Below are 57,671 nucleotides of genomic sequence, written 5' to 3' on the forward strand. Positions count from 1 at the left end.
CAGGGCGGATCACCTCCGCCTGCGCGGAGACCACGACGCACTCGGCAGCCCGACCCTGGCCAGCCGCGGATCACCTCCGCCTGCGCGGAGACCACGTCGGTTGCGGGGCTCAGGCGGGCGCTCAGGGCGGATCACCTCCGCCTGCGCGGAGACCACGACGCACTCGGCAGCCCGACCCTGGCCAGCCGCGGATCACCTCCGCCTGCGCGGAGACCACATCGACAAGCTGCCGTCCGTCGCCGAAGAGGGCGGATCACCTCCGCCTGCGCGGAGACCACACCATGCGGGCCCACAAGAGCCGCCGCGACGACGGATCACCTCCGCCTGCGCGGAGACCACCCGTGCCTGACGTGCCCGAAGTCCTGCTGGAACGGATCACCTCCGCCTGCGCGGAGACCACGCCGGCGACACCATGCCCGTCGCCGTCCACAGCGGATCACCTCCGCCTGCGCGGAGACCACCCGGGGACGAAGCCCAGCACCTCGATCACTCGCGGATCACCTCCGCCTGCGCGGAGACCACGAGCCGGAACAGGCCGAGTGGCACGGTCTCTACGGATCACCTCCGCCTGCGCGGAGACCACGACGCCGCCTTGAGGCTGCCTCCGTGCTGCTGCGGATCACCTCCGCCTGCGCGGAGACCACAGAGCATGGGCCATGAAGCCCGTGTCCGTGGTCGGATCACCTCCGCCTGCGCGGAGACCACTCGGGCGTCGATGTCCGTGGTGGCGTCGGCGTCGGATCACCTCCGCCTGCGCGGAGACCACGAACGCCTGGTCGATCATGTTGAGGTGGGGGGCGGATCACCTCCGCCTGCGCGGAGACCACCCGGGGTGGGGTGGTCAGTTGTCCCAGGGGAACGGATCACCTCCGCCTGCGCGGAGACCACGAGACGGCGGCGAGGTTGATCGTTATCGTGGACGGATCACCTCCGCCTGCGCGGAGACCACTCTCCACACCACGGGACACCACCCGAGGGGTCCGGATCACCTCCGCCTGCGCGGAGACCACGTTGTAGCGGGCCGGCCACAGCGGCTGGCCGACGGATCACCTCCGCCTGCGCGGAGACCACGCCGGGCTGGGGTTCGGGGGAAGGGGCCATGCCGGATCACCTCCGCCTGCGCGGAGACCACACCTTGGCGGCGGTGACGGCTTCGTCGGCCAGCGGATCACCTCCGCCTGCGCGGAGACCACGGCTTCGGCGGCTTGCTCGAGGGGGGCGACTGCGGATCACCTCCGCCTGCGCGGAGACCACTCGCGGTAGGCGGTGACCTCGATGTCGAGTGCCGGATCACCTCCGCCTGCGCGGAGACCACAATGACAAGAAGGGCAACTTCAGCCTCTCCATCGGATCACCTCCGCCTGCGCGGAGACCACGGCGGCGACAAGGTCTCCCCGGGAGACCGGAGCGGATCACCTCCGCCTGCGCGGAGACCACGCCCTCCTGGCCGGCTCCGGCCTACGAATCCCCGGATCACCTCCGCCTGCGCGGAGACCACGTCGTCTTCGTCCAGGCCCACCGCGACGACATCGGATCACCTCCGCCTGCGCGGAGACCACTTCGGCCGGTCGGTCCGCTGCCCCTGTCGGGACGGATCACCTCCGCCTGCGCGGAGACCACAACAGCACAAACGCCCTCCCCCAGTACGTGTCCGGATCACCTCCGCCTGCGCGGAGACCACTTGTCGGCGAGGGCCCCTACCGCGTCCTTCAGCGGATCACCTCCGCCTGCGCGGAGACCACGTCAAGGCCGGCTACGACAAGTCCGACCGAACCGGATCACCTCCGCCTGCGCGGAGACCACGAGACACCGTCGGACAAGCCGAAGCGGTGGGACGGATCACCTCCGCCTGCGCGGAGACCACGCCTCGATGACTGCCAGCGTCGCCAGCATCTGCGGATCACCTCCGCCTGCGCGGAGACCACGTTCTGATGGGCATGGCGTGGCACCAGGCGTTCGGATCACCTCCGCCTGCGCGGAGACCACGCCGGTGGCCCCGAGGTGCCCCGCAACGTCGTCGGATCACCTCCGCCTGCGCGGAGACCACCCCGCACCACCAACCGAAAGGACCGCCATGGGCGGATCACCTCCGCCTGCGCGGAGACCACGTCCAGGGGCGGGGGTCGCGGTAAAACAGGGGCGGATCACCTCCGCCTGCGCGGAGACCACCCTTCGCGACCTGCGACGCTACATCGGCTTTGCGACTTCTTGGTCTACTCCGCGGGTGCCTTCGACATTCCGGAAGGCGATGAGTGTGAGTCCGTCGAAGTCGCGTAGGTGACGGTGTCGTTGGCCGGCGGTCCGCAGGGCGAAGCCTTGTTCGTTTTTGGCGGGATAGGCGAGCACTGCGATGCCTTCGCCGACGCAGGCGCTGACGGCATTCCAGAGTTCGTCTCTCACTTTTGCGGAGACTGTGCCGACGTAGAGTTCCGGCGTTACTTCCAAGAGCCAGCGTGTCAGTGCTCCTCGCAAGTGGTCGGGGACTGCCGTCATGGTGAGGGTGATCATCGATGGCATGTGGTGCCTCGTTGCGCTGCGGTTAGCTGCCGTCGGCCGCGTAGTTGACGCCTCCGGGAATGACACCGGAGATCGGGTCCCAAAGGTCTACCAGTTCTTCTTCCAGGTCCGGTTGTTCGCGTGTTTCGCCAGGGGAGAAGAGGCGTTGGATGTCGGAGACGATGCGGGGCATGAGGCGGAACAGACGCAGGCCGTCGCGGAAGCCTCGACGGGCCGCTTGCTCGGGTTGGGGAGTGTTGTGCAGGGTGAAGGCGAGCGGGATGGTCAGTTCGGCCTTGTAGAGGTCGGCGATGTCGTAAACGAAGGCTTGCTGATTGCCGCTGTGGACGAACCCGAGCGCGGGGGAGCAACCCATGGACACGATGGCTGCGTGGACGATCCCGTACAGGCACGTGTTGGCGGAGGACAGGGCGAGGTTGACGGGGTCTTGTTCGTCCCATTTCGCTGGGTCGTAGGTGCGCTTGAAGCGGCCGATTTTGTGTTGCTGGGCGAGGAGTTTGTACAGAGCTTTGACGCGTTGGCCTTCGAGGCCGCGGAGGCTGGCTAAGGAGGTGCCAGGTGGGACGGTGCGGGGGCCGAAGCGGTGCTCGTACATGCGGGTGGCGACGGCGAGGCGTTCGTGGTCGTTGGCCCAGGCGCGGGCTTGGAGTTCCAGCCAGCGGGTGCTGAGGGAGTCGGGAATGGTGGCGCTGTAGGTGCGGACGCCGCCGGCGCCGGTTGCGATGACGGTGGTGCCGTGGTGTACCAGGGTTGCCAGGGCGCGTGTGGTGATGCTGGTGCCGGGGCCGAGGAGCACGCAGCTGAGGGCTGCCGTGGGCAGATAGACCAGTTCGGCGCCTCGTTTTTCTGTGGTGACAACGGCGCAGACACCGGTGTCGTCTTGCTGGACGCGCACGATGTCGAGGTAGAGGAAGGAGAGGGAGTCGGCGGTGCGGGGGAGCATGGCGACGGTGGGGGCGGCGAGCTTGCGCCGTGCGGCCGGCTGTTCGGTCATGTGGAACGCCCGATGGCAGGTGCAAGGGTGAGGAGGCCGCAGCCGTATGCCTTGCCTCGTCCGATGCCTTCGAGGATGCGGTGGCGCAGCAGATCGGGGTCTTTGATGCGTGCGGTGCCGTCGAACCTGGTGCGGGCGTGGATGATGGGGCGCTTGTTGTGGGTGTGGGTGCCGCGGGCGGTGTCGAGTGGGGTGGAGCGTACGAGGTCCAAGTGCAGGCCGCTGTTCTCCTCTGCCTGGCGTTGCCACCATTGATCGGCGTCGGCTCCGGTCAGTGGTATGGCTGCTGGTGCTCCGGTGGCGGCGCGGGTGGTGTGGCCGGGTTTGCGTACTGCGTTGGCTGTAATGCGGTAGCGGACGGTGAGGCCCGGGCGCAATGCGTGCAGGAGGGGGCTGAGGTCCTTGGTGGCGGCCCGGCCGTAGTTGGCGGGCAGCCGGTCCAGGTCGGGCTGGACCTGACTTTGCAGGAGGATGACGGGGGAGGCGTCGTTGTCCTCGGTGCGGAAGAGGACGCCCAGCTGCCGGCGAGCCTGGGGGCCTACGCCGTCGGGGAAGAGCTTCATGAGGCGGCGGTGCATGCTGACGGCGTTGGTGAGGTCATGTCGTGCCTCGCGGGCACGGGGACTGGGCAGGATGCGGGTGAGCCACAGGGTGGTCATCGCGCGGCTCCTTTGCGGCGGACGTTGTCGGTGTAGGTGGTCAGGGCGTTGAGGTAGGCGGTTCCCATGCCCGCGTACTGGCTGTTCGGCAGGGTGAGGGTGCGCTGGTAGACGTCGCGTGCGCGGAAGGTGCGGCCTGCGGGTGTCCGGTCTTGTGGGTCGTCGTTGATTTCGCTGACGGGTGTGGTGCCGTCCAGCGCATCGGCGTCCTGTTCGCCGGCTGTGTGGGGTGCGGGCAGATGGTTGAGGGGGGCGTCGGACTGGAAGCCGATGCGGACGGGGCGCGTGATGGGCAGCCGGGGCAGGGGCAGGTGCACCAGGTGGTGCAGGGGGTGGGTCCACAGGCCGATGAGTAGCGGGCCTTCCGGGGGACAGGAGCGGCGCCCGAGGTAGGGCGGCCAGTGCGGGCGGAGTAGCGCCTGGTGGCACGCTTCCAGAACGTGCTGGTCGCCGGTGAGGCATGCGGTGAACGCCGCATCGGCCAGGTAGGAGCGGTGGGTGAGGAGCGTGCCCTGCGACGGAGGCCGCTTTTTTCCCTCTGCGGTGGTGACCGTCAGTTTCGACGGCAGGCCGCCGCCGACCGTGTGCAGGTCACGAAGCATTACGCCGGGTCGGTCAGCGCGTGTGGTGAGCGACAGCTGCGCCAGGTCGTCCACCGGCTCGTCTCGTGTGCGGCCCAGGCACGCGGCGAGCAGGCCGATGACACCAGAGCGCGTCGGATGAGCCGCGGTGTCGCGTTCGTTGTAGTGGCTGCGCGTTCCCCACGACTGCAGTGGACCGGCAAGGTGCAGCAAGAGCCCTGGCGCGGCAGGGTCTGGGCCATTCATGAGGTTGCCTCGCCCAGTGCGGCGGTGACGGCCTCGGCGATGAGCTGGTCGAAGGAGTCCGCACGGGAGCCCAGGCCGGACAGATCCTTGTCTTCCACGCTCGCCCATCCGGCGTGTAGCACGCCGCGGGGGCCCAGCAGACGCCCGGCTGCCTGGGCATAGTGAGAGAGTGCCTGCCGCGACGGCTGGGCGAACCCACCAGTGCGATCGGCGTCCACCGGCTTCTCGAATGCCGCCGCATACGACAGTGGCCGGTCGGTGCGGACGCTGATCTGCACCAGGTCGGGGATGGTGTGCGGGGCGGTTGACGTCTTCTTCGCTTCGGGCAGCGACAGCGTGAACGCCTCGGCGAACGCGGCTGTCAGCGTGCGGGCAGCGTTCACGTCCCCGCCGATGTTGCGCAGGAGGTCGGCCAGGTCCAGCGTGGCGTAGCGGTAGAACACCCCGGCACTGAATTCGTTGCTGCCCAGGTGGGCGCTGCCGGCCGTATCGCGCCAGGCGTCGGTGATGTCATCGACCGCGGCGAAGTAGTCGATCTCCACGTCGGTGCCGTGCGTGGTGAGGGCGTGGGCAACCTGTACGGCGCCGTCGACGCCAGCGTCGTCGATTTCGGCGAGCATGCGGCCGAAGAGGTTGATGACTCCGTTGCGGCTTCGCAGGATCGCATCGATGTCGGCTTGTGGCAGGACGCTCTTGACGCCCTTCTTCATGTCCTTGGCGTTCTCGATCAACTCACGGTGCGTGTCGGCGAGTTGTGCGAGTTCGGCGATGGCGGTATCGGGGATGTAGACCATGGCATTGGTGCTCCAGGCCGGGTCGTCCTGTGAGGGAGGGTCGGCCTTGATGCTGCTGCCCGCGGCGATGTGCTGGCCGGCGCGCCGGGCGAGGTCCTTGGGCCAGCCGTGTTCGGTGCCCAGCCGGCGCTCCACACTCTCGCCGAATCGGCGGGTGCGCAGGGCCTTCTCGCCCATGGTGCGCTGGAAGTAGCGGCGGACGGCACGTTTCCAGCACTGGCTGCTGACGCGGGTACGTTCACAGTTGCCATACTGAACCGTTTTGACCGAATTTGTATCGTCTCGATTGAGATTGGCGTAAGGGACGCTCTGCAGGATGTGGATATCGACGAAGCGTCCCGGGACATCGGGCAGGGCAGTGGCGGTAGTCATGAGCGATCTCCTTGGAGACAGAGGTGGATAGCAGGCGAGGGGGAGGTCATGCGCTCGGGATTTCGTCGCTGGTGTCGGGGGATTCCTGGGGGGCGTCGTCGGCTCGGCAGGCTGCATCGAGCGCGGCTGCGTTGCGGGCGCGGTGATAGTCCTGCAGCCATCGGCGTGCGATGCGGCGATGCTGCTGCGGCCAGTTCCGAAGATCGACCAACAGCCGTGCCCAGTCCGGCGGGGTGCCCCGGTCGCACAGCTGCCGTGCCGTGGCCGGCAGGTGCCGGTGCACACCGGAAGTGCTCTGCTTACTCAGTAGGTTCAGACGTGTCTCGGCGGCGCTTTCGCGGATGCCGTTGCGTGCTCCGGCGGCGACGGCCCGGGCGTAGGTCGAACCGAGGCTTTCGCCGTAGCGATTACGCCCCTGTTCTTCGCCCTCGGAGCTGCTGAGGGCCTCCTGTCGGGGCTTCGCGTCTTCTGCCGGCTGTACGGGGCTGTCTGTATGTGTGGCCGCGGCTGCGCCAGAGGGTTTCTGTTCAGGCTGGGCATCGTCGGACACGTCGTCTTGCTGATCGACAAGCTCGATTGCCGACCCTGTGGCGCCGGGTCGGTGGTAGGCGGCGATCAGGGCAGCCACCGTGTAGTAAGGCCGTTGGCCGTCTTCATCGTTCAGTACGGCCGCAGGCAGGCGGGCAGCGACGATGCGATGCATCCGTGGGACGTCGTCCAGATCCTTGCCCACGCCGCTGCGCAAGGCGGCACGCGCTCCTCCGTCCTTGGTGATTACGGCGGTGATCTCGCGGACGAATGCGCGGGCTTGGATCAGCCACGGCGACGGGCCGTTGTGAGAAGCTACGGACGCAGACGGTCCGGGGGAACTGGTGGTCATCGGAGTTCTCCAGCAGGCAGGGATGGTCATGCACCAGGCGTCTTCTTCGGGCGGCCTCCATAGAGCTCGATGCGCGCGTACTCACATGCCCGTGCGCCTCGTGCCGTGCCGGCTGCGGACTGGGTGACCTGGTCATAGATGCGCTCAGCGGTGGACCGAAATGCCTGAGCAGCACCGTCGAAGTGACGCTGTCGCAGCCTCTGCCAGAACTCCGACTCCGCGGCCGGCCAGTAGTACGCGGCCGCAGTGGCCGACCATGCGCAGTCCTCCGCCTTGGAGGCGTTGCTGAACTGCGCCCACGCCTGTTTGACAGCACGGTCCAAACGTCGGCCGGCACGCTCACCGGCGAGCCGCAGGTCTCCCACCAGCCGCGCCTGGACTTCGTCGCGTTCCTCCATCAACTGCACGACGGGCGGAGTGATCGCGGAGACAATCTGCCTGTCCTTGGCCTGGCCCTCCTGGTCGATGCCCAGCGCCTGCACCCGCAGACCCTCCCCGTCCCCGAAGACATCGATCGCCGTGGGAAAGACCGGTGGCCGGCGGGTCTCCACGCCGGGCGGATCGTGGAGCAGCAAAGCGTCCAGGTCACGCCACAGACCACGTCGGCAGTCGGCATAGCGGGCGTAACGATTGCCCGCCTGGCTCGTCTGCCAGATCACATAGTCGTCATTGCGCGGAATACGCTCGCGATAGGCCCAGGTGATATATGCGTTGACCGCCTGAGTGCCCTGCGCGCCGGGGACCAGAAGCAGCGCGTGCTGGTTGTGCCCCACCAGCTTCGACATCGGTCCGGTGACGACCCCCTTGAGCGTCAACGGGTCGGTCGGAGTGTCGCGTTCCCAGGGACAGGGATCGTCGGCGCGGACGTACTGGCGTGCCCTGTCGGGTTCCGGCAAACCGGCCAACAACGTCTCGAACAGAGTCCGACCCAGCGGGTGGTAGGACAATGCGCTGCGCAACGGCCCCGCGGTGGAGTTGGCCTCCTTCGCGCCACGTACGGTGCGCGCTGCGCAGCGCCCGGAAGGGCCGTAGTAGCGCCAGACGATCAGGTGCTGCAGCGCTTGGGCGGAGGAAACGGGGTGTGGTCGCGAGTCGACGCTGTGCTCGAACCAGGCGTGGTTGGAGCCTGAGGGCCTAGTGGTGATGAGCTTGTTGAGACCCGCAGGCTTGTCGCACTCCTTCGTCAGACGCGGGTCCTGCAGAAAGGGATGAGTCGGATCGTAGAGTCGAAACCGGTCTGGGTACGCGCAGAAGTAGCGGTCGATGCCGACCGGGTCGAAGTGTCCCGACTCCAGGACGCGGTCGCGCTCTGTGTGCCAGTTGCGGGAAACGTCGAGTTCGGTGATGCGGGCGGTCAGGGCGTAGAGGATCCGATACAGCCCCGATAGCGCCGGCGCCAGGGGTATGGCCAGAGCCGCGATCTCGTGCGCCCGTAAGAACAGCTCTCTCAAGCCGACCGCGTCCGGCGGCCGACCACCACCTCGCGCCGTGTGCGACCACCGCACCGGAAGTACCGGCTCGGTGAGCAGATCATGGAGTTCAGCAGACATGTCACCTCTACGACGATGGATTTCAGTAGGCTCGTCAACCTCCCCGCGCGAGTGGGGGTGACCGGGGTGTTGGTGGCTGTTCAACGCGTGGATGGGGTGTCGTACCTGGGCCGGGGGGTGGGGCGCTTGTCGGGCCCGCCGCGGCGTGCCCGACAAGCTGTTCTTACGATAGGAAGCGTGACGGTGGTGTGTCTTACGAACTCTCAACTCCTACCGCACTGACCGAAATTGATCGATCTCCGACCCTGCATGACCATGCGTCATCGCTCGTTGGCCGGCGCATCCGTAGGACGCTCAGCTCGCGCAGCGCCGCGCGCTTCGCCCACGACTCAGGGACCTGCTGATCCGGACCCCGCTCCCGCAGCCACCCACCTGGCAGCGGGACCGACTGCTGCACCACTGCGCGAACGTCTTCCAGCGACAGCCGTCGATTGCTCTGCCACCCCGGCACCGGGACATCTCCCTGGGCATCCAGCGTCACCGATCCGCCGCGCTGCACATAGACGCACACTGCCCGCGCCGAGTCGGCACCCAGCCGAGTCGTGACCAGCGCCTCATCGATCACATCGCCGTCCCGGCTCAACTCGGCAAGGTCAATCATCCCGTTCGGGGGATTCACCAACGTCATCTGCGCCAGCGACTCCTCCGCAAGCACAGCCCCCCACCGCTCCGCGTCCTCCCGCTTGAGTCGGTCACGGTCCGCGACATCGTCCAAGCGGTCCGCGAAGTCCTCCGCGTAGACCTCGTCGACCAGCTCCTGCACATCACCAGGCACGGCGATCCCACGGCCGGCGTACCTCTGCAGAAGCTCGCTAGTGCGCGTCAGTAGCGCCTGGGCGTAGACCGAGCCCCATGACCGCGGCGCCATGCCCCTCACCTCGTCAGCCATGGGATCCAGCACGGTGAGACGAGGCCGATCGCCCACCCAATCAGGTCTACCGCCGTCCTCCAGCCCCAACCCACTGCGGTCATGGCGCATACAGCGCCCCACCCGCTGCAACAGCTGTGCCAGCGGCGCCAGATCACTGATCACGACATCGAAATCCAAGTCGAGGGACTGCTCAACCACCTGCGTTGCCACCAGCACCGACACCCGCGGCCGTCGCCGTCCCCCAACCCCCGGCTTGCCGAAAGCCCGCTCACAGGCCCGCGTAATCTCCGCCCGCCGCGCACCCGGGTACCTCGAATGCAACAACAGCAACCCGTCCTCCGCATCCGCCAGCGAAGGGAAAACCTCACGCAACATGCGGAACGTCTGCTGCGCCTCGGCCACCGTCGTACAGCACACCAACGCACAGCCACCCTGCTCCACCAGTGGCCGCAACTGCTCCACCACGGCCACATCACGCCCGAGCACACCACCACTGGACGGACCCCACCGCACCGGGACCGACGTCACCTCGACACGACGTGACCGACTCCCCTCCACCGCACACGGCGGCGAAACATCTCCCGTCCGCCCGCTGACGTACACCCAGCCCGGATACACCGGCACCACGCCAGACGCCTCAAGATGCCCACCACCACGCCGATAGGCATCCACCAGTGACGAAGCCGTACGACCCGACAGCGTCGCAGACAACAACACCACCGGCGCACCGCAGGCACCCAGCCACTCCAGTAACCGCACCAGGAGACTGTGCATCCACGGCCCGTACGCATGGGCCTCGTCCACCACCAGGACCTTGTTCGACAGGCCCAACAACCGCAGTACGTTGTACCGAACCGGCAGCACACCGGTCAGCGCCTGATCAATCGTCCCTGCTGCCAAGGGTGCCAACAGCCCCCTCTTAGCACCCCTCAACCACTCGCCAGCCGCGATCTGAGCCTGAGGATCACTCACCGTCGCTTCCGAACCACCCTGAGACCCGTTGCCGAGCGGCAACGCGTATGCCTCACTCAGCCACGCCATGCTGTGCAGCAACGTAAGCGCCCGATCACCCTCAACGTTCTGCATCGCGAAATCCGCTACACGCCGAAACATGGCATCAGCCGTAGCCATGGTCGGCAGGGCGAAGAACAGCCCCGAAGAGCCCGCAGCACGTGCCATCACCGAGGCGGCATGCAAGGCCGTTTCGGTCTTCCCATCGCCCGTCGGGGCGGTCACCAACAAAAGACCCGGACCGTCCGCCAGGGCCGGCAACCTCTCAGCCACCGAAGCCTGCAGCCGATTCGGCGCAAACGGAAACTGCTCCCCGAACGGCCGCTCCGGAAAGCCCGCCACACCCAGCCCCGCCTCAGCCACCAGCGGCACAGCCCCCGAGACGGCCTTCGCCCAATGCGCCTGCAGAGCCTCATCGGTTGCATGCCACCCGCCCCCCGGCAGCCGCGCCGCAATCGCCTCTTCCTGACTGGCAAGCCAGTCCGCAACCACCACTAGCCCGAGCACGACCACGGCCGCATGCGCAGGAAGGGGGGCCGGCGGAGCATCATCCGGGCCACACCCCGTCAGGCGTCGCACCGCCTCGGCGTGAGAGCCCCGCTGGCCCTGCCAACCGGGACCTCCCAGCTCACGAGCGTAGGCACCGGGGTTACGGAGTTCTTTCACCTTCAGTGCACGATGCACCCGCCCGTGATGGCCGCCGAGCAACTGCGCCACCTGATGGTGAACTGATAGCCGGGGCTTCTTTGACGCCGGGTATCCCCAACTGTCGAAGATCTCCGTAAGCGCCCATTGTGTTGCGATGTCATGCGGGAAGGGCTGGCCCTCGACGCCCGGCTCGTGCCCGTAAGAAGCGTCACCACTCAACGAGGCGTAACGCTGCGGAACCTGTGCCTGAAACGGAGGGATGATCTTTCCGACGTCATGCAGTCCAGCCCACAGGCAGACCAGCCGCCGGCACCGATCTTCGGGCATCCGCATCGCCTCAGCCAGGCGCTCGCGGGCTGTCGCAGTGAGCGTCCGATCCCATAACTCCCCAGCCGTTGCCGCCGTATCCAAAAGGTGGCAAATCACTGGATACGGCCGGAGTAGTCCCCTCTCTTTCCCCCAAAGTCGTGCATCGACTGCTCCACTCGCCATCTTGCTCCCATCGCCCGCGAAGAAGTGCCTCAATGGATAGCACCCAGCACTGACAGCGTCCGTCCTTCCAGTCGCCTGAGCGTCAGTAACTCCCTTGCGTGCTGGGGCATCTGGGGCCGCAGACGGACTACTCGACGGCCGGTGCCGGTGCGGTGGTACGCCGCTTTGCTCGGGTCGGCGGTCGTCGGCGTGCCCTGGACAGGGCCCATAGCGGTAAGTTGCACTAGGTGAACAGCCGCCGCTCTTTGATTAAAGGAAATGCAAAGTCGATGTAGCGTCGCAGGTCGTGAAGTGTGCTCTCCGCGCAGGCGGAGGTGATCCGCCGGCCTGAACCTCAAGGACGAAGGCTTCATCGTGCTCTCCGCGCAGGCGGAGGTGATCCGTTCTCCATCACGGACCGCCCGCTGCTCAACGCGTGCTCTCCGCGCAGGCGGAGGTGATCCGACCAACGGGCAGATCGACACCACCAGCAAGAAGTGCTCTCCGCGCAGGCGGAGGTGATCCGCATGCCGGGCGGCGAAACGACTGGGGGTGAGCGTGCTCTCCGCGCAGGCGGAGGTGATCCGACCGCCAGGGCCAGCCTCACCGACTACACCCGGTGCTCTCCGCGCAGGCGGAGGTGATCCGACGGATGGATCGAGACAACCGCCGACCCCTTCGTGCTCTCCGCGCAGGCGGAGGTGATCCGGCCCCGGACGTCCACCGGCTCGCCTCCGTCTAGTGCTCTCCGCGCAGGCGGAGGTGATCCGGCGTACGAACAGGGCCTGACACTGTTCGAGCTGTGCTCTCCGCGCAGGCGGAGGTGATCCGGCCACCGCCCCTGTCGGGTGGTGGCCTGAACAGTGCTCTCCGCGCAGGCGGAGGTGATCCGTCACCAGGGCCTCCGGCGCCATCCGCGTCAAGGTGCTCTCCGCGCAGGCGGAGGTGATCCGGAAGCCGTCGTCTACGCCCTCACCCCCCTCGCGTGCTCTCCGCGCAGGCGGAGGTGATCCGTACGACGAGGCGGTCCGCGACCACGGCCCCACGTGCTCTCCGCGCAGGCGGAGGTGATCCGAGCATCACCATCGACGAACTCCGCCGCCGCAAGTGCTCTCCGCGCAGGCGGAGGTGATCCGAAGGTCGACCGAGCCCGCTCCCATCTCGCAGAGTGCTCTCCGCGCAGGCGGAGGTGATCCGACCAGGGGGAGACTGGGACGGACGGGTCCGGCGTGCTCTCCGCGCAGGCGGAGGTGATCCGCAGGATGCCGATCAGTGGCACAACCACCGCTCGTGCTCTCCGCGCAGGCGGAGGTGATCCGGGCAACGACTCCGGTCAACCGCGCCAGCATGGGTGCTCTCCGCGCAGGCGGAGGTGATCCGTTGACGCTGGTCTTGGTGGAGGCGTTGATCTGGTGCTCTCCGCGCAGGCGGAGGTGATCCGCCTACGTGGATGAGGCCGCGGTCCGCCGCTACGTGCTCTCCGCGCAGGCGGAGGTGATCCGTTGCTGGGGCGGGCCAGGGTGCGGACGCCGTCGTGCTCTCCGCGCAGGCGGAGGTGATCCGCCACTCCCGTCGACAGGTCCAAGTGCCCGCACGTGCTCTCCGCGCAGGCGGAGGTGATCCGATCTGCTACCGCTGCCCGGTCCTGGACTGGTGGTGCTCTCCGCGCAGGCGGAGGTGATCCGCCTCCCCGCCATCCTCGAATCCACCGGAGACGGTGCTCTCCGCGCAGGCGGAGGTGATCCGGCGGAGGCGGAGCGCAACGAGCGCGAGGCGGAGTGCTCTCCGCGCAGGCGGAGGTGATCCGACGTCGTCGGGGCGCAGGTCCAAGGGCGTGTAGTGCTCTCCGCGCAGGCGGAGGTGATCCGTCCCGGTGATCCACGAGGAGCACCTCAAGGCAGTGCTCTCCGCGCAGGCGGAGGTGATCCGTGGGCGTTGCATGCAGCAGCTGTGCATAGATCGTGCTCTCCGCGCAGGCGGAGGTGATCCGCCGGGAGGGGCCACGTGGCTGGAGACCTTGTAGTGCTCTCCGCGCAGGCGGAGGTGATCCGCTGGACCGGTTCTCCATCTGGGACGCAGTGCCGTGCTCTCCGCGCAGGCGGAGGTGAGGAGCGAATTCCGGGAAGTGGATCCTGCACGGGGGGACCGTCCCCGCTTGCCGCCGTAGGGGTCAGTGAATAGCCCAGCTCTTCGTGCGGTCACCGTGCATGAGAGTGCCCAGTCGGAAATTGAGTTGTGCAGCCGCATCAAGGTCGCCCATGTCGGCGCGACGGATGAACGAGCCGAGCGTGTGAAGGTCCCGTAGTTCAGTCAGTACCGAGATTCCCGGCCAGTCGGCGAGGTCGTAGCCGTATGCCTCGGAGAAGGCGTGCAGTTGCGCGGTGGTGCGCCCGAAGCGGACGCCCTGGAAGGTGTTGGCGAGGTCGACCTCGCGGGGGCCGATTGCCGCTTCGTCCCAGTCGCCAAGCCGGGCGGCGGTGCCGTCCCAAAGTGTGTTGCCAGGGTAGGCGTCACCGTGGATCATTCCCCGGCCGAGGGGAAAGTCGAGACGCGCGTAAGCGTCAAGAAGATCGGCAGAGCGGTCCAGCAGCCATTGACGATCGCCTGGCACAAGCACGGCGCTGGATTCGACGACAGGACGCAGAGACACATGGGGTCGGTAGGCGGGCAGCTCGATCGGGGGATCGGGTAGCTGGTGGAGCCGCCTGAGCAGGTGGCCGAGGTGTTCCGGGCCAGGCGGTGGGCCATCGGGCTGGGGATAGTGCCGCCATACGCTGATCTCGTATCCGTGGATGCTCAAGGGCTGTGGTAGATCGAGCGGCTCGGTCACTGCAAGGCCCTGGCCGGCCAGCCAGCGGTTGAGGGCGATGGCCCGTTGAATCGAGGCGTGTTGTCCACCACGGCTTACTCGGACGACAGCGTCAGCGTGGGGCAACAGGTAGACCGAGGTGGCGTGGGTGCGCAGGGGTGAGATGCCGCGTGCTGGAAGGTCCCAGTGCGTGCATGCCTGTTGAGCGGCACTCAGGGGCGTCAGAGATGTGGTGGTCATCGCTCCGACCGTAGCGCGGCCGCGCCGTCGATGACCTGGTAGCCATGAATGAGGTCTGCAAGCTGCCTGATGGTCCGGTTGCCCTTGAGGTCGGTGCGGCGCATCAGGCCTCCGAGACGATCCATGGCGCTGCCGAGCTGGCGGATGCGCATCTGCAGGGGCAGGTCCAGGACGTGCTGGAGGGCGGTCGTGGCTCCGTCGGGGTCACCTTGGAGGATGCCGGCGGTGATCAGATCGATGTGGGCCAGGGCTTCGTCTCCGTAGGAGCGTTCCTCTGTCGGGCCGCTGCGGTACGCGGTGATCGCGGCGGTGGCGTGGTGGCGTGCCTGCTCGTGTTTCCCGAGCAGTGTGTAGGTGCCGCCCAGGTAGTAGTCCTGCTTGGCCAGGGGGAAGGTCAGCAGGCCGCCGAATTGTTCGACCTCGTCGTGGAGCGGGCTCTCCTCCCTGGCCCGCTGCATCCGGTCGAGCGCGGCCAGCGACAGCTCACGATCACCGATCCGGGCTGCCACGCGCGCCTCGATCGCAGCGATACGGATGCGGGCCTCGCCGGCTGGAGCGAGCCGGGCCGCCTGCTCCGTCAGCTTCAGTGCCATCCGGTTTTGTGGCGACCACTCGGCGATCAGCGCTACGGTGCCGGCAGTCCAGGCGCGGAGTCCCTTGTGATCCGCCTGCTCGGCACACAGGCGGGCGGTACGGATCTGTGCCATTGCGGACGTCGGTTCGCCGAGGTTCTGCGAGGCATGCGCGAGGAGCAGGCACGCCGTACCGGCGAGCATGAACAGCTCGCGGCTCTGCTGGGGGTGCTGGCGGCCTTGTAGCCGGTCGAAGAGTTCGTCGCGTACCGCGACGAGATCGGTGAAGAGCGGGAGCAGCGGTGTGTGGACGTAGTCGGTGGCGATACGGGCGAGGGTAAATCCGAACTGCTCAAGTTCGTCCGTGCTGACGTTGCTGGGGGAAATGGAATCGGCGAACGCACGGGAAGATTGTGCTGCCCCGGTGGCGAGCGAGCGCAATTGGTCCGTGTCGTCGGAACAGGGCTCAGGCTCCAGTGTTTCGTGGATAGGCGGACTGCTGGAAGCGACCGGACGGAGTTCTTCCGGCACATCCAGGGCGTCCAGGAATGACTGGGTCTTGTCGAGGCGTGTGAGGCGCCTGGCTCCGGATTCGAGCTGGGAGAGATACCCCTGACTGAGGCCGGTGAGGCGAGCGACGTCGTCCTGCCGCAACCCGGTGCCTTGCCGTACGAGACGGCTTACTCGCCCGAAGTCCATTAACTGGAGGGCTTCTTGAATACCGGCGTCTGACCAGACATGGACCGGAATGGAGGGTGGCTCAGGTGCTGCTGCCAAGACGGGGATGCTTCGTGCACACGCTCCGCACAGCTCGCGATCGTCCGGGTTGTATCGGCTGAGTCGGCACCCGCACTTCAGGCAACGTCTCTCTCCGCTCACTGCCCCTCCCGATCATGCCGACGACCCATGTGGACGCTGATCCTCATGCTGGCATTGCAGTGGCCATATTGCAGCCCAACTCCCCTTATTGCTTGGGCGATATGCGGTCTTCCGGATGCGGTGGCAGCGTGACCCGCCAGCCGATGCCGACGAATCGAGCTCGGTGTGGCAGGGACCTCGGGAGGTATGTCCATGGCGGCGAACCACCAGATCGTGTTCCACATGCTCCGTAGGGGGTTGGCGGTCGTTGACCCTCGGCCCGGCGGCTGCCTGGTAGGTCGAGCTGCCACTCCGTTGCCAGAGCTGACGGAGACGGCGCAATGACTCGGCCCGAGGCTGGTGAGCGACGTACCCGCTTCACGTCCTCAATGACCGTCGTGGAGCAGGCGGAATTGCAATCGAGCATTGCCCTGGCCTCTGACGACCTGGCGCCCCGTCGGGCCCGGGCGTTCATCCGGACGAAGGTCACGGAGTGGGGCCTGGACGCTCTTGCCGACCGGGTGCTGCTCATCGTCAGCGAACTCGTCACGAACGCCCGTCGCCACGGCAGAACCCGGCCCGAGGGGTTGTCGGAGGAGATCACCTTGACGATCTCCTTCCGGAACGGATTCGTGACGATCGAGTTGGAGGACAACTCCGCTCAGCTCCCCGTTCCGCGCAACGGACCGATCGAAGCACTCGACGGCCGGGGGCTGCACCTGGTGGCAGCCGAGGCGGATGCGTGGACCTCGCGTCTTAAACCGGATGGCGCCGGCAAGCGCGTCCTTGCCTTCCTGAGGTGGCCTCCGACATCGCCGCCCGTCTGACCGCGGTCACCTCTACCACCCACGGGTCCGATCAGATCTTGGAGCTATTAGCCATGCCCACAACCGCCCTGCCTGTCCTGTCGGCCCTGACATCAAGGGAGAGCGAGGTGCTGAGCCTTGTCGCCGACGGTCTGAGAAACAGCGAGATCGCGGCCCGCATCGGGGTGACCGAGGGCACGGTCAAGGGGTACCTGCGCGGTATCCGGTCCAAACTGGGAACCAGTAGTCGTCCGGTGCTCGCCGGCATCGCGTGCCGGGCCGGTCACCAGGCCCGGCCGAAGGGCGCGGAGGTCGTACCGCCTGAGCTCTCCGATACGGAGGCCGACACCCTCCCGCTTCTCGCCCGGGGCGCGGGTGCACGAGAAGTCGCGAAAGCACAGCTCATGTCGCAGAGCATCGCCAAGAAGCACATCCGGCGCTTGCTGGACAAGATGGGTGCCTCCGATGTCGCTCACGGGGTGAGCCTCGCCTGGAGCTGGGGCATCCTCAGCGCTGACGAAGGAGCGCGGTCCCGGTGACGGCGTCCGAACTCAGGCGTGCACTCGTCCTCGATCTCGACGGCGTCCTGATCGACACGCGTCCGGTCATGCGGCAGGCATGGCAAGAGGTAGGCGAACGCCACGGCATCGACGTGCCGTTTGAGGCGTACGAGCAACACCTCGGCCGCCCCTTCGACGACATCATGGAACTGCTGGGCCTTACCGAGGTCGATCGCCTCCACGAGACGTACGCGCAGGCATCTGAGCGAGGGTGTGAGCTTGCCCGGCCGTTCGACGGTGTGGAGGAAGTGCTCCACGCATTCGGTGCGGCCGGCTGGCTGCTCGGGGTGGTCACGTCCAAGCCGCTGGACCGCGCCGCTCCACTGCTGGCCCGGCTCGGGTGTCCTTTCGCCGCGGCCCGGACTCCCGGCGGCCCCGGGCGGGGCAAGCCGGCCCCGGATCCACTGATGCTCGCGCTCGTCGATCTCGCCACTGATCCGGCATTCGCGAGGTTCGTGGGCGATATGGCAGTCGACCATGAGTGCGCCCGGCGGGCCGGCGTGCCGTACGTGCACGCTGCCTGGGGGTACGGAGAGCCTGGCAGCCCGGAGCCGGACATTGCACGCGCTCCACAGGACCTCCTCCGCTTCCTTGAGCCGGACTGGCCTTCGGCTCCCTTCGTCGAAGGGAGCCTGTTGTGAGCACCTCGACGACGGGAGCCCTCGGACTCGTCCGGACCCGCGTGGGGGATCGGACCATCTGGGCGCTCGGTGGAGAAGCGTCCCTCCGGCACACGACGGCTGCCCGCATCACCACGAGGGACCTTGCGGCTTTGCCCATCGCACGCACGGCGGTGGATCGGCACGTCGCCGACGTCATGTCTGCCTTGGAGAAGTACAGCTCCCGACGGGCCGAGACGCCGGGCGGTGCCTCGTGGATCTACGTGCACCACGTTCCGGTCCGCCGTCTGGTCACACAGCTGGTGCGGAAGCTCCTGGCACTGAGCGCGTGGCCGGAGTTCGCCCACGATCCCGGCCCCGTGACGCCGGCCCCGCACGAAGGGTCGCTCGGGTTGCGGGAGAGCAGTTCACGCGAGTACCGCTCTTACACCGTCACCTGGTCGGGTGTCGCATACGCCCTTGGCGCGCAGGCACCGGACAAATCGGCGCGCTCCACCCGCCTGCGAAACCTTGCTGCGCTCTTGCCCGAGGACGGTCCTACAGGTTCCGCCGAGTCGTTCACAGTTGCGCCAGCGGAAGTTGTGGCACTTTCCTGGTCGTCCCGGCATGCCCAGACCCTGCTGCCGGTGCTGGAGAAACTAGCCGATGAAGGCCGATCCAGCCTGCTGATCGACCTCGCCACAGACCCGGTGGAGCGCTGCTCTGCCCCCGCGCGGACGTCCATCACGCTGTGTCCAGCACCCCCCGCCGCCCTCTCCGCCTCCGGCACCATTCCCGGACTGGGAGTGGAAACCGAAGAGCCGGTCGGAGGCCATGGAACGGTCCAAGTCGGGGTGCACGCTGTCCGGTTGGACCGGCTGGAGCGGCTGGCCGCCGCGCTCCTCGAAGGGAGCGGTGGGTGCACCCAACCGTCCTGGCGAGCCGTGGTGCGAGTAGAGGCGTGGCTCAATGGGCTGCTCGGCGTAGTACGCCCGCACACTGTGCTGCTGAGCAACGACACCAGCCCGCTCGGAGCCCTCGCCGCCCATGCCGCCGAGCGGCACGGCGCCACCACTGTGAACGTCCAGCACGGAGCGTGGATACCGGGGGCGGTCGCCTGGCCCGCCCTCCACAGTCGTCGCATCGTGGTGATGGGTGACCGCGACGTCGCACGGGCGAGGGCATGGGCCCGGCACCCCCATGCGGAAGTACACGTCCTCGGCCAGCCGCGCTTCGATGCGCTCGCCGACCTCGGGAAGGAAGCTCAGCGTCGTTATCTGCAGAAGCTGTTCGGCGCCGGCGGCGAACGGGGTCCAGAACGGATTGCGGTGTGGGCCTGCCAGCCGTTTGGACCGGACCGTCTGCAGGCTCAGGCCGACATCATCCTTGACGGCCTGAGAAGGGCCCAGGGGCGCTGGGGGCTGGTCATTGCCCCGCACCCCGCCCAAGAGCGCCACGTCTTCGACCGCTTGCTACAGCGGGACCACGGACGGCCGCCAGTGGCCGTGGCCGACACCCGCGTCGGGGCGCGCGGTTGTCTGGCGGGGGCGGACGCCGTGGTGAGCGTCTCCTCGACGTGCGGCATCGAAGCCGTACTCCTTGACGTGCCCGTCCTCGAACTGGGCCGTTCCGGCGACCGCACACTCGGCCTCGCCGAGCACGCCGTCGCGCATGACTGCCGTACGGGAGCCGACATTTCGAACGCGCTCGACCTCCTGAGCCAGGGGAGTGGAAGCGCCCGGGTGCCGCGAGAAGCGCGCGATGGGGTCTGCCGCTGGCGAGGCCACAGCGCTGCCGATATCGCCCAGCTCATCGTCCGCCAGGCTGAGGCCGGCACCTCGTACACCGACCCAAATGATCACGATGTCCCCGGTGCCGGGCCCGGCCTAGCTCGGGGCGAGGGAGTTACCCCATGACGAAATTGATCGCTGACAGTGTCGCCGAACTCTTCACCGGGGCCGTTTCGTTGGCCAAGGGTGGGGAGAAGGTCAGCCCCCGCGGGATGGGCACCCGCGAGATCCTTGACGTCAGCATGCGCCTGACTCAACCCCGGGCACGGCTCCTGTATGCGCCGCCTGTCCGCCTTGTGAACCCCGCCTTCGCGGTCGCCGAGACTGTCTGGCACCTTTCCGGCTCCGACGCCCCGTGGATCTTCGACTACAACACGCGACTGCGGAGGTACGCCGACGACGGCCTCCTGCGCGGCGCGTACGGGCCCCGGATGCGGAACTGGGCCGGAGAGGTCGACCAGCTCCACCGCATCGTCGAGATCCTCCAGGACGACCCCGATTCCCGGCGGGCGACCATCCAGCTCTACGACCCGGCCCGCGACGCTGCCGGCCACAAGGACGTCCCCTGCACCCTCGGGTTCCGATTCCACATGAGGAGCGGGCGACTGCACATGTCCACCACTATGCGTGGCCAGGACGTGTGGATCGGAATGCCGTACGACCTGTTCTTCTTCACCACGCTCCATGAGCTGGTCGCTGGATGGCTCGGCGCCGACCTGGGCGATTACCACCATCACGTCGACTCCCTGCACATCTACGAGCACGACCTGGAGAAGGCCGATGCACTGACCGCTGTGGCGGGGAGCCCGGTGATGCCTGAACTGGTCACGCCCTGGGAGGGGTTCGAGCAGCTCCTCGACCGGGCCCAGGCCGGAGAGGAGACGGGACACCCCGGCTGGGATGCCATGGCACAGACCATGCGCAGCTATCGGCTGTGGAAGGGCGGACAGCGAGAGCAGGCGACACGCGTCGCCGGCGCCATAGGCGGGCCTCTCGGTGCAGCGCTGACTGCCTGGTACGCCGAGCTGATTCACCGCGCCGGCAACACGCACACTGCCGCAGCAGCGGGGACTAGGTGATGGCTGCCGTGGCTCGTATTCCGTCCGTGGTGCTGGGCATCTGCTCCTTCACCCATGACTCCGCTGCCGCCCTCCTGACCGACGGTGAACTGGTGGGCTTCGTTGAAGAGGAGCGCTTGTCCCAGCACAAACACACCCGTGACTACCCCCGTCAGGCCATCGGGTGGCTGCTGGAGGAGGCCGGCATTACGCCCGGCGCTGTCGACGCCGTCGCGTACAACTTCCAGCCCGTGCGCTACCTCGCCGAGACTCCCGCCGCCCTGCGCATGGTGCTGTCGGGTGCGACGCGGCGACGCGCTCTTCCGAGGGCTGCGGGTTTCGCCAAGGTCGCCGTACGCACCCAGCATCGCCTGAACCTCCTTGCTCAGCAATTCCCCGGCGCTCGCGTCATCCCCGTACTGCATCACCGAGCGCATCAGCTTGCCGCATTCAGCGCGTCGGGCTGGGAGGAGGCGGCTGTGCTCGTCGTCGACAGCCTCGGCGAGCGGCAGACCACGACCATCGGCCATGCTCACGACAGCGCCCGCCCGCGGGTGCGCATGCTGGAGGGGCTCACGGACCCGGCTTCGCTGGGCTACGTGTACGGCGCGGTCACCGAGCATCTCGGCTGGCGCCGGGGCGACGAAGAAGGCACCGTGATGGCCCTCGCGGCCCTCGGCGACCCCGTCCGATTCCGCCACTTCTTCACCCGCGCGGTCTGCACCACTCCCACTGGCTTCAGAGTGGACCCGGCGTACTTCCCGCCCCGCGTGCTCGCCTCCGGCTACCCGCGCACCTCCCCTCGGTTCGCCGCCGAGACTTGTCCGGCCCGGCATCCGGATCAGCCGGTCCAGGAGATCCACCAGGATCTGGCCGCTGCCCTCCAGGAGCGCACTGAGCAAATCATGCTGCACCTCGCGCGACGTGCCCGCGTGCTGAGCGGTTCGCGGCGGCTGTGCGTGGGCGGGGGAGTGGCCACCAACTGCGTCAGCATCGGGCGGATCATCGAGGCCGGAATCTTCGACGAGGTCTTCGTCCCGCCGGCTCCCGGTGACGCCGGTACCGCGATCGGGGCTGCGGTCGCAGTGCACGCCGACGGCGGCAGCCCCCGGCCGTTGTCCGGGATCGCCCGTACCTGCTACCTCGGCCCGTCCTTTCCGGAACCGGTGCTGGACCTCACCCCGTGGACCTCCCTGCAACAGAAGAGCCTCGGAGCGGAGGCCGCGGAGTTCCTCGCGGATCAGCTGGCCCGAGGGATGATCGTCGGGCTGTTCCAGGGCCGTATCGAGGCTGGCCCGCGCGCTCTGGGCAACCGGTCCATCCTCGCCTCTCCCCTCGAAGCCGGGGTGGTCGAGCGGCTGAACGCCACAGTGAAATTCCGCGAGCCCTTCCGCCCGTTCGCCCCCATGGTCACCGCCGCCCGCGCTGGGGAGTTCTTCACCCTCGGACAGGCCGCGCCGTACATGTCCATGGCCTCCCAGGTGACGGATACCGCCCGCGAGCGCATTCCCGCAGTTGTCCACGCCAACGGCACGGCCCGACTCCAGACCGTCACGCCAGCACAGAACCCCTTCATGCACGACGTCCTGGAGGCGTTCGCCCGCCGCACCGGAGTGCCCGTCCTGATCAACACCTCGCTCAACGTCAAGGGCAAGCCCATCTGCGGCACGCCGGAAATGGCTCTGGACTGCCTCGCGAATTCCGGGCTCGACGTCCTGCTGCTCGAAGGGCGGTGGATCACCAAATGAAGATCGGATACAGCTTCTGGGGCTTCCTCGGAAACGGGGTCACCGACACCCCCGACGGAGGCCGTAGCCACCGCCGGCCGCTGATCGACGCGCTTCACCGGCGTGGTCACGACATCGTGTTTGTGCAGGCTGACCGCGATCGGCTCGAAGCGGGCGACGCTCTCGGCGGCGTGTACACCTTCGACGCCGGCATCCCGGACATCGACGCGCTGTTCCTCGAATGGCGCTGGCCCATCGAGGGACGCAACACCACCGCCTGCGGCACCCAAGGACACACCTGTGATCTCCACCGCCAAGCGGAGCTGCTCCAGCACTACACCGTTGGACGCCGTACCCCCACCGTGATCTGGGACAAGGACCGGCAACTGCGCGAGGACAGCATCTGGCGGCAGATCCGGAACGTAGAGGTGTGTGAGGCCGCCCTCACGCCCACCCCCGGTGCCCACTGCCTACTCTTCCCGGTCGACGATGCGCTCCTGGACGGGGCTGACCCAACCGCCCTGGCCAGCGAGGACCGGAAGACGCCGCTCGGCTACGTCGGCAACCAGTACGACCGCGACGACGAGTTCGACCGCTTCTTCGCTCCAGCCGCCGCCCGCTTCGAGCACCGAGTGGGCGGCAAGTGGACCAGTACCGAGCGATGGCCACACGTCACCTTCCTCGGCCGAATCCCCTTCAACGCCGTCTCCCGCCTCTACAGCAGCACACTGGCCACGGTCCTGCTCCTGCCCGAGCGGTACGCCGCGGCAGGACAGATGACCCAACGGATCTTCGAAGCCGTCCTCGCCGGCTGCCTGCCGCTGGCGCCTGGCAGCATCCGGCACGTCGAGCGATTCGTCCCAGAGGACCTGGTGGTCAAGACGGGTGGCCAAGTGATCCGGCGGATCGATGACCTCCAGAAGATCGCGGGCAGTCGGCAGCACGCCGAACTGATCTCGGAGTGCATCGGTCGGCTGGAACTGTTCCGGCTCAGTCATCAGGCAAACGTGCTGGAGTCCGTGCTGAACATGGCCACCGCCGCCGCGTCGTCGAGGCAGGGGGCCGCGTGATGAACCGCCTCGCTTGGGCCAGCAGGCCGAGATCATCCGTATGTGTTCCGGCGGCCGTGCCGTCCGGGCATCCGAGCACCTCTACCCTGGAGCACCATGAAGAAGGTCGTCATCGTCGGCTGCGGAGGCAGCGGCAAATCCCACCTGGCCCGCCAGCTGGCCATGCTGCTCGACGCACCGGTGACGCACCTGGATGCCGCGTTCTACGACGACGAGTGGAACGCCCTGCCCATGGAGAAATTCGCCGAGGTACAGCGCGAGCTGGTCGCGCAGCCGGCCTGGGTGATCGACGGGAACTACAACTCCACGCTGCAGATCCGTCTCGAAGCCTGCGACACCGTGGTGCTGATGGACGTCTCGACCCCGGCCGCACTGTGGGGGATCTTCTCCCGGCAGATCCGGCACGGTGCCGGGCACAAGGGCAATGGAGTGCACAACCGCATCCACTGGGGCGTGATCAAGTACGTGGCGACGTACCGCCGCAAGATGCGACCGCGAGTCATGGCCAAGATCGAGGAGTTCGCCTCCGGGCACGCCGACGTGGTGATGCTCACCAGCCGCCGGCACACGCGACGCTGGCTACAGCAGATCGCCGCGTAGCAGGCCTGAGCGCCCCACACCCCGACCGGGGGTGCGGCGCATGATCACCAACCCCTTTCTCGACCCTGATCGACAGGGCGAGCTGTATGGCAACGACGCCCGCCTGGCCAGCCGCTCCGCTGCCCTGATGCGGGCGAGGATCGAAGGCCGACCCGTCGCCGAGGCCATCGTCCAGCTGGCTCAGACATACCGTGCTGGGGCCGACCGCCGCCTCGGATTGGTGGCGGACATCGGCTGCGGCCGTGGCACCAGTACCCGAGTCTTGGCCGAGCAGCTGAAGCCGCAGCGCCTCCTGGGCATCGACGCCTCTCCTGCTCTGGTGGGCGCCGCTCGCAGGCGTGCCGGCCACCACCCCGGGACGCAACTGACATTTCTCCAAGGGGACTTCCACCACCTACCCCTCGCCGATACTTCGTGTGAGCTGGCTGTTGCAGCGTTCTGCCTCTACCACTCACCCGAACCCGGCCGGGCCATCGTGGAGATCGCCCGGACCTTGGCCCCCGGCGGGATCGCCGTGTTCGTGACCAAGGCCCTCGACAGCTACAAAGAGCTGGACGCCCTGGTGGCCGCGGGACTCGACCCGCACGCCGAGCGGCACGAGAGCCTCTACGCCACCGCGCACGGAGGCAACCTGGCCGACCTGACGAAGCCGGCCATGGACGTGTTGGCGGTCGAGCACGAGGAACACCGCTTCGAGTTCTCCGGTCTCGATCACGTCGCCGAGTACCTTGCCACCAACCCCAAGTACGACCTCGCACCCGGCTTGTACGGCAACCCGGGGGCCCTGGCCTCTGCACTTCATGAATGGCACGCGGACAAGCCGATCGCCACCACCTCGGTCATCACATACGTCGTGGCACGGTCTGAGAGAGGCCAGGCGTGATGCCGTTCCAATTCACCAAGGACTACGAGACTCCCGCGCAGGCAGCTGCCGCAGCACGTCACTACGGATGGCTGGCCAGTCATGCCAAGCCGCTGCAGCAGCCAGCACTGACGGCGGTCGGATCGACCAGTCTCACCTTCGAGTTCATCGACGGTCGCCATGCCCGGAGGGAAGACCTCCTGCGCCTGGCCGAGCTCCTGGGAGACGCGCACGGCGCTGCTTGGGCAAGCGACCTGCACCGCTCTCAGCTGGACAGGCCGTACGCATTCCGGGACGTAACCCTCTTCAAGGATTTCCGCTCATGCCGGGAGGCGGCCCTCCGCAAACGGCTGAAGCAGGGCTTTCTGCCCAACACATCTGCTCTACATGCCATGTTGACGTTGCTGGAGCGCTCCGCCGAAGGGCCCGCTGCCTTCTACAAGGACTGCAACCCGCGGAACTTCCTGATCACCAAGGGCGGCAGGGTCTTCAGCATCGACACGGACGATCTCACCCTCGCACCCTTCGGATACGACTTGGCCAAGCTGATCGCGACACTGATCATGACGCACGGCCCGATCACCCCGCCCGACATCGCCGCAGCTCTGGACGGATACAACCGTGCCGCCGCCCGTCACGACGCCCGGCTGGGCACGACGAGCCGAGAGCGCCTCGGCAGCTTTCTCGCACTTCATGCCGTACTGACCGCGCCGTACGTCGGGCGCCACGGCTACCACTACCGCTGGCTGCACCAGCACCGACGAACCCAAGGTCCCTTGTGATCACCACAGAACTCGTCTTCGTCCGCCACGGCGAGGCGCAGTGCAATGCCGACGGCCGCGTTGGCGGCCCCGCCACCTGCACAGGGCTCACCCGTCTCGGATATGTCCAGGTCCAGAGAGCCGCAGCCCGCCTGGCCGCCGAGCACCTGGTCCAGCCGTTCACCGCGCTGTACGCCGGCCCCCGACTGCGCCTCCAGCAGAGCGGAGAGCTCCTCGGGCAGGCCCTCGGCCTGGAGCCGCTCATTGAACCCGGCCTCGACGGCCCTGTTCACGGTGCGGCCGACGGCAAGCCCTGGCACTACGTGAAAACCGTGGCTAACGGAGGTCCGCATGCCCACCCCGACCAACCCTGGGCCGAAGGCTCCGACACCTGGAACGGCTACCTCCACCGAGCCGAAGCGTTCCTCCACGACCTCATCGCCCAGCACGACGGCGACCGCCTCCTCTTGGCCGTCCACGGCGAAACGATCCTTGCCACACACGCTCTGCTGCTCGGGCTCGGGTCGATGACGGAAGCCGGCTTCACCGTCTCGCACGCCTCCCTCACCAGATGGCAGCACCACCGCAACCGTCTCGGCCAGCGCCGGTGGATGCTCGACCGGCACAACGACACCGCTCACCTCTCCGCATTAGCAACGGGAGCGAGGCCGTGAGCACGACTGACGAAGACCCGCGCATCGCATTCGCACGTCAGACGATCGGGCCGGTCAGCATCGTTGCCGCCCCGCCCATCCCGTCCCACCTCGTGCAACTCGTCGACACTCAGGGCAACGCCTACTTCGCCAAGCAGCACGGAAGCCAGGCCCGGTACGTCCAAGAGGCGCGCGCGTACATGGCGTGGCGCCGATATCTCCAGGACCACGCCCCCGAGTTGGTCGCCCGCCAGGACTCCACGCACACGCTTCTCATCACTGCGGTGCCGGGGCGCAACGGTGACGCACTGCGACCGGGATCGGATGAGGAGGCGAGAGCGCACCACGACGCCGGAGCTGCCCTTCAGGCTCTTCACCATGCGACGGGCCGCCGTGTGACCGATGGCACCGGAGCCGCCCTGGCGGATCGGTTACGAAGCTGGGTTGCCAGGGCTGACCACGCGGACCTCCTGTCGAATGCGGAGCGGAAGCTCCTCCTACGAATCGCGGACGAGCTGGCCGGCAGTCGGATGGACAGCGCCGTCTGTCACCTTGACTACCAGCCCAGGAACTGGCACGTCGGAAACGGCTTCTGGACCTTCGACTTCGAGCACATGCGACGTGACGCCCGCATCCGGGACTTCGCCCGCCTTCACTTCCGCCGCTGGCAGGCAGCCCCTTGGCTGCGCGAGGCGTTCTTCACCGGATACGGGAGCCATCTCACGGACGCCGAGCAACGGCTTATGGAGCGATTCGGCGCCATTGAAGCCGTCACCGCACTCGTCCGCGGTCACGAACAGGGCGACATCGCCCTGGGCACCCACGGCCGCACCGTCCTGGCCCAACTCAGCTGACCACCCCAACTCACTCATCCACCCCAGGAGATTCCTGTGCCGGAAAACCGCTCCACAGCTACCCCAGCCGTCCCTCGACGCGCCCTGGTGACCGGCGCGGCCGGCTTCATCGGGTCGCACCTCGCCCACACTCTCGCCCGGGCAGGCGCCACCGTCATCGGAGTCGACCGCCGCGATCCCGCCAGAGACCAGATCGCCGCCGCCAACATCGCCCCGTTGCACAGCCTCCCGGGCTACCTGCACATCACCGCGGACCTGCTCACCTGCGCGGTCGATCCGTTCCTCATCGACACCGACGTGGTCTTCCACCTGGCCGGCGTCCCCGGCGTACGTCCCTCGTGGGGACCGCAGTTCAGCGAATACGTCAACGCCAATATCCTCGCCACCCAGCGGCTGATGGACGCAGCCACCCGCATGCGCGTCCCCCGCCTGGTCGTGGCCTCATCCTCCAGCGTCTACGGCCCCACCAACGGAGGTCCCAGCACCGAAGGTGACCACCCCCGGCCGGCCTCCCCGTACGCCGTCACCAAACTCGCCGAGGAACAGCTCTGTCTCGCCCACGCCTCCCGATCCGACTGCTCCACCAGCGTCGTCGCCCTCCGCTACTTCACGGTCTACGGCCCCCGTCAGCGCCCCGACATGTTCACCCACCGTGCTCTCAACGCCGCGATGACCGGGCAACCACTGCGCCTGTACGGGGACGGCCATCAGCGCCGCGACTTCACCTACATCGACGACGTCGTCACCGCCACCATCTCCGCTGCGGGCGCCCCCATCGACACAGGCATCGTCAACGTCGGCGGCGGCTCCAACGCCTCCTTGCTTGACGTGATCAACATCGCCAACGCCCTCATCGGCCGAGAGATCCAGATCCACACCGACGGAGCCCGCAACGGAGACGTACTGACCACCCGCGCCGACCCGCGTCGGGCCCGCTCCGTGCTCGGCTGGCAGCCCACCGTCGACCTGCCCGCCGGCATGCGCGCACAGATGCGCGCCATGACCCGGTCCGCACACCGATCGGCCGCCTGACCAGCTGGCAGCTCCCGTCCATGAGAGAGGAGTCGCTTTGGAGAGCCCGGAGAAAGCCCGGCTGGACGCCTTCTTCCGATGCATCACTGAGCGCTTCCCCACTGCTGGTGAGGTCAGGGCGCTGATCATCACGCACCTGCTCTTCGACCGACCGGCGTTCCTGCGCGCGATGGACCGCACGACCACGATCGCCGCCGTATTACCCAAGCCCAAGTCCGTGAACGCAGAGGCCCTGGCAGAGGTCCGCCGGACATACGCCGTCCACCCCCTCACGCGTGAAATGTTCGCGGATCCGACCAGTGCACTCGAATACCTCGAAGAAAATGTGCCTGGCTGTGACGTCGTCCTCCTCGACATCGGGGGCTACTACGCACCCAGCCTCGACACCCTCGTCGACAAATTCTCCGGACGCGTCGTTGGAGTCGTCGAGGACACCGAGAATGGCCACCAGCGGTACGCGGCGCTCGGCCAACTGCCCTGTCCCGTGTTCTCGGTGGCCCGCTCCCCGCTGAAGGACTGCGAGGACCACCTCGTCGGGCGGTCCATCGTCTTCTCCACGGACGCCTTGGTCCGTACCCGGGGCGACATTCTCACCGGCCGTGACGCCTGCGTCATCGGCTTCGGGAAGGTCGGCCGCAGCATCGCCCAGACCTTGCGGGCCCACGACCTGCGCGTCGTCGTCTACGACAACGATCCCGTCAAGCAAGTGCAAGCTCACGCGCAGGGCTTCCGTACTGCCGGCTCCCGTACCGAAGCGATCCATAGAGCCGGCCTCGTACTGTGTGCCACCGGCAACCTGGCCCTCCGCCAGAGCGACTTCGCCGCCCTGCGCAACGGCGCCTACATCGCCTCGGTCACCTCCTCCGAGGACGAACTCGAACTCGACGCGCTGAACGACCTGTACCGGAGGGCGCCTGCTGGGGAGCACCTGACTCGGTACGACGTGACGGGCCACTACTTCTACGTCCTCGCTGATGGCAATGCCGTCAACTTCCTGCACGGCGCGGCCGTCGGCACATACATCCACCTCGTACAGGCCGAGATAGTCGCAGCCACATCCGCGCTGATCCAGAGCCCTCACGACCCCGGCCTCCACGAGGTGGCCTCCGACGGCCGCCAGGCCATCGCCAGGGCTTGGCTCGACCACTTCGCCAGGTGATCCGATGCCTCCATCTCGTACGCACATCCGGAACGTGACCGTGGAGTATCTCGGGCGACACCCCGACGAGCGGGAAGCACTCCTGCCACTATTGGGTGCCCTGGCACGCCCGGCCGATCCCACCAGCCGCAAGACCTACCCAGGGCACATCACCTGCAGCGCCATCGTGATCGATCGGCACGCCCGGGTGCTGCACATCCACCACAGGGTCCTTGGCAAGGATCTGGCGCCCGGCGGGCACATCGAACCCGCGGACACCACTCTTCCCGACGCCGCTCTGCGCGAACTCCACGAGGAGACCGACATCCCGCCCAGCGCTCTGCTGATGTTGAACGGCTATGAAGACACTCCGCTCGACATCGACGTGCACAACATCGCAGCCGACCCCAGCAGGGGCGAACCAGCGCACCAGCACTACGACTTCCGGTTCGCCTTCCAGCTCCTCGGTGAGCGGAAGATCCACCTCCAAGCGGAGGAAGTCACGGACTATCGGTGGCTTCCCTTCCCCAAGGTCACTGCCCCCACGATCGCCGGCAAGCTCGCTCTTCTGCGCCTTCCATGAGTTCCTGACCCGTCTACCGTCCGGAGAACATCGTGGTCGTTATGCCAGCGAAGCCAACGAAGTCGAAGCATGCCCCACGTCGGCATATAGCGGTGATCCCATGCCGCTGGGGCGCATCACGATTTCCCGGCAAGCCCCTGGCCATGCTCGGCGACAAACCGCTGCTGTGGCATGTCCACCAGCGATGCCGAGAAGCCCAACGCCTTGACGATGCGGTCGTCGCGACTGACGACCACCGCGTCGAGGCGGTGTGCCAACAGCTCGGTATCCCCTGCATGATGACCGGCACGCACGCCACCGGCACCGACCGTGTCGCCGAATGTGCCGAGCACCTCCCAGCCGACGGGTATATCAACGTCCAGGGCGACGAGCCGTTCATCGATCCAGCGGCGATCGACGCCGTATCGGAAGCCGTGGTCCACCTCGACGCCGTACCTGTGGTCAATGCCTATACGCACATAGCCGACACAGCGGCTGCCATCGACCACAACGTCGTGAAGGTCGTCATCAGCGCGGACAACAACGCCCTGATGTTCTCTCGGCAGCCGATTCCGTACCCACGGGGTGACCACCCGGCCTACTTCCGCCAGCTTGGGCTGTACGGATTCACGGCAGCCGGCCTGGGGATCTTCCGCAAACTGGACCTGGGGCCACTGGAACGAGCCGAGGGCGTCGAGATGCTGCGCTTCATCGAGCATTCGCACAGCGTGCGGATGCTGCCCGTGGTGGACACCGGCCTCGCAGTGGACACCCCCGAGGACCTTGTCCGTGCCCGCAGCCTTCTGCAACGGACGCGGTCTCGTCCCTGAGCGGGACGTCCAGCGAAAGAGCAGCCGCGCCCATCGGGCTGCGGGCGGGTGTGAGGAGATGACCTGGCCGTCTGCGGCCCTGCCCGCGGCGCCACCTGCTCGGTCAGCGTTCCACATTGCCATATGGAACATTTACGGCAAAGTAGCTATATGGGCGAAAAGTCGAGCCTGGCGGGTGTGGCGGACCTGGCCGAGCGGCTTCTCCATCGCCCTTCGGCGCGTGACTTTGAGCACCCTTCCATCACTGTGTGTGATCAGAGTAAGGGCTGTCCGGCCGAGCGCCGTAAGGCCGTCGCGCGAGAGGTGCTGGGGGCTGTCATCGGGCGGATAGGACCGCCAACCTTGTACGGCGGTGCCGCCACCGGTCCTGTCGTTCGGTGGCGCAGCGAGGAGCAAACGGTGCTGCTGGATCGCGGCGCCCAAGGGGTGCAGCTGTCGGTGTGGCACACGGCAGAGCTGGAGGCACAGGAGGAGGCGGGCTTCGAGCAGGGCGAGTGCGCCGATCCAGCTGCCTATTACGGACGGCTGCCCTACCTGTGGCTTCTCTACCGGGGCTCGGGGCATCCGCCGCTCACCTTGCCAGCGGTGGATACGGCGCCTGACTGGCACTGGCTGGAAGAGTCGCTCACGGTGTTGCTGGGTGCGTGGTGGGAACAGCTGCCGGCCCAGATCGGACGGGACACCGCGGGCTTCAACATCGTCCCCCGCAGTGGTCAAGAGAGTGCGCTGGAGACGATCTCGATTCTCTGCTCGGAGACCGAGGGCGTGATGTTGCTGGTGGACGACCGTGAGGTGGCCGGTGGGACCCCAGACGCGGTCATGGAGGCCAGGGGGTGGCGGGGCCAGATCATGGGCTGGTGGTTGCGGGACTTCTACGACCTGGGAGCGCAGGGGGCTGGTGCCGCCGCCAGGATGGCGGTTCAGGAGCTGCGCCTGCGGGGAGTGCCCTCGCCGTATGGGCTCGGCATAGAGGACGTCAGGTGCGAGGACGGCGGCCTGCTGGTGCTTCCCGGCCTGGCCATAGGAACGTGAGCCCGCTGGTCCAGGCCGGCGATGGGGCCGCGCCGTCAACCGATGTTGGGCCCCAGTCAGCTACGGCGAGCGGTGCTGAACCCTGTTTCGCCGCGCCCGCTCAGCCCCCGATGGGTGCCCACCGCGGCCAGGACTGCGCGCCGCTGCGACACCGGGCCGGGCCCCGAACCCGGCCACGGCGAGGGGGAAGTGAAGTGGTGGTCAGATTTCGTCGACCGGGTGCCACGTGTAGGGGACCCGGTCGCGGTGGGTCTCCCATTCGTCGCGGTGGATCTCCTCCAGCACTTCGATGCGGCGCCGCAGCTGAGCGGTCATCTCCTGGGTGCGCTGGACTGCGTCCCTGGAGTCGATGGGCAGCAGTGCCCGGGTGAGCAGCTTGTACTCCTCGGAGGCGCCCTTGACGTGGATGGCCTGTGGCATGCGGACGATGACCGTATAGGGGTTGACTTCGGCGACGTCCCAGCGACCGTCGTCCTGGCGCGCGGCCCAGATGACGGTGCGGGTCGACGGGCCGTAGGTCAGTCGGCAGCCGTGTCCCATGAGCTCGCTGAGAATCGGCAGCGCAATGGCCCCCTCGCCGGCGTACTCTGCGGCTTCGGCAGGTGTGGTCACACTGATCTGCCCCGGGAGCAGAGCGTTCGACGACCGGCCTGATCCCTCACCACTCTTCGCACCCTGCCCAGGGGCATCAGTGGTGGCGTCGCTGTCGTTGAGCGGGCTCATGATGACCATGCGGCAGTCCGGCAGGGCCGCCGGGAAGAGCGTCTGGGACTCCAGCTCGATGATCTCGAAATTGTGGTTGGGCAGGGACACCCGGTAGTAGAACGCCTCGCGGGCCTCGGTGACGTCGCAGCGCTCTTCCCACAGTCGGCGCAGGTGGGCGTCCCCGTTGATGATCTCGGCGACGAGGGCGCCGATCTCGGCGTCCTGGGGGTGCTGGAGTGCCGAGAAGCGCAGCATCGCCAGCCACTCGATGGCGTGCTTGTTCCAGTCCACGAAGACCGTCTTGGCCTCGTCGCTGAGCAGAGACCACCGCATCAGGTTGGCGCGCGGATCCATGACCCACGGACACCAGGTCTTCATCGGGTCGTTGTAGCCGATGATGTTCCACTTCGAGTCGAGCAGCCAGGCCGGATTCGTCTGCTGGTCGAGCAGCGCCTGCACCGCACGGCGGGTGGGCGTATCGAAGGCCGGAGCGGGGCCAGCAGCGACGGCACCGCCCATGCTGTACAGGAGCAGGGCCTGTAGCTCATCGCGGCCGAGCAGGAAGAGCTTGCCGATCGCTTCGCACTGCTCGCGAGTCAGCCGCGTGTTGGCGCCAGCTTCCAGATCGCGGTACCAGCGTACCGAGCGCTCACAGGCGTCGGCGACGTCCTGCTGCGTGACCTGCCGGCCGAGCCGTTCACTGGACACAGCTCGCCAGGCCCGGAGCAAACCGGCAAGGCCCATCAATTGCGCCGGGGTAAGCGGTGCCCTGTCCTCCCGGTTGGCCCGTGATGCAGCTTGTCGACCCTGGGACGGATCGACGCCGCCCCGTCCGGGGCCGCTCTCGGCAGGTCCCGCGCCCATTGAATCCTCCGTGCTCTGCTGCCTGCGTCAGGGCCATCGCAGCCCTCGTCGAGGCATGGAAATGGGCGACGGCGATCGGCCGTCCCCCACCCCAGGTTTCTTCCGTACATCGACAATACGGAACTTGAATTTGATCTTCCGTCGCTTCCGTGATCGATAAGGGTGAAATTGTGGGGCACGCCACAGTCGGAATGAAGGATCATTCCAATGTTCTACTTTTCCGCTCGGGCAAGGCGGTATCTACGGCCCTGATTCGGGCATAGCAGGCGGCAAAAGATTGCCGCCCGTGGTCGGGGGCAAAAAATTGCCGGTCCCTTCTCGCTCGGCTTGCCGAAAGGTGCAGGTGATGGGTAATCGACTTTCTTCTTCTCTCGGACGTGTTGTCACATCCGTTGTGTGTAAGGGAGTTGCAGTTGTCGATCTCCTTGATTGCGCGATCATGATCTCGGCTCTACGCGCGTTGGGTCCGGGTTGTGCGTGCTTTGACTAGGGACTTTCGGACCGCTTAAATCGCTGCACGGGCTGGTTCGGCAATCAGTTGTGCCGGACCTTGGTCAGCAGAGGAGTGGCATTGCAGTCAAGCGAAATGAAATGGTCCACCTCCTGCCCACGTTTACGCCGCGATGGCATGGCGCCACTCTCCGCGCTGTGGCAGAAGCCTCATTCCTGCCGAACTCTCGGCGACGTGCTCTCGTCGGCGGAAGCGGCAGCATCTTTTGGATCTTCGTGCCAGCCCTGCATGTGCTGTTAATCGCTTGCGGGCAGCAAGCCTGAGCGGAACGTCACCAACGCTATGGAGGTGGCCACTAGGTGTCCGCTGGCCTGGTGCTTGTCTGGATGACGCCGTTGCTGTGCGGACGCTGCGGGTGACGGTCCGCTCGGGCGAGGACACGAGATCGCCCGCCCGCACCGCTCCGGCTCCATCGGGGGAGTTCCGTATGTCGAGTTGGCGTCGAAGTGGTCCAGCATCCGCTGTGCGCTGGAGTGTTGGGAGCGCCACGCATATGTTGCTGGTCCCTCGGCGAAATCGCCGATCGAAGCCCATATAGAGGGGGGACCAGCATCCGCGCTGAGCGCCAAGTCCTCTGATTTTCAGAGGGAAATGAGACCGGCGCCCAGAAGTTCGCAGCTTCCGGGCGCCGGGCCCCGCACCCCGAAGGGCGCGGATTTGTAACCGGGACGAGCCGGCTGACCTTTTCGACGAGAACGGCCGTCCCACCCCGCCTACCATTGAGGAATTCTCGCATGCCCGAATCCCGGGGCGGAAGGGCCCACGCTGCCCAGCCCGCCAAGGCCGTCGCACCCACTCTCGGCCTTCGCCGGCACCGCCTGGTTGCCCTGCTCGCGGAGATGGTGCCCGGTGCCCGCACCATCCGCGTCTCGCAACACCAACCCGGTCAGAGCTGGCCGAGCCCCTACGCCCGCGCATACGACTCCCGGGGGCAGCTCATAGCCCTCAACCGGGCCCAGCGTATGACGGCTGCCCGCTGGGTGATCCGCGCTCACCCAGAGCTGAGTTGGGACGAGGCACATGACATCGACCTGGTCAGCGGGGCGCTGCGACCTGCCACCGATGCGTACGCCGTCACGGGCAGGGGCCGCTGATCATGGCGAGGATCCGCACCATCAAGCCCGAAGCGTTCTTCAGTGAGTCGCTCGCGGAGGTGAGCGTCCACGCCGAGCGGACCTTCTTCGGCCTCCTTACGCAGGCCGATGACCACGGTCGCTTCCGCGACAACCCGGCGATCATCGCCGGGCTGCTCTGGCCGCTGCGTGCCGAGCACACCTCGGTGCACGTCGAGGACGATCTGCAGCAGCTGGCCGATGCGGGGCTGATCTGCCGGTACACCGGCTGCGACGGCCGCCGGTACCTGCACATCGTCACCTGGTTTGAGCACCAGAAGATCGACAAGCCCTCGCAGTCCCGTGTCCCGGCCTGCCCGGAACACCACGCCAAGGAACGGTGCGGCGCCTGCAAGGGCGAGTGCACCGTGCTCCACGCGGGCACTCCGAGCACTCCCCGAACCCTCCCCGAAGATTCCCCGAAGGCTCCCCGAGCCCTCGATCGGCCGTCGAAGTCCCCCACGAAGCCTCCCGCCGCCCGGCCCATGAGCAAGGCCGGCCAGCAGACCACCCTCGACGGCACAACCGAGGCCCCTCACCGCGTTACCAAGAAAAGCGCAGGTCGGAAGCCAGTCGCGGAGGATTCCCCGAAGGCTCCCCGAAACCTCCCCGAGGGCTCGGCGCCTGGATCTAGGATCTTGGATCCTGGATCTCTTATCCCTACGGGGCGCACAGCGCCCGCGCCCACACCCTCTGCGCAGGACCTCGTCGGCGAATACATCGCCGCCTGCAATGAGCGTCCGCCGGGTGACGTGATCGGCTACCTCGGGCGCATCGTCAAAAAGCTTCTGGGCGAGGGCATCGCCCCGGAGCACATTCGGGGCGGACTGCAGCGCTTCGCCGCCAACCCCAAGCACCCCAGCGTGCTGACCAGCATGGTCAACGAAGCCATGAACGCCTCACCAGCCGGTTTGGCGCGGCCGGAATCGCGGCCTAACCTGCCCGGTCACCGGGCCTGGGCCAACCCCGCCGACCCTGCCGCCGCCTACGCCGAGGAGCTGTGATGCGCGACCACGACGCCCAGCCCGTCGGCGGCATCGCCCGTCGCCTGGCCCACATCCTCACCTCCCGGGGCATCGACCCGACCGCCCAACTCACCGACCCGGCCGAGCCGATCCCGGCCCTGCAGGCGGCGCAGGCCCGCATCCCGGCCCGCTACCAGGACGCAGTCGCCGATCACCCCGCTGTCGCCGCCTGGGTCCGCGAGGTCGCCCAGACCGGACGCCCTGGCCCCAAGGGGGCTCCGGGCATCGCCCAGGGTCGCTCGCTGCTGATCGTCGGCACCACCGGCACCGGTAAGACGCACCAGGCGTACGGCGCGGTCCGGTCTCTGCTCCTCGCCGGTGTCCGGCTGCGCTGGAAGGCGATCACGGCCGCCGACCTGTACGCGGAGCTGCGGCCCCGGGCCGGGCATGACGGGGAGCGGGAGCTGATGGATCTTGCCCGCTGCCCGCTGCTGATCATCGACGACCTCGGCGCGGCCAAGAGCAGCGAGTGGACCGAGGAGGTCACGATACGGCTGATCAACCGCCGCTACAACGAGATGCTCCCGACCCTGGTGACGACCAACCTCGGCATGGCCGACCTGCGCGTCCACATCGGCGACCGCGTCGCCTCCCGGCTGACCGAGATGACCGACAAGGTCATCCTCGACGGCCCCGACCGGAGAAGAGCCATCGCAGCTCAACGCCGCAGCATTACCGCCGCCACGCCGCCGGGATACACCGAACCCCCTGAGCTGGCTGCCCCCACCGCAGGATCCTCGGCTCGCCGCCCCAGCCGCTAAGAGCCGTTCGCGACCGCCGCCACCGGTCCGCCTTCACGCACCAACCCCCAGGCTGCGCCTGCCCAAACGCGCCCGGGGCGAACGGAGACCCCTCATGAACAACACCGAAAACCCCACGCCGCGGACCCTCGGCGACATCTCCTGGCACGACCGCGCCGCCTGCCGCTCCACAGTCCATGACCACGGTGACCCGGACCTCTTCTTTCCCGAGCCGGACGAGATGGACCGCATCCGCGCAGCCAAAGCGCTGTGCCAGCAGTGCCCCGTGCGTACTACCTGCCTCGATGCCGCCCTCGAAAACGGCGATCAAGACGGCATCCGGGGCGGCATGACCGAAGAAGAACGCCACTCCCTTCACCGTAAGCTCCAACACCGCCTCAACTACGACCGCGTCAATGCCGTCCTGTCCGGCAGCGACATCCACCTCACCACCGCCGAACGCCGGGCTGTCGCCCGCGCTGCCTACCAGGCCGGCACCCCGGTCGAAGAGCTCGCCCGCATGCTCAAGGTCACCAAGGAGCACGCTCAGAAGCTCTACCGCCGCACCCGCCGGCAGATCCGCAACCGGGCGGTCGACCAGCAGAAAAAGGTCAACAAGGGCGAGCAGACTCCGAAGAGCCGGACCGCGACTCTGAAGAAGCCGTCGGCGAAGGCTCCTTCCCGCGACGACCTCGGGAAGGCGGCATGAACCACGTCGCGCCGATACCGACCCGGATCACCGGCTGGGACCGCGCCGCCATCGTCACCCTCGGCGGCGCCGGATGCGCCCTCTCCTACGACGCCCTCCAGCAGATGGCCATCGCCATCCACATCCGCGGCCTGCTGACCTATCTCTTCCCCTTCGTCATCGACGGTTTCATCGCCTACGGCGTACGCGCCCTGCTGGTCCTGCGCACCGCACCGCTCGCCGCCCGCTGCTACGTGTGGCTGCTGTTCGGCACCGCGACGGCCGCGAGCATCTGGGCCAACGCCCTGCACGCAGTACGCCTGAACCAGCAACGGCCCGAAGGCGCAGGGCTTCGGCTCGGCGACATCACGGTCGGGGTCCTGTCCACCATCGCTCCGCTGGCCCTGGCCGGAGCCGTCCACCTGTACATCCTCATCGCCCGCCGGGTCAGCGGGACCGCTCTCCCGGGACACCCGGAGACGTCCGCTGTCCGGACTGACCGGGTCACTGCTGACCACCCGGACACCGGGGTCGGCCAGGACGAGCACCAGCTAGCCCCACTGCCTGAACCACATGCCAACCGCCTGGCGGTCGCGGTCGGCCGGGACAGCCAGGAGACGACTGTCCCGGATGGCCTGACCGTCCAGGACGGCTCGACCGAGCCAGGACCTGAGCACCATGGCCGAAGGGATGACCTGGGCGGACACCCGGACACCAGACCCGCCTCGGCCGCTCGCCCGCACCTGGCTGTGCCTCCCTCCGAACAGCCGGACATCCAGCCGGTCACTGATCCGGATGCCTCGGACAACGGCACTCCAGACGCCAACCCGGTGACCGACGATCTCCTGCCAATCGCCCGCCAGGCGGTCACCGAGGCGGGAAAGATCACCCGCCAGGTCGTCGCGGACGCCATCCGGGGACAGAACCTCCCCCTCGCCAACGACCGGCTGACCGGCGTGATGCAGCAGCTTCGCGCAGAGGCCAACCGGGCCCCGGTCAGCAGGACGGGCTGACCGAACCGACCCCGTCAGCGGGTGACCCGGCCCTGCCCTGACTGCCGGGTCACCCGCCCCGGAGCACCACACCATCGACCTCTCCACACAGCGGAGGCACCACGATGCGCACCACACCGGCCACCCACGCCGAGGCCGACGCCTGGATCACCGTGCTTCGCGAGTACGGACACCTTCACAGCGCCGAACCCGGTCCCGAAGGCGCCTGGACTGTGCAGCGAACCGCAACCAGCCGACCCCGAACCCTCCATCACCCGGTCCTCACCCTCGACTTCGTCGCCGAGGTCCTGCGGGACATACGCCGCAACGCCCCGGGGCTGGCCCGATGACTGCCGTCGAGACCGCCGGCACAACCCCTGACCTGGGCGAAGGCCACTGCCCGGCACGAGGCCGAGCAAGCTGTACCTTCCGAAACTCCTCCGCAGCCACGGGCAGCGGAGGAGTTTCGGATGGGCTTACCCCCACCCTGGGAGAGGCGGGGGAGGCCCGGCACCAGGGGGTGCCGGGCTCTGGGGCTGCGACCGAGGGCGGACCGCAGCCGGGAGGGGAACCGAACGCGCCCGCCGCGCCACGAACGCGTCCTCGTCTGCGCCAGAGCGTGCACCGCGATCAAGTCCGCAGTGTCCGCCTGACCCGAGACGAACTCGACACCGTCACCCGCGCCGCCGAAGCCGCCGGTCTGAAGACCGCCGGGTTCCTCGCTGACGCCGCGGTGGCGGTCGCCCAGACACAAGGGGGTTCCAAGGCATGGCTGTTGGATCAGCGGGGGCGGGTGGAAGAACTCATGGCCGCCAGTGCCCAGCTCGCCCGCGTCGGCAACAACCTCAACCAGATCGCCCGCATCCTCAACTCCGGCGGCCACGTCGATTACGCGGACGAGGCAGTGGCCCGTGTCCTGCGGGCCGCCGTGCGCGTCGAAGACGCAGCCATCGAGATCGCACGGCGCTGACGATGGTGCCCGACATCTCCACCGGCAGCCGCACCTACGGACTGCTCAACTACCTCTACGGCCCCGGCCGCCGCGAAGAACACACCGACCCGCACCTGGTCGCCGCCTGGATGCCGGAACTCGCGCCCGACCCGGGACGTGACCCGAAGGCCACGCTCAAGCAGCTCACCGACCGGCTCGACCTGCCTGTCCTCGCCCTGCCCAAGCACCGCCGACCGGCCCGGCACGTGTGGCACTGCCCCGTACGCACCGCCCCAGGCGACCGCCACCTCACCGACGCCGAATGGGCCGAGGTCGCCCGACGCATCGTGCACGCCACCGGCATCGCCGAGGAGGGCGACGACAAGGCATGCCGCTGGATCGCCGTACGCCACGCCGACGACCACATCCACCTCGTCGCCACCCTCAAGCGCGAGGATGGGCGCAGCCCTCGCCGTCACGAGGACGGCATCCGCGCCCAGGCCGAATGTCGCAAGATCGAAGCCGAATTCGGCCTGCAGATCCTCAACGACGGAGACCGCACCGCCGCCCAACGGCCCACCAGCGCCGAACGCTCGAAAGCCGAGCGCGCCGGACGAACCGAGACACCCCGCGAGACCCTGCGCGAGCGCGTCCGCCAGGCCCTGGTCGGCGCCGCGAACGAGGAAGAGTTCTTCCGGCGTCTCGCCGAGGCCGGCCTCCGCATCGAAAAACGCCTCGCACCTTCTGGTGACGCCCTCGGGTACAAGGTCGCCCTTCCCGGCGACCGCAACCGTGACGGCGAACCCATCTGGTTCTCCGGCTCAAAGCTCGCCCAGGATCTCTCCCTCCCCAAGATTCGCCAGCGCCTCGACTCCGGACTGTCCGACGACGCAGCCATCGACCACCCCGGTGAACGAGTGCCACGTCCGGCTCGTGCTCGGCGTGAGGCAGCTCCCGCCGTTGAGCGGGCCGCTTCGGTACTGAGCGGAGAGGACGACGCAGATTCCGCCGCACAACTGGTCGGCCTCGGCGAACTCCTTGACGGCCTAGTCCAGACCTCCCCGGCCTCAACCCGCAAGGAACTCACCGAGGCCGCCCGCGCCTTCGAACGCGCCACCCGCTCCCACATCCGCGCCGAACGTGCCGACAACCGCGCCCTCCGCTCCGCCGCCCGCGGCATCATCCGCGCCGGAAACGCCCTCGGCCAAGGCGAGGGCGGCGGCGCCACCGCGATGCTCCTGTCCACGATGGTCCTCGTCACCATCGCCGCCGCCCGCTGGCACTCCGCCCGCGGCCACGCCCAGCAAGCCGCCGCAGCACAACAAGCCGCCCAGCACCTTCGCGCCGCCTACCGGACCGCTGCCACCACCCCCATGAACGCCATGCACGAGCACGGCCGCCGCCTCCCCGAACCCATACGACAGCGGTACGCCAGGACCCTGGAAGCCACCCTGCCCGAACAGGCCGACCGCCTACTCCGCGAACCGGGCTGGGACGCACTCGCCGTCACTCTCGACCAAGCCGAGCGAGCCGGACACGACCCCGACGCCCTGCTCCAGCAAGCCATCGAATGGCGCGAACTGGACACCGCCGACAGCGTCACCGACGTACTCGTCTGGCGACTGCGACGGCTGGGCAAACTCCCCGCCACCGTGAACCCGCCCCGAACGCGTACCAACTCGCGAACAGCCCAGCCCCCGAAGCCGCAGGTGCCCGAGTCCGCCGCCCGGACCAACCTCAACGGCCCCCGCCAATGGGGCCCGAGGCGCTGACCAGCTCGACAAACAGATGGACACAGGCCGCCGCCCCTGTTACGGCTGGTCAAGAGAGACAAGGAGACGATGCGGATGCTCAGCGAAGACCTTCAGTCCCCGAGAACCGCTCAGCCGGCGACGACATCCGGCGACGATCCGCTCCTGCGGCTCCAGCAGGAGACGCAGCCCGCAGGCGACAACATCGGTCTGCGCGCCACCACACACCCGGAGGAAATCCGCATCACCGGCATCGCCGTCATGTGCCCGCAGTGCGGCGCCCGGCGCGACTGGATGGTGATCTGCGACCGCAACGAGATCAGCATCCGCTGCCGTTGCGCGCACCAATGGGTTGAACGCGAACTGACCCGAGCCGACTACATGGCGATGATCGGCGAAGGCATCGGCCAGGACTACCCGAGCTTGGAGGCCGCAGCACAGGCCGCAGGGTATGACGGCGCGCTCGCCGGCGCCTACCTATCCTGATGTCCTCGTGCAAGGGGCAGGGTTTGAATGCCTCGGATGGTTGCTTTACCTGCCCCTATCACCGTGCGTAGAGGGAACGTCAGGTCGGCTCGAATCAGCCCCCGGAGCCGATTGCTCCCGTCCACTTGACGCCCTAGGCTCCTGCTTCCGTGTGTTCACAGTGATCACAGCGCCGCACCGCCACGGGGGAAAGCACGTGACCTACGACCAGGATTGGGACCGCCAGCTCAATCCGTTCCGTTACAACGCTGACGGATCGCTCACAGATGCCGCCAAGCGGCAGAACGTGACGATGGAGCTCAACTCCGCAGGGGGCAAGGGAAGTGGGGGCGCAGGGAGCGGAGCCCGGCAGACGTCGGTTCGCACGGCTGCGCTGACCAAAGCGGCCAAGGCGCTGGAGGATCTCCGGGGCGATACCGACAAGGTGGACCAGCACGCGCTGTCGGAGACCGATGTCGCATCCAGCGCACTGGGCGGCTGGCAAAGCTCTCAGGGGCTCTCCGCACTGCACAAGAGGTGGGCGGACGAGTCCGTGCATCTGAGCACGATGCTGTCCGACGCCGTCATGAAGCTGCACAACACCACCAGTTCGTACGAGCGGACAGACCACTCCGAGAAGTCCAGGATGGACTCTCTTGACGGTGGGAGGAACTGATCATGGTTGCGTTCTCAGATCTCCTCCACGCCGACCTTGGCAAGCTCCAGGCAGCAGCGGACGAGTGGAAGCTGCTACCCAAGAAGTACCAGGGCCTGCAAGAGCTGTTCGAGGCACGTGTCACGAAGCCCCTGAAGTCCGACTGGCACGGGGATGCGGCTGCCCAGGCACAGCTGTGGCTTATGAAGATCAAGGAGCAGTACGCCGCCGCGGCGCAAGAGGCGCACGCCATTGCGACCCTGCTGTTGGACGCCCACGCGGAGTTCAGTGCCGCACAGAAGAAGCTCCGTCGGATCATCGATGAGGAAGCACCGGCCGAGAAACTCCAAGTGCTGGACAACGGCATGGTCATCGATACCGATCCGGATACCCAGGGTTTCATGGCTGGCGGATATAGCGATGTCTTCCACCCGGAGCGCAAGGCCAAGGTCGAGGCCATTCAAGGGCGCATAGCGAAGGTGCTGCGGGATGCCACCGCAGCGGACGAGGCTGCGGACTGGGCGCTGCGTCAGGACTCCAACGGCAAGAACAACGCTTCCTTCAACAAGAACATCTACACGTCGTTGGACTCGGCCCGGGAAGCCAAGAAGGATATGGCCGAGGCTCTGAGACTTACCAAGAAGGGTGAAGATCTCACCAACGACGAGCTGGACCGGTTGGCGAAGATCCTTTCCAAGCGCAAGACCGACATGGTCTTCGCGGAGCGGTTCGCCACCACGCTGGGTCCGAAGGGGGCGCTCGAGTTCTGGCGTGAGGCATCGGGCCCGGGCTCGGGAGAGCGTGGAAGCGAGCGTAACGCCGCCCTCAAGCAGCTGCAGGACGGCCTCGGTTCCACACTCGGCATCGCCACCCAGAGCGACAGCGCGGCGATGGACGGGTGGAAGGAGAAGATGCTGGCGCTCGGGCCGCAGACCATCGACCCGGGAGGGCCGGGCGGGCCCAGCGCCAAGGGGTACCAGCTCATGAGCAGCCTGATGCGCAGCGGCAGCTACGACACCGACTTCCTCAACGATTATGGCCGAGACCTCGTGAAGTACGAGCAGTCCAGAAGCCCATCGACACCGAGGGGCCTGTGGGCCCCGGACTCCACGATGCCGCGGATTGACTATTCAGGGGATGGACCAGGTGCCGACCCCATGACGGGGTACATGGACGCGCTGAGCATGAATCCGGAAGCCGCCACCCAGTTCCTCGACCCGGGCGACCCGCGTAAGAACGGAAGCCTCAAGTACCTGGTAGATGACCGTGAGTGGGTGCCGGACGGTTTCCATGAGAAGACCGGGCAGGGAGCGTTGGCGATGGCCATCGAGGCCGGCGCCACAGGGCATCAACCGGGACAGGAAGATGCCGTGCGTGATCACACGGCATCGCAAGCCAGGATCATGCGCGACGCCATCAACATGCTCGACGGCGGCTCGAAAAACGAAAAGCTTCCTGACGGGATGCACCTGCCGATCGCCCATGCTCTGGGCGATTACGTCTCCGACACACAGGACATGCTGTCGAGCGTCAACGACGCCTCGTCGCATCACAAGGAAGACAAGGCATCGGGGGTGTGGGCGGACGAGACGACCGGACAGATGCGTATGGCTGTTGATCCAGAGTCATTGATCAGAGTCATGCGTGGAGTTTCGGACGATCCTGGCGCATATCACGTGATCCAGGAGGCGCAAACCGCCCACACAGCACAACAGCTGGCCGATATCCCCTCGGGAACGAGTGCAGAGAAGGCCAAGGAGCTGATGGCCGACTCTGCAACAGCAATGGGAGCCATCGACGCTGTTCAGGGTGACGTCATCCTCGATCGCCGAGACGAGGGCCGCTCTGACCATAAGTGGTGGATCGGGAAGGCCGGATATCACGGGGCAGCAGGGATTGTTACCAAATTCCCTGTTGTTGGCGACATCGCGGTGCGGCTCACGGATGTCGGTGCCACTGCGTGGCAACAACACATGGACACCGCCACCGACGCGCGTGCTGCAGACGAGATCGCTGAGAACACGCTCAATGGAAACGCGGGCAAGGGTGGGAAAGCCGGCATCAATGCGATGATCGCCGAATTGTACGAGCAGCGAGGAATGCGGCCTGATGCGTCACATGTGAACTATGTTCAGCATGAAGTACGGGGAATTTACGAGGATGGCCGTACCGATGTTCAAGATGTCCTTGGGCGAGGAAAGAACAATAACTGATCATGGCTGACGTCGCAGAAGAGCGCCGCATTGGGGACACCGATCCTCGTATCACTCGCCTTCAACGCAAACGGTGGCTTATCGCCGCAGTCATCGTCCTGGTCGTTGGGGCACCCAGCATCTTCTATTTCAGTGGCGCGTATGACCGTTGGCAAGATAGCCGCAGTCTCGCCGATATTTGCAGGGGAAGCGTTGACACCTCGGAGGTCAAAGAGCTTCTAGGCATTGACCGGCTGCGCGGCCGCGAGGTCGAAGTGGGGCAGGGAGCGAACCCGCATGCAGGTCAGTTGGACAAATGCTCTTTGAGCGACCCTGACCGCAGCGCATGGCTGTCAGTGGCTATGGACTGGGGGGCCGACGCCTCAGGAGCTCTTCACGACTTCGGCGAATTCGCCCCGTGGGGTGACGTCGGAATGGCAATTCCACTAGGTCACGGATGGGAAGGCGTGATGGACGAGGGAGGCTTGGGAAAGGATCTCGTCGCCACCATCAACTTGCCTTGCGTAAACCACTGGAACGATACAAAGCGTTCCTCCTTGGTGGTCACGGTGCAAGGCATGGCAATGCGGTCAATGGAGGGAACCGCACAGCGAACGCGCTTCGCTCGCACAGCGACAAAGACTGCGCAGAACGCAGCCAAAGCATGGGGATGCACTGCCCGTGTAGGTGGCGCCGTCGAACGTGTTCCGGATAACACAGCGCACACAAAGGTGCCCGAGGGGGAAGCCCGCGGTACATGTGCTGGCATCGCGACCGCTGTACGCGAAAGTGCTGCGGATTCGAAGGCGCCCATCGAGAACTGCTACCTGCTGTCTGACTCGTTCACATCGCAATATCGCGTTAGCGCCTTCTATGCTCCCTTCGCCACAGCGTTGGCTGAACAGCCCGGCTATGGGGGGGAATTCGATCCGCAAAAGCCTGCCGGGCACAAGGGCACCACGATTTGGGCATCAGCTCAGTGTTCTTCAGGTAGTCGGGCGTTGTACATCGCCACTGCGACTCTCAACAAGGACAGGCCATCGGAGCAACCGGACGTAAAACTAGGAAAGGTCGCGTTGAAGGAGTTCGCTGCCCGTTCTGCGAAGCGCCACGGTTGCACTGATCTCAAATTGCCGTGACGTTGGTATCCGTGCAGTGAGCACACTAGGCGTCGGCACTAGTGGTGGCTGGCGACCGTTCCATCACCGATGGGCGGGTACGCCCCTATAGTGCGTACCTGACGTATTAGAGCCGACTCTCAGCGTCCCGGGTCAGCCAGATCGGCATCGGTTTCAGGACAGATGTATGTCGCCTTTCGACGCGCCAAGGGGCCGGTTGACCTGGTGTTCTGATGGGGGGTTGTATGGATCTGCTGCCTGGCCCCAGCGCCTGGCAGGGACCTGAGCGTCACACCGGGGGGAAGTTGCAGGTGGCTGAGGAATACCGAGTTGATCTGAGTGCGCTGCAGCAAGTCATCACGCGGCTCAACTCGCTTGTGGACACCATGGATGGGGTCGGGACCACGGCGGAGTACAAGACGGAGCTGCCGGAGGGGTACCTCGGCCAGGGATTCGCCGAGGAAGCTGGGCTTCGGAATGCGCACAGCAGGATGAAGCGGGAGCTCGCCGCCATGGTCGCCGAGCTGAAGGACATGATTGCCGATGCTGGCAAGAAGTCGAGGACCGTGCACGACGACTACGAAAGTCGTGAGCAAGAGGTCCGCAAGTCCATGCGCTGAGGCAGGCTGCGGCCGGCTCAGCAGGTGAGCCGGTGCAACGGGGAGGAATGAGATGGGTAGCGGGGGTGGACACTCCACCAACTTCTCAGGCCACACGCTTGAGTCGTTGAAGGCCATGGTGCGCGACGCGCAGCCGGACAAGGTCGATGAGATCGCCGACCACTGGATGTTCGTGTACGACCAGCTTGCCGGTGATGCACCGGACGGAAGTGTGAAGGATCTTCTGGACAAGGCCGTGGCGGATGTCCGCGAGTACTGGCACGGCGCAGCGGCGGAAGCCTTCGAGAAGCGGGCAAAGACTCTGAGTGCGAGTCTCGCGAATGGCTCTCTGTACGCGAAGAATACGTCGCACACTCTGAAAGCCGCGGCGATCGACCTTCTCAATGCCCAAAGGGCCGTCACGGCTTTGCAGGACTCCGAGGCTGCATCGAAAGACGGCAACATCCTCCAAGCCATCGGCTCCAAGGTGCAGGACGGTGCGGACTGGTTGGGCGATTTCGGTGCTCGCAGCGATGACACCCTGAAGCAGGATCTCGCCAACGGCATGAACACCAGCGATGCGCTGGACAAGCACCGGGGCACGCTGTCCCGTGGGCGGGAGATCGCCTTGCAGGCGGCTGCCCATATGGAGAAGCTCGGCGCCTCGTACAACGTCAAGGGGAATCAGCTGGCGCCCCCGCTCTCCCGTGACCCGGAGAAGCCCATCTCGCCGCCGGATTCGACGGTGCCGCCGCCAGATGTGGCCGTTGCCGTGGTTCCAGCCGTGGCGAGTCCGCGGAGGGGGACTGCCGCTGGGGTGTCGGGCCGGAAGGCGGCCGGCGGCACGTCATCCGGGGGTGGTGTTGCTTCGCCCCGGCCTTCACGGGAGAGCGGGGGTACGGGGGGCTCTGCCCAATCCGGAACGCGTCCTCCCATGCCGCAGGCGCCGCGTCCTGGTACGGCGTTGGACGGTGTTCGTGGCGGTGTGGTCAATCCCGTCAGTCCTCCGGGCGCGGGCCCCGGCGGGCCGTTGGTCGGGGCTCCTGACCACTCCGGTTCGGGCACCGGCGGGCCGGGCATCCCTGGTGGTGGTCCCGTGGTTGGCGGGCGCGGTCCTGTGGGCGGCAGAACGGCGCGTCCAGGTTCACCGGGCGTTCCGAGTACGCCTCCAGGTGGTCGTGCTGGTGCAGGAAGAACCGCTATGCCGGGTGCTCCCGGCCAGCCGGGCCAGGCAGGACGACCGCCGATTGCTGGCGGCACGGGTCCCGGCACATCCGGTAAGGGCGGCGCTCGTGGTCGTCAGGGAGGGGGCGCGCGGCGTCCTGGCGGTGTCATCGGGGAACCGAGTAAGCCCGGAGCGCCGGGTCGGGGTTCGCAAGGTGGCTCAGGTCTGCACCGCAGTCGGGGTGGCGCTCTGAACGGTCGTTCGGAAGGATCGTCTCCTTCGCGTGGTCCACTGGGCGCACCGATCAGCGGGCGGTTCACCCGTGAGGACAAGGAGCGCCGGCAGTCACAGCGTCCCGACTACCTCGTCGAGGATGAAGAGACCTGGGTTTCGCAGCGGGACGTTGTGCCGGGAGTTGTTGGCGTTCCGGCCTCTGCGGAGGCGGACGACAGTGGCGTACCGGAAGAGCGGAGCCGTGCGGTGGAGCCGGACAGTTCGGAAGGAAACAGCAGGGCGTGACGTTCAAGCGATGGATGAGATCGGCGGGTGGGACGGCGCTGTTGTGTGTGGTCGGTCTCGCGCATGCAGCGTCCCCGGCAGCCGCGGATTCCATTCGCGATCGTCAGTGGGCCTTGCCGGCATTCGATGCTGACGCGATTGAGAAGGTGTCCACAGGTCGGGGGGTGACCGTCGCTGTCGTCGACACTGGAGTCGACGGGTCCCACCCCGACCTCGTGGGCAATGTGCTGCCGGGGAAGGACCTGCTCAAGGGTAGCGGTCGAGCCGACCGTGAAACAGAGAACTCACACGGCACGGCCATGGCCTCCTTGATCGCAGGCCATGGTCACGGGCCCGGGGGCGCGGCCGGCGTCAAGGGGCTCGCCCCTGGGGCAAAGATTCTGCCGCTGCTTGTCAACACTCAGGATGGCCTGCGGGTCGGCACTGGCAAGGGGGAATCCCCCGTGTCACAGGCGATTCGTTATGCCGTCGACCACGGAGCGACAGTCATCAATCTGTCGCTGGGGGACACTTTCAAGATTACCGATCTGGACGACGCCGTTCAGTATGCGCGAAAGAAGGATGCCGTCATTGTTGCCGCGGCCGGCAACGACGGCGTTGCCGAGCCGAACTACCCCGCGAGCATCCCAGGCGTGATTTCGGTAGGAGCGGTCGACTCTTCAGGAAAGATCTGGGAGAAGTCCAACTACGGGTCGAACAACCTGCTCGCAGCACCAGGGGTGGACGTCCCCGGCGCGGGACGTGATCACGGCTACCGAAGCGGTACGGGCACTTCCGATGCCACCGCCTATGTTTCCGCTGCCGCCGCCCTCCTCCGCTCCAAGTTCCCTAACCTCACGGCTGGCCAGATCGCGAACCGCCTGGTGAAAACAGCCAAGGTGCCGGACGCGGTGAAGGGTGCGAAGCTCCCGGACAAGCACTACGGCTACGGGTTCATCCGCCCGTTCAGCGCCTTGACCGAGGACATCCCGGCAGGCTCGCAGAACGGCCCGCTGCCGGCTCCGTCCTCGGCTTCACCGGTTCCCGCTGCCCCGTCCGATCCCTCCTCCAACGGGGGTGGGGCATCGGCGTATGTCATCTGGGGTGTCGTCGGCGTAGTGGTGCTGGGCCTCGTGACCGCGTTGGCTGTGGTCATCGTCAAGCGCCGCCGCCCTGTCGTACCGCCGCCCTCTCCGTACGGCCACCAGCAGCCCGGCCCGCCCTTCCAGTAGTAAACAGGCCCCATTGGCAACCGTCACCATCAAGCGCCCTCCGCGTACCGCGCCCCCTGACTATCCCAAGGGTGAGTTGCAGCTGAAGGCGCCTCCCGAGCTGCCGGAGCACAAGCGCGAATCCGCTCTCCTGACGCTGCTGCCCATGGTGGGCATGGCCAGTACGGCGGTGTATTTCTTCCTGCCCGGCTCACCACCGTTCATGAAGATCATGGGCGGCATCATGCTCATCGCCACGGCGGCCATAGGGGCGGGCCAGCTCGTCCGTGCCCGACGCGGCTCATCGTCAGGCGTCCACGCGGCACGTCAGGAATACCTCAAGTACCTGGCTCAGACTCGCGAGGAGGCGCGGGCCACCGCACGCGCCCAGCGCCTGTCAGAACTCCGCACCTTCCCCGAGCCAGCACAGCTCTGGGCGGTCATCGCCGAACGCACGAGACTGTGGGAACGCCGGCCTGGCGACGACGACTTTGCCCAGGTACGTGTCGGGCTGGGTCCACAGACTCTGGCGACGCGCCTTGTGGTGCCGCAGGCCGGGCCTGCGGAGGAGTGGGAGCCGCTGTCCGCGCATGCACTGCGACATTTCGTTGCAGCGTACGAGTACCTCGACGAGCTGCCCCTGGCGTTGTCCCTGCGGGCGTTCCCGCGGCTGACGATCAGGGGTGACACCGACACCGTCCAGGGGGCGGTTCGGGCGCTGGTCTGCCAGCTGTCGGCGATGCACTCACCGGACGATGTGCGCATCGTGGTCGTCACGGATCTGGGGACGGCTGCGGAATGGGACTGGATCAAGTGGCTTCCGCACGCTCGTACCGCCGAGCCGGAAGCCGCTGGCCGCCGACGTGCGCAACGGCTGCTGGTCTATTCCTCGCTCAGCGACCTCGAAGAGGACTTTGCCCAGGACTTCTCCACGCGCCCCGCCTGGGAGGCGGATGCCCGGCCGCTGCTCGACCGACCCCATGTGGTGATCCTTCTGGATCCCGGCCCCACGACGACATTCCCGTGGCCATTCGACCGGGACGCTTATCTGGGCGTGACCGTCATCGAACTTGAAACGGCCATCGGCGGTCCGCGAGAGCGCCGTACACCCGGGGGTGGGGTCCGTCGAGTAGATCGCCGACCGGGTATGGCTGTCGAGCCGAATGCCCTGACCCTCGTTTCCAAGTCCGGCTCCACCTACACGGGTATTCCAGACACCCTCAGCGCAGTCGAAGCTACGGCACTCGCTCGCGCCCTCTCTCCGCTGCGGACCAGCGACGACGAGGACGAGGACCCTCTGCTGGGCAACCTCGACTTCACCGAGCTCATGGGCATCGAGGACCCCACGACCCTCGCCCCATCGCCACAGCATCGAACTGTGCAGGACCGGCTGCGCGTACCGCTCGGAGTGGACGGCGACGGAAATCCCGTTGTCCTCGACCTCAAGGAAGCAGCCCAAGGAGGGATGGGGCCGCACGGCCTGTGCGTCGGCGCCACCGGCTCCGGTAAGTCCGAGCTGCTCCGCACCCTCGTCCTCGGCCTCGCCACCACCCACAGCTCCGAGACCCTGAACTTCATCCTGGCCGACTTCAAAGGCGGCGCGACGTTCGCCGGCCTGGCCGACCTACCGCACGTGGCCGCGTTCATCACCAATCTCGCCGAGGACCTCACCCTCGTCGACCGCATGCAGGACGCCCTGACCGGTGAACTGCTGCGCCGTCAGGAACTGCTGCGCGCCAGCGGCAACTTCGCCAATATCGGCGCCTACGAGAGAGTCCGAGCAGCAGGGGCACCGCTTCAGCCGCTGCCCACGCTGCTGATCGTCCTTGACGAGTTCAGCGAACTGCTGGGAGCCAGACCCGAGTTCATCGACGTGTTCCTGCAGATCGGACGTATCGGGCGTTCGCTCGGTGTGCACCTTCTGCTTGCCTCACAGCGGGTGGACGAGGGCCGGCTGCGCGGCTTGGACACCTACCTGTCCTATCGACTGGTGATGCGCACTTTCTCGGCCGAAGAGTCCCGCATCGCACTCGGCGTCACCGACGCCTACCATTTGCCCAACGTCCCAGGAGCTGGCCTTCTGAGTCATGGAACGGAAGCCCTGACCCAGTTCAAGGCCGCATACGTCTCTGGCCTCTACCGTCCCCGGCGCACCACCGTCTCCGGCGGTCGGGAAGACATCTCCCCGATGCTGTTCACTGCCGAGTCCATCATCGAGGGCGCCGATCGATGCCTGACTAGTGTTGATGAGGCACCTTCAGAAGGAGGCGGCACAGGCCCTTCCGTACTGGACATTCTGGTGGAGCGGCTTCGGGACCAAGGACCGGCGGCAGAGCAGGTCTGGCTGCCCCCGCTGGAAGAGTCCCCTTCCCTCGGTGATCTACTTCCCCCGCTGATGGTCACGTCCGAACGGGGCCTGCAGCCTGTCGAGTGGCGGGATATGTCCCTGGTCATCCCGCTGGGCATCGCCGACGTGCCGTTCGAGCAGCGCCGCGAGACCCTTCGCTGCGATTTTTCCGGTTCACAGGGTCACACCGTGGTGGTCGGTGGTCCACGGTCGGGGAAGTCCACCTTGCTACGTACCCTCGTCATGGCGTTCGCCCTGACGCATACGCCCCGCGAGGTGCAGTTCTATTGCCTGGACTTCGGCGGCGGCAGCCTGTCCTCTCTGGCCGGCCTCCCGCACGTGGGGGGTGTCTGTTCCCGGCTGGATGCGGCCAAGGTGCGACGGACTGTCGCGGAGATGCGGGAGATCCTCGACGAGCGGGAGGAGTTCTTCCGGGCACATCACATCGACTCGATCCGGACCTACCGCGGGCGACGGGCCGTGGGGCACTACTCCGATCACCTCTTCGGCGATGTCTTCCTGGTGATCGACGGCTGGGGCACGTTCAAGCGGGAGCACGAACAGCTGATCCCGGACGTCGAAGCCATGGCCGTTCGAGGTCTTGCCTACGGCATTCACGTCATCCTCACGGCCGGGCGGTACAACGAGATCCGCCCTGCTCTGAAGGACCAACTCGGTACCCGGCTGGAACTGCGGATGGCCGACCCTCTGGATTCCGAACACGACCGCAGACGCGCCCGCAATGTGCCGGCCACCCGCCCCGGACACGGCCTTGCCCAAGGCGGCCTGCACTACGTCGCCGCACTCCCGCACGCCATTTTCCCGCATGCCACGCACGACCCTACGGACGACGCCAAAAGCTCCGCCGAGCTGATCGCGGCCGTCGCATCCCACTGGCACGGGCCGGTTTGCCCACCTGTACGCATGCTTCCCGATCGCCTGCACGTGGACGCCCTCCCCAAGGCGAGCGAGACACCTGATCTTGGCTTCGCTGTGGGCTTCGACGAATCGACGCTCACGCCGACCTACCTCAACTTCGACACCGATCCGCTCCTGGTGGTCTACGGCGAAAGCGAGTCCGGGAAGTCCTCGCTGCTGCGCCTGCTCGCCCGGCGGCTGGCTGAACGGCATCAGTCCCATGAAGCTCTGGCGGTCGTCGGAGATTACCGACGGGGGCTGCACGGACAGCTCCCAGAGGACCACGTGCTGCACTACGCTCCCGCCTCGGCATCGCTCGAAGAGGGCCTGAAGCGCCTCGTTCCGATCCTCCAGGCCCGGATGCCTACGGAGGAAGTCACCGCCGAGCAGATGCGCGCTCGCAACTGGTGGCACGGTCCCGAGATCTTCATCGTCATCGACGACTACGACCTCGTCGCACTCCCCTCCGGCAATCCCCTCGAAGCACTGGTCGAGTTGTTTCCCTATGCCCGGGACATCGGCCTACGCGTCATCGTCGCCCGCAGTACCGCTGGCGCAGCCCGCGCCTCGTTCGACCCGGTGACCCGACGCCTCAAAGAGCTCGGAGCTGCGGGTGTCATTCTGTCGGGCAACCCCGATGAAGGACCGCTGGTAGGCACTACGAGGGCTGAGCCTATGCCACCCGGGCGGGCTCAATTGGTCTCTCCTCGGCAGCGATCTCGCGTCATCCAAATCGGCTGGTCTGCCCCCAAGTGAGTCAGTGGGGGCAGACCTGCGCTCGATGGTCTGGCCGAGTGGTGTGGGCTCAGCTCTCCGCCAATTGGTTCGCGAGCTGCAATGCATCGGTTGCGACGGACAGTGCGGCGTGGAGACCGGAGACCTCGAACAGTGTGGGATGGACTATGGGGGTCCAGTCGCCGTGGAGGCTCGGCCAGGTGGCGAGCGTGACTTCCACCGTGGCCAGACCGAGGCGAGCGGTGACATCCATGCCTCCTCGGGCACTGGGAACCCAGTGCAGCACGATGGAGCCGGGGCGGAGTCGGCTGGGATGTGCGATGGGTGCCCAGACAGCGCGGATCGATTCAGTGGCGATGGGCGGTATCGAGCGGACGAGGGCCCCGCGTACGGAGTCGGGCATGGGGCGACGGATGAGATCACTGAGGATCAGGCATGGGCTCGCGAGGCTGGTCGCCGCTGGCCGGCGGCAGCAGGGTCGGCAGGTCACACATCCGCCCAGTTCAGCTGGTTGCGGACCGCGGGCGGCAGCACGTCTTGCTGGCCGTTCTCGGCGATGTAGACGGCGCCGTCTGGTCCGGTTATCTCGATGACCTGGCCGATGCGGTGGGCGTGGGGCCAATCGGGGTTGATGGCGAAGTGCACGGGGAGGTCGGGGTCGACGGTCTGAAGCTGGCGGATCAACTGGCGGACGGTGATCTGGTACGGCACGGCAGCCTCCTTGGAGAAGCGGCGATGAGGAGAGGTGGGTGTGAGGATGCGCTCCGGGTCAGTCCCCGGCGTCGAGCTGCAGCAGCTCGCACAGTGCTTCGGGTCCCTTCGAGGCTGCTGTGGGTTTCGGCTGGACCTGGCCGGCGCGGTGCCGTATACCCTGCTCGGCGGCGTAGGACTTGGTGGACGAGGGGCTGCTGGTCCACTTCTCGCAGTTGCACGTCGCGCCGATGGGCAGAGGGACAGATGGTGCCGTCGGCGTGATACGCGGTCACGGTGATCGAGTGGCGAGGCATGCGGGACCTCCTGGTCAGATGCAGGTGCAGTAGCGGCCGGGGAAGGGGATGACGGCGGCGAGGAATCCGGCGACGGCCTAGCCGGGGTGTCCAGGCCCGAAGCTCTGGCGCCAGGAGGCGGTTGCATCGTTTGTCTCCTTGACGTTGATGTGCCACAGGTCGCCGCGCGCCGCTGCGGGGCATTCGGGGAGGAATCCCACGTAGACGCGTTGGTCGGGGCTGGAGCAGTGCACGTTGCAGTCTTGGTCGGAGACGAGTGCCACCCCTGGTTCTTGAGGAGGCCGGTTACGGGGCCTGCGCAGTGGCAGTCGAGCAGCCACTCACGCTCGCCGAGGGCGGCGAACGGAAGCGGGGCGGGAGCTTGGAACGGGGCGGTAGCGGCGAGCGTCACGAGCAACAATCCCTTCGTTGACCTGCGGTTTTTCGCGACATCCGTACGTTGACATGGTCTGGGACGGGGTCTCCAGTCCGTTGCGACGGTGTCCGTCTGCCGTGGGCGAACTGACAAGGGGACCGGCCGCTGATGTCCGTGCAAGGGGGAATGAATCGGTTGCCCTTGGGGCTGTTCCCAGGGCGACCGCTTGCTGCGGGAGGTTGGGTTGGAGAGCCAAGAGATCTGTACGTACTGCGAGGCGGTCGACGATGCGGAGGCCGCTTCCGTGGGCCGGGCCCGCATGGCCGACGGCAGACGGATCGAGTTGAGCGTGGAGGAGCTGGCACAGCTGGTTGGCGTCGAAGCCACGGGTGGGCGTGGCGCGGGCCGGCATGGTGCGGCCGATGCCGTCTAACGACGGGGCGAGCGCACCTCGTTGCGTGTTCCAGTACTCGCCGTGTGGCCGGCGTTCTGGGCATCGGTGGGCGAGGCTGGTGCCGGCGTGGACGAACGTGCGCGTGCTGCCTCGGCGCGCACGGCAGCAGAGCGGTCCAGGGACCGTGTGAGTCCTTGGGCAAGGTGCCCTTCGGGGTATGTGTCGATGACGGACCGGATGGCGTAGAGGCGGGCCTGGTTCGCAGCGTGGGCTTGCGGCAGCTCCGCCGATGAGGAGCTGAGCTGCTGGAGACCCTGGGGGAGCGGGACACAACCCCTGGGGTGAGGCTGTGCCTTCGGGGAGGTAGCCGAGCCGGATGTGCTGTTCGGGCGAGTTGATGTAGACGTTCTCCAGTTCATCGTTATGGAGGTGGAACTCCTGGGCGAGGAGCGGCTGGAGGGCGGGGTCACCGGTGGTGGTGGAGCCGGTGAGGTAGACCGGGGAAACGTAGAAGTCCCCGTCAGGAGCGGGCGTGGGCGTGAGATCGGATCTCGGAGGCAGGGTGCGGGCGTCAGCGCTGACGGCGTGAGCTGGCAATGACATGTGTGACGGGGGCGGCTGAGGCAGTCGGAGGCTGGACGGGGTGCATCACGTTGGTGCGCGGGCTGCGTGCCAGCGCAGCCGTAGTGCGCGGATTCGCCTGGCCGAGGCACAGGGGCTGGGTCTCGACCAGGGAGCGGTGGCGGTCGGGAATGAGGAAATCAGCGCGGACGACGGGCCTCGGGTCGGTCAGGGCGAGGGCCGTGGCGGTTATGAGGTGCTCGGGGGTGCCTCGGCTGAAGTACGCCTGCCAGCTCGGCGCGGAGAGGGGGGCGGGGCCGGCGGACATGCGCCAGGTCGACTTCTCCGTGTCGTGTAGTTCGTCGTATTCGTGGAGCCAGCCGCCGCGCATCCGATAGGCGGCATGACCGTCGGGCGAGACCATGCGGAACGGCCGCGTATCGCGGACGGCCTCCCACTGGTGACTGGAGAGCACGGTGGCGGGCGTGTGCCGGGTGTCGTGCTCGCCCCCGCTGAAGTAGTCGGCGAAGTTGTTGGGCAGCCCGGCGACGAGCGTGTCCGTGAACGCTGGCACGATCTCTCGGGGGGCGTCGCGGTCGAAGGTGGTAATCCAGTCCGGTACGCCGAGCGGGTCCTCGGAATACGAGAACGTCCAGCCGCCGTAGTGGCTGTCGACGACATTGGCTATGCGCACGCGCTGGCACGGGCTGGTGTAGTACGTGTCCTCGCCGAAGGCCACGACCTTGGTCCAGCCTGCCGCAGAATCAAGGGTGTTGAAGACAGCTTCGCCCGGGCCGGGGCCGGCGAGGTAGACGGGGGCCATCAGGACATCGCTGTCCGGGCCGAAGGTGCGAGGGCCGGTGGTGGGCATAGGGAACAACTCCGGAGGGGTGGTGCACGGGTGCCCGCGCGGCTCGTACCGGAACGTACGTGGGCGCCGTTATGGCGGTGGGGTCTGACGGTGGGCATGAGGAATCACCTGGTCTGTGAGGGGTGGGAGAGCGCTGTGACGTATGCCGGGAGACGTGGCTGGGGGCTGGGGCGTGGGAGAACAATCCCGGGAAGCCCGAGGGGGTTCGCCGTACGGCTGCGACGGCCCTCGTCGCGCTGGCCGATGCCAGTGCTGTGGGCTTGTGCGGCACAGTGACGCGAGGGGGCAGCGACTCGAAGGCGGCCAGTTCCGCATAAATGGGCCCGAGTGCCTGGGCGGCCGGAGCCAGGGTGGACGCGGCACGGGAGGAGGGGCCGGTGCGGGTCGGGAACTGGTCCTCCTGGAGTTGCTGGAGGCGATAGTAGAAGGAGCCCGTGGCGAGTCCCGATGCTTTGCGTAGTTCGCCGTTCGGAAGGGGGCCGTGCTCCGAGAGGGCGTGGAGGACGCTGAGTGCCCGCTCGCCGCGTAGCCGGCGGAGGGCGTCCTCCGTCCGTTCTGCCTCGGCGACTGCCGAACTGCTTCCACTGGAGTGTGTGCGGTGCCAGGAGGCGAGTGTGCGGTGCACGCTGTGCGCGTTCCGACCCGAGCGGGAGACCTCGTAGATCCCGTATTCCGGCCGGTCCAGCAGCCCGTTCGTGTGCATTCGCCGCAGGATTTGCTGCGTGTTCTGGGCGCTGAGCCACGGCAGCGCCGCGGCGATCTTTGCGAAGCGCATCTGGCCGTGCTGCGCGATGGTCTGCAGAGTCCAGGTCGTCCAGCGGGGAGCGAGGCGGTCGATCGCCTCGCTGACGAGCACGGCGTCGTGCGCCGATTTGCGGTGGCCGGCCATGTCTATTTCTCCGGAAGTTGGTCGGGAGTGCTGTCAACGGGAGTGCGCAGAACGTCCGGCCGACGCGGGCGCGGCGGGCGCGGGGGAGTTCGGGTGCGCGGTGGCTCGGCTGCTGCTGTGCGGGGAGCGAGCCCTGGCGGCCTGGGCACGACGCCCGAGGGGCTGCGTGGCGGCGGATGCCTGCCGCTCGCGCTCCAGCCGGCGCGCCGCGGTGCGGTATGCGGCCTGGTCCTGACGCTCGCCGACGGCCAGGAGGTAGATCTCCCGGCGGTGCTGGGAAGAGGCCGGGGCATCCCGGTACTGGACGACCAGTCGCCACCTGGTCTCAGGATCGACGTAGACCTTGTGGCAACCCGTCAGTTCGC

50 protein-coding genes and 2 CRISPR repeat arrays (1 of these 52 only partly in view) are annotated in these 57,671 nt (G+C 67.1%); of the genes, 32 read left to right on the forward strand and 18 right to left on the reverse strand.

What is annotated here, in order from left to right:
- Positions 1-5: 5 nt before the first annotated feature.
- Positions 6-2,169: direct repeats of the CRISPR family, unit length 29 nt; unit sequence CGGATCACCTCCGCCTGCGCGGAGACCAC.
- Positions 2,170-2,187: 18 nt separating this feature from the next.
- The 10 genes from cas2e to ACFWZH_RS12855 form a co-directional block, all read right to left on the reverse strand.
- Entirely contained in the window at positions 2,188-2,517 is a 330-nt protein-coding gene (gene cas2e / locus ACFWZH_RS12810) for a type I-E CRISPR-associated endoribonuclease Cas2e (RefSeq protein ID WP_384428668.1), read from the reverse strand.
- A 22-nt stretch (positions 2,518-2,539) separates the two neighbouring features.
- Positions 2,540-3,511 (reverse strand): type I-E CRISPR-associated endonuclease Cas1e, encoded by a 972-nt coding sequence (gene cas1e, locus ACFWZH_RS12815; protein ID WP_384428670.1) that lies wholly within the window; start codon positions 3,509-3,511, stop codon positions 2,540-2,542.
- Positions 3,508-4,170: a type I-E CRISPR-associated protein Cas6/Cse3/CasE gene (gene cas6e / locus ACFWZH_RS12820; protein ID WP_384428672.1), complete on the reverse strand. Its 663-nt coding sequence runs from the start codon at positions 4,168-4,170 to the stop codon at positions 3,508-3,510. Before cas6e ends, cas1e begins: the two co-directional genes overlap by 4 nt.
- Complete coding sequence (gene cas5e / locus ACFWZH_RS12825; protein ID WP_384428674.1) at positions 4,167-4,997, reverse strand: type I-E CRISPR-associated protein Cas5/CasD; 831 nt, start codon at positions 4,995-4,997, stop codon at positions 4,167-4,169. Before cas5e ends, cas6e begins: the two co-directional genes overlap by 4 nt.
- A complete protein-coding gene (cas7e, locus tag ACFWZH_RS12830; RefSeq protein WP_384428676.1) occupies positions 4,994-6,163 on the reverse strand; it encodes a type I-E CRISPR-associated protein Cas7/Cse4/CasC in 1,170 nt (389 codons plus the stop codon). Before cas7e ends, cas5e begins: the two co-directional genes overlap by 4 nt.
- Positions 6,164-6,209: 46 nt before the next feature.
- The gene (casB, locus tag ACFWZH_RS12835) at positions 6,210-7,043 is read right to left on the reverse strand and encodes a type I-E CRISPR-associated protein Cse2/CasB (protein WP_384428678.1); all 834 of its coding nucleotides are present in this window, start codon (positions 7,041-7,043) and stop codon (positions 6,210-6,212) included.
- Between the two features lie 26 nt (positions 7,044-7,069).
- Positions 7,070-8,593 carry a type I-E CRISPR-associated protein Cse1/CasA gene (casA, locus tag ACFWZH_RS12840; protein ID WP_384428680.1) on the reverse strand — a complete coding sequence of 508 codons (1,524 nt, stop codon included), beginning with the start codon at positions 8,591-8,593 and terminating at the stop codon, positions 7,070-7,072.
- 193 nt (positions 8,594-8,786) lie between these two features.
- On the reverse strand, positions 8,787-11,615 hold the full coding sequence (gene cas3, locus ACFWZH_RS12845) for a CRISPR-associated helicase Cas3' (protein WP_384428682.1): 2,829 nt from the start codon (positions 11,613-11,615) through the stop codon (positions 8,787-8,789).
- Positions 11,616-11,908: 293 nt separating this feature from the next.
- Positions 11,909-13,706: a CRISPR direct-repeat array (repeat unit 29 nt; unit sequence GTGCTCTCCGCGCAGGCGGAGGTGATCCG).
- A gap of 58 nt (positions 13,707-13,764) precedes the next feature.
- The gene (locus ACFWZH_RS12850) at positions 13,765-14,643 is read right to left on the reverse strand and encodes an aminoglycoside phosphotransferase family protein (protein ID WP_384428684.1); all 879 of its coding nucleotides are present in this window, start codon (positions 14,641-14,643) and stop codon (positions 13,765-13,767) included.
- Positions 14,640-15,914: a helix-turn-helix domain-containing protein gene (locus ACFWZH_RS12855; RefSeq protein ID WP_384428686.1), complete on the reverse strand. Its 1,275-nt coding sequence runs from the start codon at positions 15,912-15,914 to the stop codon at positions 14,640-14,642. The genes ACFWZH_RS12850 and ACFWZH_RS12855 overlap by 4 nt, the downstream gene beginning before the upstream one ends.
- A gap of 548 nt (positions 15,915-16,462) precedes the next feature.
- Here ACFWZH_RS12855 and ACFWZH_RS12860 point away from each other — a divergent pair.
- The 17 genes from ACFWZH_RS12860 (at position 16,463) to ACFWZH_RS12940 (ending at position 32,007) form a co-directional block, all read left to right on the forward strand.
- A complete protein-coding gene (locus tag ACFWZH_RS12860) occupies positions 16,463-16,900 on the forward strand; it encodes an ATP-binding protein (RefSeq protein ID WP_384428688.1) in 438 nt (145 codons plus the stop codon).
- Entirely contained in the window at positions 16,873-17,418 is a 546-nt protein-coding gene (locus tag ACFWZH_RS12865) for a LuxR C-terminal-related transcriptional regulator (protein ID WP_384428690.1), read from the forward strand. The genes ACFWZH_RS12860 and ACFWZH_RS12865 overlap by 28 nt, the downstream gene beginning before the upstream one ends.
- On the forward strand, positions 17,415-18,080 hold the full coding sequence (locus ACFWZH_RS12870) for an HAD family hydrolase (RefSeq protein ID WP_384428692.1): 666 nt from the start codon (positions 17,415-17,417) through the stop codon (positions 18,078-18,080). Before ACFWZH_RS12865 ends, ACFWZH_RS12870 begins: the two co-directional genes overlap by 4 nt.
- Before the next feature lie 131 nt (positions 18,081-18,211).
- Positions 18,212-19,954, forward strand: coding sequence for a hypothetical protein (locus ACFWZH_RS12875; RefSeq protein WP_384428694.1), 1,743 nt, complete (start codon positions 18,212-18,214; stop codon positions 19,952-19,954).
- Positions 19,951-20,907, forward strand: a complete 957-nt coding sequence (locus ACFWZH_RS12880; protein WP_384428696.1) for a thymidylate synthase — start codon at positions 19,951-19,953, stop codon at positions 20,905-20,907. Before ACFWZH_RS12875 ends, ACFWZH_RS12880 begins: the two co-directional genes overlap by 4 nt.
- Positions 20,907-22,634 carry a carbamoyltransferase gene (locus ACFWZH_RS12885; protein ID WP_384428698.1) on the forward strand — a complete coding sequence of 576 codons (1,728 nt, stop codon included), beginning with the start codon at positions 20,907-20,909 and terminating at the stop codon, positions 22,632-22,634. The genes ACFWZH_RS12880 and ACFWZH_RS12885 overlap by 1 nt, the downstream gene beginning before the upstream one ends.
- Entirely contained in the window at positions 22,631-23,683 is a 1,053-nt protein-coding gene (locus ACFWZH_RS12890) for a hypothetical protein (protein WP_384428699.1), read from the forward strand. Before ACFWZH_RS12885 ends, ACFWZH_RS12890 begins: the two co-directional genes overlap by 4 nt.
- A gap of 96 nt (positions 23,684-23,779) precedes the next feature.
- The gene (locus ACFWZH_RS12895) at positions 23,780-24,283 is read left to right on the forward strand and encodes a topology modulation protein (protein ID WP_384428701.1); all 504 of its coding nucleotides are present in this window, start codon (positions 23,780-23,782) and stop codon (positions 24,281-24,283) included.
- A gap of 40 nt (positions 24,284-24,323) precedes the next feature.
- Positions 24,324-25,166 (forward strand): class I SAM-dependent methyltransferase, encoded by an 843-nt coding sequence (locus tag ACFWZH_RS12900; protein ID WP_384428702.1) that lies wholly within the window; start codon positions 24,324-24,326, stop codon positions 25,164-25,166.
- Complete coding sequence (locus tag ACFWZH_RS12905; protein ID WP_384428704.1) at positions 25,166-25,927, forward strand: phosphotransferase; 762 nt, start codon at positions 25,166-25,168, stop codon at positions 25,925-25,927. Before ACFWZH_RS12900 ends, ACFWZH_RS12905 begins: the two co-directional genes overlap by 1 nt.
- Positions 25,924-26,580 (forward strand): histidine phosphatase family protein, encoded by a 657-nt coding sequence (locus ACFWZH_RS12910; RefSeq protein WP_384428706.1) that lies wholly within the window; start codon positions 25,924-25,926, stop codon positions 26,578-26,580. The genes ACFWZH_RS12905 and ACFWZH_RS12910 overlap by 4 nt, the downstream gene beginning before the upstream one ends.
- The gene (locus tag ACFWZH_RS12915; protein ID WP_384428708.1) at positions 26,577-27,413 is read left to right on the forward strand and encodes an aminoglycoside phosphotransferase; all 837 of its coding nucleotides are present in this window, start codon (positions 26,577-26,579) and stop codon (positions 27,411-27,413) included. The genes ACFWZH_RS12910 and ACFWZH_RS12915 overlap by 4 nt, the downstream gene beginning before the upstream one ends.
- Before the next feature lie 36 nt (positions 27,414-27,449).
- A complete protein-coding gene (locus ACFWZH_RS12920; protein WP_384428710.1) occupies positions 27,450-28,445 on the forward strand; it encodes an NAD-dependent epimerase/dehydratase family protein in 996 nt (331 codons plus the stop codon).
- Between the two features lie 37 nt (positions 28,446-28,482).
- A complete protein-coding gene (locus ACFWZH_RS12925; RefSeq protein ID WP_384428712.1) occupies positions 28,483-29,604 on the forward strand; it encodes an NAD(P)-dependent oxidoreductase in 1,122 nt (373 codons plus the stop codon).
- A 34-nt stretch (positions 29,605-29,638) separates the two neighbouring features.
- Positions 29,639-30,166 carry an NUDIX hydrolase gene (locus ACFWZH_RS12930; RefSeq protein ID WP_384428714.1) on the forward strand — a complete coding sequence of 176 codons (528 nt, stop codon included), beginning with the start codon at positions 29,639-29,641 and terminating at the stop codon, positions 30,164-30,166.
- Positions 30,167-30,207: 41 nt separating this feature from the next.
- The gene (locus ACFWZH_RS12935) at positions 30,208-30,975 is read left to right on the forward strand and encodes a 3-deoxy-manno-octulosonate cytidylyltransferase (RefSeq protein ID WP_384428716.1); all 768 of its coding nucleotides are present in this window, start codon (positions 30,208-30,210) and stop codon (positions 30,973-30,975) included.
- A gap of 150 nt (positions 30,976-31,125) precedes the next feature.
- A complete protein-coding gene (locus ACFWZH_RS12940; RefSeq protein ID WP_384428718.1) occupies positions 31,126-32,007 on the forward strand; it encodes a hypothetical protein in 882 nt (293 codons plus the stop codon).
- Between the two features lie 201 nt (positions 32,008-32,208).
- On the opposite strand, the gene ACFWZH_RS12945 is transcribed toward ACFWZH_RS12940, so the two are convergent.
- On the reverse strand, positions 32,209-33,420 hold the full coding sequence (locus tag ACFWZH_RS12945) for a helix-turn-helix transcriptional regulator (protein ID WP_384428720.1): 1,212 nt from the start codon (positions 33,418-33,420) through the stop codon (positions 32,209-32,211).
- A 1,401-nt stretch (positions 33,421-34,821) separates the two neighbouring features.
- Here ACFWZH_RS12945 and ACFWZH_RS12950 point away from each other — a divergent pair.
- The 13 genes from ACFWZH_RS12950 (at position 34,822) to ACFWZH_RS13010 (ending at position 46,376) form a co-directional block, all read left to right on the forward strand.
- On the forward strand, positions 34,822-35,181 hold the full coding sequence (locus tag ACFWZH_RS12950) for a hypothetical protein (protein ID WP_384428722.1): 360 nt from the start codon (positions 34,822-34,824) through the stop codon (positions 35,179-35,181).
- Between the two features lie 2 nt (positions 35,182-35,183).
- Entirely contained in the window at positions 35,184-36,203 is a 1,020-nt protein-coding gene (locus ACFWZH_RS12955) for a hypothetical protein (RefSeq protein ID WP_384428724.1), read from the forward strand.
- On the forward strand, positions 36,203-36,985 hold the full coding sequence (locus tag ACFWZH_RS12960; RefSeq protein WP_384428726.1) for an ATP-binding protein: 783 nt from the start codon (positions 36,203-36,205) through the stop codon (positions 36,983-36,985). The genes ACFWZH_RS12955 and ACFWZH_RS12960 overlap by 1 nt, the downstream gene beginning before the upstream one ends.
- A gap of 94 nt (positions 36,986-37,079) precedes the next feature.
- Complete coding sequence (locus tag ACFWZH_RS12965) at positions 37,080-37,673, forward strand: WhiB family transcriptional regulator (protein WP_384428728.1); 594 nt, start codon at positions 37,080-37,082, stop codon at positions 37,671-37,673.
- The gene (locus ACFWZH_RS12970; protein WP_384428730.1) at positions 37,670-38,665 is read left to right on the forward strand and encodes a DUF2637 domain-containing protein; all 996 of its coding nucleotides are present in this window, start codon (positions 37,670-37,672) and stop codon (positions 38,663-38,665) included. The genes ACFWZH_RS12965 and ACFWZH_RS12970 overlap by 4 nt, the downstream gene beginning before the upstream one ends.
- A 104-nt stretch (positions 38,666-38,769) precedes the next feature.
- The gene (locus ACFWZH_RS12975; RefSeq protein WP_384428732.1) at positions 38,770-38,994 is read left to right on the forward strand and encodes a hypothetical protein; all 225 of its coding nucleotides are present in this window, start codon (positions 38,770-38,772) and stop codon (positions 38,992-38,994) included.
- Positions 38,995-39,263: 269 nt separating this feature from the next.
- Positions 39,264-39,614, forward strand: coding sequence for a plasmid mobilization protein (locus tag ACFWZH_RS12980; RefSeq protein ID WP_384428734.1), 351 nt, complete (start codon positions 39,264-39,266; stop codon positions 39,612-39,614).
- Between the two features lie 2 nt (positions 39,615-39,616).
- The gene (locus ACFWZH_RS12985) at positions 39,617-41,347 is read left to right on the forward strand and encodes a relaxase/mobilization nuclease domain-containing protein (protein ID WP_384428735.1); all 1,731 of its coding nucleotides are present in this window, start codon (positions 39,617-39,619) and stop codon (positions 41,345-41,347) included.
- Positions 41,348-41,422: 75 nt separating this feature from the next.
- Positions 41,423-41,812 (forward strand): hypothetical protein, encoded by a 390-nt coding sequence (locus ACFWZH_RS12990; RefSeq protein ID WP_384428737.1) that lies wholly within the window; start codon positions 41,423-41,425, stop codon positions 41,810-41,812.
- 196 nt (positions 41,813-42,008) lie between these two features.
- Complete coding sequence (locus ACFWZH_RS12995) at positions 42,009-42,467, forward strand: hypothetical protein (RefSeq protein ID WP_362828021.1); 459 nt, start codon at positions 42,009-42,011, stop codon at positions 42,465-42,467.
- Positions 42,468-42,469: 2 nt separating this feature from the next.
- On the forward strand, positions 42,470-44,659 hold the full coding sequence (locus tag ACFWZH_RS13000; protein WP_384428740.1) for a DUF6571 family protein: 2,190 nt from the start codon (positions 42,470-42,472) through the stop codon (positions 44,657-44,659).
- Positions 44,660-44,661: 2 nt separating this feature from the next.
- Positions 44,662-45,777: a hypothetical protein gene (locus ACFWZH_RS13005; protein WP_384428742.1), complete on the forward strand. Its 1,116-nt coding sequence runs from the start codon at positions 44,662-44,664 to the stop codon at positions 45,775-45,777.
- Between the two features lie 224 nt (positions 45,778-46,001).
- On the forward strand, positions 46,002-46,376 hold the full coding sequence (locus ACFWZH_RS13010) for a hypothetical protein (RefSeq protein ID WP_384428744.1): 375 nt from the start codon (positions 46,002-46,004) through the stop codon (positions 46,374-46,376).
- 85 nt (positions 46,377-46,461) lie between these two features.
- On the opposite strand, the gene ACFWZH_RS13015 is transcribed toward ACFWZH_RS13010, so the two are convergent.
- Positions 46,462-47,001, reverse strand: coding sequence for a hypothetical protein (locus ACFWZH_RS13015; protein ID WP_384428745.1), 540 nt, complete (start codon positions 46,999-47,001; stop codon positions 46,462-46,464).
- A gap of 1,034 nt (positions 47,002-48,035) precedes the next feature.
- Between ACFWZH_RS13015 and mycP the strand changes: the two genes are divergently transcribed.
- Positions 48,036-49,250, forward strand: a complete 1,215-nt coding sequence (mycP, locus tag ACFWZH_RS13020; protein ID WP_384428747.1) for a type VII secretion-associated serine protease mycosin — start codon at positions 48,036-48,038, stop codon at positions 49,248-49,250.
- 13 nt (positions 49,251-49,263) lie between these two features.
- Entirely contained in the window at positions 49,264-53,250 is a 3,987-nt protein-coding gene (eccCa, locus tag ACFWZH_RS13025) for a type VII secretion protein EccCa (protein WP_384428749.1), read from the forward strand.
- Positions 53,251-53,299: 49 nt separating this feature from the next.
- On the opposite strand, the gene ACFWZH_RS13030 is transcribed toward eccCa, so the two are convergent.
- The 6 genes from ACFWZH_RS13030 to ACFWZH_RS13055 form a co-directional block, all read right to left on the reverse strand.
- Positions 53,300-53,482, reverse strand: a complete 183-nt coding sequence (locus ACFWZH_RS13030) for a hypothetical protein (RefSeq protein ID WP_384428751.1) — start codon at positions 53,480-53,482, stop codon at positions 53,300-53,302.
- A 233-nt stretch (positions 53,483-53,715) separates the two neighbouring features.
- The gene (locus ACFWZH_RS13035) at positions 53,716-53,940 is read right to left on the reverse strand and encodes a hypothetical protein (protein WP_384428752.1); all 225 of its coding nucleotides are present in this window, start codon (positions 53,938-53,940) and stop codon (positions 53,716-53,718) included.
- A 373-nt stretch (positions 53,941-54,313) separates the two neighbouring features.
- Positions 54,314-54,556, reverse strand: coding sequence for a DUF317 domain-containing protein (locus ACFWZH_RS13040; RefSeq protein WP_384428754.1), 243 nt, complete (start codon positions 54,554-54,556; stop codon positions 54,314-54,316).
- Between the two features lie 1,000 nt (positions 54,557-55,556).
- Complete coding sequence (locus ACFWZH_RS13045) at positions 55,557-56,417, reverse strand: DUF317 domain-containing protein (RefSeq protein ID WP_384428756.1); 861 nt, start codon at positions 56,415-56,417, stop codon at positions 55,557-55,559.
- Complete coding sequence (locus tag ACFWZH_RS13050) at positions 56,311-57,306, reverse strand: winged helix-turn-helix transcriptional regulator (protein ID WP_384428758.1); 996 nt, start codon at positions 57,304-57,306, stop codon at positions 56,311-56,313. Before ACFWZH_RS13050 ends, ACFWZH_RS13045 begins: the two co-directional genes overlap by 107 nt.
- Positions 57,307-57,339: 33 nt before the next feature.
- Positions 57,340-57,671, reverse strand: the 3' portion of a protein-coding gene (locus tag ACFWZH_RS13055; RefSeq protein ID WP_384428760.1) for a type II toxin-antitoxin system RelE/ParE family toxin. The gene runs 142 nt beyond the window's last position; the window shows 332 of its 474 coding nt (coding positions 143-474); its start codon lies off the right edge, out of view; the stop codon is at positions 57,340-57,342.

The sequence above is a fragment of the Streptomyces sp. NPDC059008 genome (genome assembly GCF_042749045.1).
Taxonomy (GTDB): domain Bacteria; phylum Actinomycetota; class Actinomycetes; order Streptomycetales; family Streptomycetaceae; genus Streptomyces.

Excerpts from the sequence above, each read along its gene's own strand:
- ACFWZH_RS12880 (WP_384428696.1), top strand. The coding sequence starts at position 19,951 with ATGACGAAATTGATCGCTGACAGTGTCGCCGAACTCTTCACCGGGGCC.
- ACFWZH_RS12955 (WP_384428724.1), top strand. The coding sequence starts at position 35,184 with ATGGCGAGGATCCGCACCATCAAGCCCGAAGCGTTCTTCAGTGAGTCG.
- ACFWZH_RS13050 (WP_384428758.1), bottom strand. The coding sequence starts at position 57,306 with ATGGCCGGCCACCGCAAATCGGCGCACGACGCCGTGCTCGTCAGCGAG.
- ACFWZH_RS12895 (WP_384428701.1), top strand. The coding sequence starts at position 23,780 with ATGAAGAAGGTCGTCATCGTCGGCTGCGGAGGCAGCGGCAAATCCCAC.
- ACFWZH_RS12905 (WP_384428704.1), top strand. The coding sequence starts at position 25,166 with ATGCCGTTCCAATTCACCAAGGACTACGAGACTCCCGCGCAGGCAGCT.
- ACFWZH_RS12985 (WP_384428735.1), top strand. The coding sequence starts at position 39,617 with ATGGTGCCCGACATCTCCACCGGCAGCCGCACCTACGGACTGCTCAAC.
- ACFWZH_RS13005 (WP_384428742.1), top strand. The coding sequence starts at position 44,662 with ATGGCTGACGTCGCAGAAGAGCGCCGCATTGGGGACACCGATCCTCGT.
- ACFWZH_RS12885 (WP_384428698.1), top strand. The coding sequence starts at position 20,907 with ATGGCTGCCGTGGCTCGTATTCCGTCCGTGGTGCTGGGCATCTGCTCC.
- ACFWZH_RS12860 (WP_384428688.1), top strand. The coding sequence starts at position 16,463 with ATGACCGTCGTGGAGCAGGCGGAATTGCAATCGAGCATTGCCCTGGCC.
- cas3 (WP_384428682.1), bottom strand. The coding sequence starts at position 11,615 with ATGGCGAGTGGAGCAGTCGATGCACGACTTTGGGGGAAAGAGAGGGGA.
- cas2e (WP_384428668.1), bottom strand. The coding sequence starts at position 2,517 with ATGCCATCGATGATCACCCTCACCATGACGGCAGTCCCCGACCACTTG.
- ACFWZH_RS12975 (WP_384428732.1), top strand. The coding sequence starts at position 38,770 with ATGCGCACCACACCGGCCACCCACGCCGAGGCCGACGCCTGGATCACC.
- ACFWZH_RS12970 (WP_384428730.1), top strand. The coding sequence starts at position 37,670 with ATGAACCACGTCGCGCCGATACCGACCCGGATCACCGGCTGGGACCGC.
- ACFWZH_RS13000 (WP_384428740.1), top strand. The coding sequence starts at position 42,470 with ATGGTTGCGTTCTCAGATCTCCTCCACGCCGACCTTGGCAAGCTCCAG.
- cas1e (WP_384428670.1), bottom strand. The coding sequence starts at position 3,511 with ATGACCGAACAGCCGGCCGCACGGCGCAAGCTCGCCGCCCCCACCGTC.
- ACFWZH_RS13015 (WP_384428745.1), bottom strand. The coding sequence starts at position 47,001 with ATGGGCAGCCGCCTGCAAGGCGATCTCCCGCCCACGGGACAGCGTGCC.
- cas7e (WP_384428676.1), bottom strand. The coding sequence starts at position 6,163 with ATGACTACCGCCACTGCCCTGCCCGATGTCCCGGGACGCTTCGTCGAT.
- ACFWZH_RS12990 (WP_384428737.1), top strand. The coding sequence starts at position 41,423 with ATGCTCAGCGAAGACCTTCAGTCCCCGAGAACCGCTCAGCCGGCGACG.
- ACFWZH_RS12890 (WP_384428699.1), top strand. The coding sequence starts at position 22,631 with ATGAAGATCGGATACAGCTTCTGGGGCTTCCTCGGAAACGGGGTCACC.
- ACFWZH_RS13010 (WP_384428744.1), top strand. The coding sequence starts at position 46,002 with ATGGATCTGCTGCCTGGCCCCAGCGCCTGGCAGGGACCTGAGCGTCAC.
- ACFWZH_RS12940 (WP_384428718.1), top strand. The coding sequence starts at position 31,126 with ATGGGCGAAAAGTCGAGCCTGGCGGGTGTGGCGGACCTGGCCGAGCGG.
- ACFWZH_RS12855 (WP_384428686.1), bottom strand. The coding sequence starts at position 15,914 with ATGGACTTCGGGCGAGTAAGCCGTCTCGTACGGCAAGGCACCGGGTTG.
- ACFWZH_RS12960 (WP_384428726.1), top strand. The coding sequence starts at position 36,203 with ATGCGCGACCACGACGCCCAGCCCGTCGGCGGCATCGCCCGTCGCCTG.
- cas6e (WP_384428672.1), bottom strand. The coding sequence starts at position 4,170 with ATGACCACCCTGTGGCTCACCCGCATCCTGCCCAGTCCCCGTGCCCGC.
- ACFWZH_RS12950 (WP_384428722.1), top strand. The coding sequence starts at position 34,822 with ATGCCCGAATCCCGGGGCGGAAGGGCCCACGCTGCCCAGCCCGCCAAG.
- cas5e (WP_384428674.1), bottom strand. The coding sequence starts at position 4,997 with ATGAATGGCCCAGACCCTGCCGCGCCAGGGCTCTTGCTGCACCTTGCC.
- casB (WP_384428678.1), bottom strand. The coding sequence starts at position 7,043 with ATGACCACCAGTTCCCCCGGACCGTCTGCGTCCGTAGCTTCTCACAAC.
- ACFWZH_RS13045 (WP_384428756.1), bottom strand. The coding sequence starts at position 56,417 with ATGCCCACCACCGGCCCTCGCACCTTCGGCCCGGACAGCGATGTCCTG.
- ACFWZH_RS13030 (WP_384428751.1), bottom strand. The coding sequence starts at position 53,482 with ATGGATGTCACCGCTCGCCTCGGTCTGGCCACGGTGGAAGTCACGCTC.
- ACFWZH_RS12900 (WP_384428702.1), top strand. The coding sequence starts at position 24,324 with ATGATCACCAACCCCTTTCTCGACCCTGATCGACAGGGCGAGCTGTAT.
- ACFWZH_RS12935 (WP_384428716.1), top strand. The coding sequence starts at position 30,208 with ATGCCAGCGAAGCCAACGAAGTCGAAGCATGCCCCACGTCGGCATATA.
- casA (WP_384428680.1), bottom strand. The coding sequence starts at position 8,593 with ATGTCTGCTGAACTCCATGATCTGCTCACCGAGCCGGTACTTCCGGTG.
- ACFWZH_RS12965 (WP_384428728.1), top strand. The coding sequence starts at position 37,080 with ATGAACAACACCGAAAACCCCACGCCGCGGACCCTCGGCGACATCTCC.
- ACFWZH_RS12850 (WP_384428684.1), bottom strand. The coding sequence starts at position 14,643 with ATGACCACCACATCTCTGACGCCCCTGAGTGCCGCTCAACAGGCATGC.